The following is a 57,671-nucleotide window of genomic DNA, read 5'->3' as shown; positions in this document are numbered from 1 at the left end:
GCAGCCTGCGAAACGCGGCCGGCACCGACCTGCGCACCCCGAGCGCGCGCGGCCGTTCGCCGTGAAAGAACGCGGTGTGAAGGTCGGTCTGCACGCCCGCCTCGGCCGCGGCTGCGAGCAGCGACCGGCAGGTCATGCCAACGCCCACGCTGGCGCAGGGCATGCTCATCAGCGCGCGTATCCGCGGTAGCCGCGCGAGGGTGGCCGGCAGGTCCACCGGCCCGTCGATCGCGGCCATCCTAAGCAGCGGCTGAAGAATACTCACTCACACACCCATTCCATCACTCGCAGCGGAATCATCGGACTGGTTTCCGGACGCCACGCTATCCTGACATGCGGCGGGCGGCGGGGCGATCACAGCTTTGCCGAAGCGATCGGTTCGATCAACAAAGCCGTCGTATGGTGGACAATAACCACAGCGGGCCTGGATTGGTCGCAAGAGGGAACCGCATTGCGACCTCGCGCACCGCGAGTCAAGTCGCTGTGGATATGCGTTGCGCTAGCGTCGGCGGGACCGGCTCGGCGTGCTGTCCGACGATTGTGGAAACCGGGTGAAGGACGGGCCGTCTGACCGCGAGGGGCCGCTTTGCGGCGCAGGCGGTTCAATTTCGTTATCCACGGTTTCCGGGTCGCCGCCCGACGCCCGGTCGCCACCTGCATCGGTCAAGACGGCAGACCGGTCCGCTTGTGAGCGCGATTCGAGCTGCTGCGTCCAGACAGTCCTGCGCCGCTTTGGCCGCCCCCCCGCGACGCGGTCCGGTTCAGATGAGACCGACGCGAGCCAGAGTCCGCTGCCGAGCATGAAGAACACGAACGAATAGATGGCGGTCCAGATATGCACCGTGGACAGCGTGAAGCTCAGCCCGACAAAGGTGAACATCCATGCCAATTTGAGGTTGGCCAGCGTCGTTCCCGGTGTGAACTGGCGACGCCCCACACGGATGATCGCGTCGGCATAGCCGAGCGCGAGCAGTAGGAAGCCTGGGATGCCGTTGCGTATCGCGATGACGAGCCAGAAGTTGTCGATTGTCCCGGTTTTCATGTAGGAGGGGCGTATCCAAGGGCGAAAGCCGAGCCCGAATATCGGATTGTCCCAGACGTTTCTCATGCCCCAATCGAAGATGATGCTGCGATAATAGGCGGTATGCGCCGAGAAGGTCGCATAGCTCATCATGACCTTGAGCGGTGTCCGGTTGGACAGGATGTCGATCGTGACATACATCGCGACGAACAAACCGACGAGCAGTAGCCATCTGCGCCGCATGTTCCGGAAAATCCGATCCCATGTGATCAGCCCGATTTGCAGCATGGCGGCCAGCAGGGCGCCGCTCGACAGGGACAGGAAAATGCCAAGGCCAATCGCCATGCAGGCGACGATCCGCCCGACGAGGCTCATCGAGTTCCGAAGACCGACATATGTCAGCGACAGTGCGACCGAGCAGAACAGGCCGAAATGGATCGGGTGGGCGAAAACCGCCTGGACACGATGCAGGCTCATCCGCATCGGGATGTCGACCTGCGTGACCGTGGTCAGTACCGGCAAGCGTTCGATCACGGCGGGAATGACGGCCGTCCCGCTGCGCGTCTCCAGTATGGCGAAGGGCAGAAGCAGAACGACAAGGGCCAGAACGACCCTTATCAAGCCGATGAAATCCGAGGCCGTTCGTATATAGGCGCGCGCGAGAACGTAGCCGCCGATGAACTCGATTCCCGTCGACCCGATGGATTCGATAGCCCGGTTGGGATTGTTGACCAGAAGCGATATGGCGGCCCACACGACGTGCAGGAAGAACAGCCAGTCAATCGGATACCGCCTACCGTATTGACCGCTAATCAAACCGACCGTGAGCGGAATGATGACGACGAGCAAAAGCAATCGGACACTGGTCATTGCGATGCTGCCGATGTCGAAACCCAAAGGCATAACGATCGTGAGCAGGTACAACATCACCAGGGGATGCAGTCGGGCGACGTCACTCCCAAGCGTCTTGAGCGCCGTGCCGGCAGCGCTGGAGTGCCGGACGTCAGTTACCGATTCAACCAAACCAGGTCTCCAACTCGTCAAGCGAGGTGCTTGACCTACAGCCTATAGTATACCGCATCGCTTTCGACGAGCATGAATCGGCGGAGAAGTGGGCTGCGAGCTACCGGGCAACCCGATAGCCATGCCGCGGAACCGCCGGCATCAACTCGCCCAGGCAGCGCGCCATTTCAGGATGAACGGACCCGGCGGACCGCGCACCGCAGCGGCCCAGCTCGCTTGCCGGTGACGGGCGGCGCGGCCTAACTGGGCCTTTCGGCAGCGAGCGCCCCAAGCGCGCGGGCGGCAACGCAGGTCGGTGCGGTGATATTCCGAGCGGGCACATGCCGCCACGGTGCGCGCGCGCTGTCCCTGCCCCTGGCCGAGGCGCCGCCGCCCGGGGCGGCGACAGCCACCGGACGAGCGCCGCTGCGTATTCGGCTCCGGTCGGTCGGCAGCGCGGCGCTGGTCCCCGCAAGACGGGAACACCATATGATATCGCTCTCTGCCATCTCTGTCGTCCAGCGCCAACGCGGCGACGGGTCCGCGCCGCCCCCACCCACCGGCAGCGTCACGCTCGCCTCCTTCTCCGCAGACCGCGCGATCTTCGACAGCGGCGCGGGGATCGGGCAGGCGCAAGCCACGATCCCGCTGTCCGGCACCGGGACCGCGGGCGAGGTCGTCCAGGCACGGGCCGTCTCGCTCGACGACGGCGGAGCGACGACGACGGCCTGGGCCGATGTGGCGACGGCGGATGCGGGTGGTGCCTGGTCGGGCACGATCACCGCGCCGCGCTCCGCGTCTTGGTTCCGGCCCGAAGTGCGGCTCAGGTCCCAGCCGGGTGTAGCCGCTCAAGGCGCTGCGCGCTTCGGCGTCGGTCATGTCATCGCGATCTGGGGACAATCCGGACCGGACCGCATCCTGTCCTCTTTCTACGACAACTCGACACCCCCCACCGTCGCCGATCCCGAGGCGGTGCAGATCTTCCACGGCGCCGCCGTGACGCCGCAACGCCATCACATCACCGATGCGCAGCCCATGACCGCCGCCGCGGCAGCCATGGCGGAGACTCTGATCGCCGCGCGGCCGGGCGAGAAATTCGCGGTGATCTTTCACACCGTGCCGGGCACCGATCCGCGCGCGCTCGTCAACGACGCCGATGGCAGCCGCGACTGGGCCGCGGACAAGGCGCTGCACGACTTCGCCACCGCCGACGGCCAGCAGGTCGGCCTCGCCGCGATGGCGTGGTTCGCCTCGCCCGGCAACCTTGGCGCGGATTACGGCGAGGCGCTGTTCCCGCTGTTCTCCGCCAAGCGCACCGATGGTACGCCGGTCGCCTTCCCGGCCACGATCAGCTACGGATCGGGCCAGAGCTATGCCGCCGATCACTGGTTCGGCGAGCTTTACGATTACAGCCACACCCGCTGGGTGCCCTACGGCCCGCCGCGCTACGACATCACCGCGGATATGCGCGATGCCACGCACATTTTGGGCGGCGGACAGGATTTCCGGCTGGCCGACAAGCAATCCGCGCGCGAAAGCTGGCGCGCGATGCTCGCGGTGCCGGATGCGACCATGTTCCTGCCGCTGGGGCTTGAGCCGCTCACCTATGTCAACGGCATCGACGACGGCGCGGGCGGCTGGGCCGACAACGCTCACCCGAATGGGAACTCGCCCGACGGCACGCAGGCGCTCGCACGCCTCACGGTCCACGCCATCCTGCAGTCGGCGGGGCTGACTTCGTGGATGGTGCCAGAGTTCGATCAGTGCCTGTGGGAGCCGACAGGCGCCTGGGTCGAGGTCTGGTCCTCCGCCGGTCCGATCACGACGACGCGGCTCGCGCGCAGCGAAACGGCGCTCGGCGCCACGCTTCCGCACTGGACCGAAGTCATGGGCTTCCAGATCAACGGCCTGCCGGCCGAGACAACGCAGATCGTGAACGGACGCGCCCGCATCCTGCCCAATAGCGGCGTCTTTTCCTACGCCGACGCGATCCAGTTCGGCGAGGGCGGTTCGACCGGCATGATCGCCCATCCCGACGATTTCTTCGCGGAAACCTGGAAGAACCTGCCCATCGTCGATCTCGGCCTCGCCGGTCTTGACGGCGCGCCCGTCCGGCCGCTGGCTGATGCTTCCGTGCTTGCCAACACGCTGCCGGCCCCCGCACAGCCCTTCAAGACCTCGGCTTCGGGGCCCTATTTCCTAAACCCCGCGAACGTGCCCGCCGGGACCTCGGCGATCACCTATGCGGCGAAGGTGAAGTTCGCCGCGCTGCCCGGGGCGACATCGATCCTGTTCGCGCAGGCAAGTACAGGCTTCGACGTTGAACTGACGAGCTTCGGTCACCTGCGCCTGACGATCGAGGACGGAACGGGCGCAAAGATGCTGAGTGCGCATGTCGTGTCTTTGGGACTCGCGACCGGCGTCTGGTATGAATTCGTCGTCTCGGCCGACCAGATCGCGCAAGTGGCGAGGGTCAAGATCAATGGCACGCTCGTTGCCACCGTGCCCTTCACCGGGACGTCGAATGGCGTGTTCCAGAGCAGCAGGGCGCTAAGCTTCCTTGCCCGCAACAATGGTCTGCTGCAATTCGAGGGCGACGTGGAGTACCTGCGCGCCTGGCACAGCGCGACGCAGACGGGGGCGGTGCCCGGCACGGTCCCGGACAAGGAGATCCTCGGACCCGCTTCGGTCTGCAATGCCGATGCCTGGAAGCTCGGCGCGGACGCGACCTGAGCGTCACCGTGACCTAGCGCCCGGCCGCCCCGGTTCGGCGGCCGGAATCGTTCGGCCGATGAACCCGGCACTAGCGCGCATCGGCTGCCGGCCGAACTTTTCCGCGCTTCGCGACACACAGAGAAGACCCGCCACGCATGACGCGGCGGGTCTGAATGTCGTCTCGTGGTCTGCTGGAGCGGTTGGCGACCCTACCAGAGCGCGACGATTCCCGTCGCGGTCGTACCGGTCGCATCGACGCCTGCCGCCCGTATCGGCAGGACCGTGCCGCCCGGCACGCCGGAGAACAGGACCGTCTGTCCCCCGGCGAGCCGCAGAGACACGTCGCCGGACTGGCCGATGTAAAGCGCACGGGGCAGCACCGGCAGATCGAGCGCATCGTCGGGCGCGACGGGCGCGGCGTCGCGTGCTGGCGCGGTGAGGCTGGTCGGGTAGTCGGAGAACTTGTCCATGTCTGTCTTCCTGATCGCTCGCGGCGCGCTCCCGGTCCGGACCGGGCGGAGCGGCGCTGTTTGATGGCCATTGCGGGGCCCCTGCTGAAATGCCGGCGCCCGGACACCGATCTATTGCGCGGCGGAATTAACATCGCCGCAAGCGACCGCGCGCTCGGCACTGTTTCCATGTCTCTGATCGCGAAAATCCGCTTAACGCCGCGTTAATCGGCGGAATTGTGCCGGGCTGATTAACAAAGGCCTTACATTTCCCGCTCAATTGCCTTCCTGAGACACAGACGCACTGCATTTGTGCCCAATATTTGCCACGTTGTCCCGCATTGTTCGTGGCGGGGACACACTCGCGGAACGTAAGGAAGGACAATATGGGACTAGTCCGCACATTCATGATCTGCGGTATCAGTACGGCCGTTTCACTCACGGCCGCAGAGGCTAAGGATTTCTATCTGAAACCGACGCAGTCGGGGCAGGTTGCAGGAACGCCACTCGCAGCGATCTCGCTTCAGGCAAACAACAACTCGGGAACCACGAGAACGAGGAGCTATTATAGGAATAGATGGCTCGCCAGGCAGCGTGCCAGAAATGGGGGCGGCGAAGAGGGCACGACCAGCTCGGGTCAGACCACCAGCCCGACGCCGAGCTCCACCCCGGCCCAAAGCACGGAGCAGCTGAAAGGCAGCACCGACAGCGGGACGAGCGGCGGCGCCAAGTTCGTGAGCGCGCCCAAGACGGGAGGCGATGGTGGCACCACGACCACGCCAACGACCACCCCGTCGCCAACGCCCACTCCCACGCCTGCACCGGCGCCAATGCCGTCGCCTACTCCAACGCCTACTCCGACGCCCGCGCCGGCACCGGGCCAGTCGACGAACCCGCCGGCAGCCGGGCAGACCTTCGCCAACTTCAACGCGCTCGCGCAGTCGGGCCAGCTTTCCGGCGGCGACCGGGTCTTCCTGTTGGACGGCTATCACGGCCCACTGTCCGTGACCGATCTCAAGGTTTCTTCGCCGATCACGATCGCCACGATGCCGGGCGAGACGGCGCATGTCGATTCCATAACCGTGAGAAACTCGAGCAACTTCGTCTTCAAGGATCTCAAGGTCTGGGCGACCTCGCCCAACGCCGGCACCGGCGCGCTGGTCCGTAGCTATGCCACCTCCAGCAATCTGGCGTTCATCGATCTCGACGTGCGCTCTGTCGCCAACGCCGGGAACTATGCGCAGTGGACAGGGACCGACTGGAAAAACAACCAGCGGATCGGCTTTCAGGTCGAAGGCAACGCCAACACGGTCGCCCGCAACCGCGTGACCGGGCTCTTTCACGGCATCCTGGCACTGGGTGCGAACGCCCTCGTCGAGGAAAACATCGTGGACGGCTTCGGCGGCGACGGAATGCGCGCCCTCGGCGACAACTCGGTCGTGCGGCGCAACAAGGTCCAGAACTGCTTCCAGTGGAACTCCAATCACGCCGATGCTTTCCAGTCGTTCTCTCGCGGGGCCAACGGCAAGACGGGCACGGGCGTCGTCAAGAACCTGACCATCGAAGGCAACAAGTTCTTCGAATGGACGCTGGCCAGCACCAACCCGCTGCGCTGCAAGCTTCAGGGCATCGGCATGTTCGACGGCATGTTCGACGGCATTACGATCCGCAACAACGTCATCTCGTCGCGCGCCTATCACGGCATCACGATCGCAGGTGCGTTGAACACGAAAGTTGTCAACAACACCGTTGTCAACTCCGGCGGAACTGCGCCCGGCTATCCGTGGATCCGCATCGCGGCACACAAGAACGGCACCACGTCGCAGAACACCACCGTTGCCAACAACATGGCTTCCGGAATCAAGGTCAATCCTGACACTACTCGGAAGATCGTGGAGACCAACAACTTCGTCGTGAAGAACGCTGCGGCAGAGTTTGTTTCCCCGGGGCAGCACAACTTCGCGCTCCAGTCCAGTTCGAAAGGCGTCGATGCCGGGGCTCCCGGCCTCGCTCCGACGGTCGACATCGCCGGAGCGAAGCGGCCGAAGGGCAAGGCCCCGGATGCGGGCGCCTACGAAAGCTTCTAGGCCCGACATGAGACCGCAGATGCCCCCGCCCTTCCGGCGGGGGCATTTGCTTTTGTCGCTCAGGCCGTGCCGCCGAATGCCTGGCGCAGCATCCACCAGGCGCGCAGGAGCCTGAGCCGGATCAGCATTCCGGCCCCGCGGAGCCGCTCACCGATGCCCGAGAGCTTCGGGCTGAACATCAGCTTCGGCAGATGCGCAAGACCGCTGAAGGCCATCGCGACCGCCCTGATCCCCCAGCGCGCCCGCCCGCCAGCGCCCGGGTGGCTCTGCCGGTCGAGCTCATACATCTCGCGCGTGATCCGGCGCCACTTCCCGACCAGGGCGGGCCAGTCCGACCGCGTCGGATGCGCCACCCGCATGCCTTCGTCGAGCGCCAGGCGGTAGCCCTTGTCTCTCGCGCGGAAGCACCATTCAGCATCCTCTGAGAGCCCGTGGATGAAGGGACCGACATCCTCGAACACCGCGCGAGAGGTGACCAGATTGGCGGTGACGGAAAAGCCCTTCCGCTCGACATAGTCGCGGTAGTTGAAGGCAAAGACCGTCTCGAACGCCTCGGCGCCTGACCGGGGCGGCGGAGTTTCGTCGAACACGTCGATGGCGCCGCCGATGATGTCGGCCGTGCCCGCGGCGCGGCGCGCGGCATCAAGCCAGTCGGGCGCCGGGACGCAGTCCGCGTCAAGAAAGAAGATCGACGGCGCGGTGCTCTCCCTCACGCCCCGATTGCGCGCGCGCGCCGCGCCGCGCCCCTCTTCGTGAACGAAGCGCACCTCGGGAAAGTCTGCCATCAGGCCGTTGAGCGTCTCGGTTGAGCCATTGTCGACTACGACCACCTCGACCCCGTCCCGATCGGACTGCGAAAGGGCCGTCAGGCAGCGACGCAGCCGCGCAGCGTCGTTGTAATGCGGGATGATGACGACGTGATCTGCGGCCATGACTCGGATGCTCCCTGTCACGCCACGAATCTCAGGACCCGGGCCGCTTGTCCAGCGGCTCGACGGTTGCTCCGGAAACAACCGGCCATCTCTCTTTTCACTGTTCTCCAATCGGACCCAATTTCCGGGCCGAAGGGCGCGCCCAATACTCGATTTCTGGGCGACACTGTTGCCCACCACGCAACCGAAACAACCGGCGGTTGCGGCTCAGGTAGCTTTCGAGAAAAAGGAGAAAATAGGGCGAAATCGTGGTTGAAATGGCGCGAAATCTGGTGGAATCTTGGCATGGGTAATAATATTGGCTGTTCTGGGTTCGAAGGGGTAACAATGCTTGGTATGAGATGGTGCGCCGGCGCTATTGCCGGTCTGTTCATGGCCGTCGGCGCGTCCGCGGCGAACGCTTATGTAATCGACTTCACAAGTGCCTCCACCGGCACGTCCGGCTCGCTCTTCCAAGGCGCGATCACCTGGACGATGACGGCGAGCGGCACCCTGAACAACTCGCAGGCATTCGACGGGAACTCCGTGCCATCAACGGGCCTCGCCTACGAAACAGACGGCTACGGCGTAGGTCTCCGCGATGATGAGATCACGACCCGGCCGATGTCGCAGGAATGGATCACGGTGACGTTCAGCGCCCCAGTGCTGATCGACGCGGTCTACTTCCTCGACCTCTTCGTGTCACCGGACGGATCGTCAAGAGAGGTCGGCCAGGCCTCGGTGAATGGCGGCAACCCGAACATCTGGCTCACGGCGACGGACATCGCCGGCACGGGCGCGGCCGGCAGCGTGGCGGCGAACTTCGCACCGATCTGGGCGACAACGATCACGTTCACGGTGCTCAGCACGAACGACAGCTTCGGCTACGCCGACGGCGCACTTGCCGGTATCGGCATCGCGGCGGTCCCGGTACCGGCCGCAGGGCTGATGCTGCTGGGCGGGCTTGGCGGCCTTGCCGCGCTTCGTCGCCGGCGCCGCGCGACAACCTGAGCACGCCTACTCCTTCGATAATGGAAAGGCCGGGCACCTGACCGGCCTTTTTTCTTGGTGATGCCGCCAACCCGCGCTGGACCGACATGGGCGGGCAACGCGATCGCGCGTGGGCGGACGGGCCAGCGAGGCATAGATCGACAACGTCCGCGAGGTTTTGGCTGGGCCGCTGGCGAAGTTGATCCACATCTTTGGAAGCACCGACGATGCGGCACGATTTCTGGTCGAGTTCCTCGCCCATCCCGAACACGATGATACGAGTACGGTCACAACATATTGGGGGGTTCGGGCTCAGGCGCGGAGGAGTGAGCCACGCGCCACGCCGATTGCCTGACAGCCAGTTTGCGCTCAGCGCGGACTAATCCGGCTTTTTCATTGCAGCGACTATCCGGCAGGCCGCTGCACGCCGGTTTTCAGGCGTAAGAACTGTAGGTGTAGCCGACTGATTCATCGGCGTAGCGGCACTTGTTCAGCACCAGGCCCAGCACGTTGGTCAGTTGCGCAAGCTCTTTCTCGCAGACGTCGATATTCGGCAGCGTCGTGCTTTCGGCGGCCGCGACAAGCAGCGCGCAGTCGACGTTGCCGAGGAAGCCGACATTGTCGTCGCTGGCCAGCATAGGCGACATGTCGAACAGCATGATGTCCGGCTGCCAGCGCCGCTCGATCTCATCAAGAACGGTACGCGTCGCTGTACTTTGCAAAAGCTCCGCCGGATGCCGGCTCGCGGCCTTGTTCATCGCGATGATCAGATTGTCGCCGATCCGCATCGCCGCCTGCTCGAAGGCCACATCGCCGTCGAGCACGTCATGAAAAGAATGCGTCGGCGTCTGGCCAAGCTGCCGATGAAGCCCCGGGCGGCGCAGATCGAGGTCGATCAGCATGACCTTCAGGTCTTTCTGGCGCGACAGGCTCAGTGCCAGATTGAGCGCGATCGTCGTCTTGCCGCAAGCCGCGCCGGGCGATGTAATGGCGAGCCGGCTCCAGCCCTTGTCCTTCATGATCCGGATCGTGCGCGACCGAAGCATGTCGTAGGGCGTCGCATCCTTGCCGCCCGAAAGCGCCGTGATTCGGCTGCTGCGTGCCTTGCCGGGCGACAGCGCGATCTCGGGCAGCGCAGCCCAGACGATAACCGGCTCGGCGCCGCGGGGCATCGCGACCCGATCGCCCGTGCCGTCCGGTGGGCCGAGCGCCGACTTGCGCATCTCGCGCGCCTTGGCCAATGCCGCTTCGAGTTTCTCCATCGTGTCGACTACCTCTGAACGCGCTTGTCTTGTTCCATCACAGCTGGATTCCGAGCTTGGCCGCAACCTTGCTGACGATGATGTCCAGCGGCTGATAATAAACGTGCACCGCGTAGATCATCGCCGGAATCCCCGCGACAGCCACAAGAAGCATCAGCGCGAACCCGGTCCGGCGCATCATCACCTCGGACGGCGTGCGCATGTAGGGGATCGTCGCGATCGGCGTTATCCCAAAGGCGCTGATAAGGTCCTTGGGCCGGCGGACCGATCGGTTGAGGAACTCAAGAAGTGCTATGAAGGCGACGCCGAGGAACGCCCCCGCGAAGACGCCACCTCCCGCGATCAATATCCGGTTGGGCTTCGATGGCCGCTCGGGCACCGTGGCGGCATCGACCAGCGACAGTCGCTCGCCCTTCGAGCGGACCTCGATCTGCTCGCCTGCCGCAGCCTGGGACAGCCGGGCCACGGCAGTGTTGTACTGCTGCTGGATGTTCGAATAGTCGCGGTTGAGTGCATCGAGCGCGACCTGATTGGCCGGTGTCCGAGAGATCGAATCCTGCAGTTCATCAAGCTGCTCCAGCACGCGTACGCGCTCTTCCTCCAGCAGCGCGATGCGCGTATCGAGATCGGCGAGCTGAACGTCGAGCATTGATGCCGCCGGGTCGGCCGCCGAGTCGGCCGGCAACTGTGCGCGGACAACCTCCTCCAACTGCTGAATCTGGAGCTGCAGCATCTTCACCTTCGGGTTCTCCGGCGTGAAGACGGCGAGCATCCCGTTAAGCTGCGTGCGCAACTGGTCGAGCTGGCGCGCCTCCGGCGTCTGGTTGGCGGCCGGCGCTGTCGGATTGACCTGCCCGGTCGACTCGAAGATTGCGATCATCCGCGCCTTCTGATCCTTGAGCGCGGCTATGTCGCGCTCGATCGTGGCGAGCCGGTCCTGCAGCAATTTCTGCTGGCCGAGACGGAAATTCAGCGTGTTGGGAAGCGCATCGGAATTCTTGTTCTGGAAATCGAGTATCTTGCTGCTGATCACGTCCAGTTCACTCGAGAGCCGCTTGACCTCCTGATTGAAGAACTCGAGCGTGCCTTCCGCGCTCGATTGTCGTTGCTCCGCGTCGAACTGAAGCAGCACCGTGACGTACTCGTTGACCACAGCTGCGGCGGTGGGACCCGTCTCGGCCTCGAACTGGACCGACATAAGCGTCGCCTGCCCGCGCCCGGCGTTCTTCACGATCCGGGTATTGTCGCGCATCGACTGGACGATGCCGTCCGGCGACATCTTGTCGATCTCCTCGAAGACCCTCAGCCGTTGCGCGATGTCCAGAAGGTTGGTGCGCGTCATCAAAGCGCTTTCAAGTTTCTGCAGCCGCTCCAGCGCCGCCATCTGCACATTCGGCGCGGCCAACTGGCCGGGGATCTGCGGCGATTCCACGATCATCAGCGAGTTCGCCGTATAGACCGCGGGCAAAAGGAAGGCGGCAGCGATGGCAGCCGCCGAGACCAGTGCGAAGATGACAATGAAATAGTGGATCCGCCGCAGGAAGACCGCGAAGTAGAAAGACAGGTCCAGGTTCATTTCAGTTTCTCATCTTCCGCCGCGATCTGAGCCGCGAAGAACACGCCGTCATCCAGCACCGATTGCACAACATTCTCATCGACATGGTGATTGTCCATGCTCCACGCATAAAGCAAGGCCATATCGCAAAGTTGATTGACGAGCCGGGGAACGCCATAGGTCACGCGGAAGATCATCCGCGCCGCCGGACCCGTCACTTCCTCGCCGGTTCCGCCTGCCGCCCGGAGGCGATATGCGATCAGTTCCACCACCGCCTTCTCGTCAAGCGGCAACAGGTGAAAGCTAGCCGCGATGCGCTGCGCAAGCTGGCGCAGCGACGGATCGAGCACCATCTCCCTCAACTCAGGCTGACCCACCAGGACCAGCTGGATGACTTCGTCCTTGCCAGAGTTGATGTTGGTCAGCATCCGCAGTTCTTCAAGGCTTTCGGGCGACAGGTTTTGCGCCTCGTCGAAGATCAGAACAACGCGGCGTCCAGCGGCGTATTCCTCGATCAGATAGTCCTGTAGCTTCTGGAACAGTCGGACATAGCCCTCGTTGGGATCGAAGACGACGCCAAGTGAATTCAGCACCCACTGGATCAGTTCTCCCCGTCCACCTTGAGCGTTCGAGATGAGCCCGACCGTGACCTTCGAGCCGAACTGACGCAGCAACTCGCGCAACAATGTCGTTTTGCCGCAGCCGACGCCCCCGGTGACCAGCGTGATCGGCGCGCGGCTGAGGATCCCGAATTCGAGCACGGAGTAGGCACGCCGATGCTGCGCCGACCAGAACAGGAAATCCGGGTCCGGAACGAGCGTGAAAGGGCGCTCGCGGAACCCGAAGAAGTCCATGTAGAAGCCGACGTTGCTGCTGTCGTCCGTGTTGGTCTCCACGACCTTGTTCATCCGCAATCCACTTAATCCACCCGATCGGTCGGCACCTTCCGGGCTACGATACATACTCCGTGCCTTCCCGACCTACGCCGGGGAGATGCACATATAACTTCGGCAACTTAATGGCATAGTCCTAACTGTTTTGGGATTGCAAGGCCACCGCGTCTTCCCTGCAACCCTACCCTACCCTGCCTTCGAATCGAAGTCTCGTGCCCGCGCCAATTCAGCGGGCACCGCGGCCCAATTGCGACAGGGCCCCACAATGTTTCGCCCGCAGAAACAGAATTTCACGCATAGGGCGAACGACCCGGCGAGTGTTCGCTCAGTCGAGCGGAATCCCGCGATGATCTCGGACAATTCGGTGTTCCTTAAGGAAACTTTCGTTTCGCCGCCTATCTGAAGATGATAAGAATACGTGTCGGCGCGCGGTAGCGCGGCGTGGCGGTAATGGTGTGGATTCTTCAGGTGCCATATTGGCGCTTGAATGTGTTGGGTGGTGCCGGTGGAGCCCATGGATGACGCTTCAACTTAATGATCTTTCCGAAGACTATGGTATGGCGAGTGCTCCAGTCGGCCTAGTGGAAGTGCGCAAACGGTCTGGCATTTACAGAAATGTATTCAAGCGGTTGTTCGATCTGGCGGTGGTTCTGATTTCGAGCGTCGTCGTTGCGCCTCTCATCGGTTTCCTCGCGCTTCTGGTCGCGCTCGATGGCTCCGCGCCGTTCTACTTGAACGACCGCGTCGGCCGCCGCGGAAAGACCTTTCGGATGTTGAAGCTGCGCACGATGGTGCCGAACGCAGACCGGCTGCTCGAGGACTACCTGTCGCACAATGCCGAAGCGCTGCTCGAATGGAACAGCACCCAGAAGCTCAAATCTGATCCGAGGATCACGCGGGTCGGCCGATTTCTGCGCAAATCGTCCCTCGATGAGCTCCCTCAGCTCTGGAACGTGTTCGTGGGCGACATGTCCCTTGTGGGTCCGCGCCCGATGATGCCAAGCCAGCGCGCCCTCTATTCTGGCATGGCCTATTACGCGCTTCGGCCGGGGATCACCGGTCCCTGGCAGGTCTCGGACCGCAATGAAAGTGAATTCTCGAAGCGCGCCGAACACGACACTCGCTATGACGAAACGCTGTCATTGACGACGGACCTGAAACTGCTGATGGCGACGATTCGCGTCGTTCTCAGGGGCACGGGCTATTGAATTGAACAGGCCCGGCATCCTGCGATAAGACCCTCATGACAATCCACGCCCCCCGCGCACTCGCCACATGGTGCGATCGGCTCCGAGGAAATGAATGGCCTTTCGAAAATCCCTGACCGCCTTCGCGCTTGCTCTCGGCATGGGGGTTCTGGCCGCCTGCGACACGGCCGAGGAGCGCGCGGAAAAGCACTATCAGTCCGGGCTTGAATATCTCGAAGCCGGCGATGTCGATCGAGCGCTGGTGGAGTTTCGCAACGTCTTCAAGCTGAACGGACGCCACCGCGAGGCACGGCTTGCCTATGCCGAGGCTGAGCTTGACCGCGGCCGCGTCCGCGAGGCCTTTGCCCAGTATCTGCGGCTCTTCGAGCAGTTCCCCGAAGACCACGACACCAAGGCCGCGCTGGCCCGGCTGGCGGCGCAAAGCGGCGACTGGCCGACCGCATTGCGCTATGCGCGCCTTGCGCTGATCGCGGCGCCGGATGACCAGGAGATGCAGGCAATCCGCCTCGTCGCCGAATACGGCGAGGCGACCGAGGACAGCAACGTCGGCCAACAGATCGCCGCGGCCAAAGGTGTGCGGGCACTCGTGGAGAAGATGCCCGACAACCTGCTTCTGAAGCGCGTGATCATTGACGACCACATCCGCGCCCAGCGCTTCGACGCGGCGCTCGAGGCGATCGACGCGGCCATCGCTCTCGCGCCGGATGACCGCAGCCTTCATGCCCAGCGCCTGTCGATCTATGCGGCGCTTGGCGACGACGCTGCAGTCGAGGCTGGTCTGCGTGACATGGTCGCCCGCTTCCCCGACTCGCCCGAAATGAGCCAGGCGCTCGCGCGCTGGTATCTCTCGCGCAAAGAATTCGACAAGGCTGAGACGCATTTGCGCAGCCGGATCGATGTCGCGGCGCCCGATCAAGACACCATCCTCGAGCTCGTGCGGTTCCTCGCAGAATTCAGGGGGCCCGAGGCGGCCGTCGCCGAACTCGACCGGGTCATCGCTGCTGGCGACGGCAACCCGGTCTATCGCGCCGCGCGGGCGGGCTTCACTTTCGATCTCGGCCAGCGTGACCAGGCGATCGCCGACATGCAGGACATCCTGAAGACCGCCACGCCGTCCGCGGATACGCGCCGGACCAAGATCGGGCTCGCCCGGATGCTGGCCGCGACGGGCAACGCGGTCGGCGCGCGGGCGCTTGTCGAGGAGGTGCTCGAAGAGGACGCCGGCGACGGGGAGGCGCTGAAGCTCAAGGCAAGCTGGCTTATCGGAGAAGACGAGGTCGGCGAAGCCATCGCGATCCTCCGGCGCGCGCACGGCGACAATCCCGACGACGCCGGCGTCCTGACGCTCATGGCGATGGCCTATGAGCGCGATGGCAATCGCGATCTGTTGCGGGAATCCCTGTCGCGCGCGGTCGTCGCCTCGAACCGCGCGCCTGAGGAATCGCTGCGCTATGCACAGCTTCTCGCGGCCGAAAACAAGCTTCTTCCGGCTGAAAGCGTGCTGATCGACGCGCTTCGGCTCTCGCCCGGAAACCAGATGCTGCTCGAACCTCTCGGCCAGCTTTACCTCCGCGTGCAGGACTGGCCGCGCGCCGAGGCGGTTGCCGACGAACTGGAACGCGTCGGCGAAAGCCAGACCACGGCAGCCGCCCAGTCGCTTCGCGCAGCGATCTTCGCGGGGCAGGAGAAGACCGATCAGGCGATCGGTTATCTGCAAGGGCTCGTCGACACGGGCCGAGGCGGGCTCGACGTCAAAATAGCGATCCTGCGCGCCCATCTCGCGAACGGTCAGAACGGCAAGGCGCTGGCCTACTCGGAGAGCCTTCTGGCGAACGACCCAAACAGTCTCGAGTTGCGCTTCGTCGACGCATCGGTGCGCGAGCTCGCCGGCCAGACCGAGCAGGCGGAGATCGCCTATCGCGACCTGATCGCCGAAGACCCCGCACTCTTGCCCGCCTGGATGGCGCTGACACGGCTCGTGCTCAGCGATCGCACGCGCGTCGCGGAGGCCGAAGCACTCATCGACGAGGCGCTCGTCGCGCTGCCCGACGCGGGCGAGTTGAAGTGGGCCAAGGCCAGTTTCCTCGAGCAGACCGGCGACATCGATGGGTCCATCGCGATCTACGAGGAGCTCTACAAGGCGAACAGCGCCAACCCGATCATCGCCAACAACCTGGCGAGCCTTCTGTCGACCCACCGCAGCGACCCCGACAGCCTCGCGCGCGCCGAGGTCATCGCGCGGCGCCTTCGCGGCTCGACGCTTGCGCCCTATCAGGACACCTATGGCTGGATCGCCTATCTGCGCGGCAACTACGGAGAGGCGCTGAAAGAGCTCGAGCCGGCCGCCGAAGGGCTGAACACCGACCCGGTCGTGCAGTACCATCTCGGCATGACCTACCTCGCGCTCGAACGCAAGGAGGATGCTCTCGTGCGCTTCCGCAAGGCGCTCGATCTCGCGGGCCCGGACGATTCGCGCCCGGACATCGTCGCGGCCCGGCAGGAGGTCGCCCGGCTGGAGGCGGAAGGCGTGAATATCGCCAACTGAGCCAAGCGAATTGTTGCCGCATGGGCACGAGGCGAGCCGTAATTGTGCGGGATGGTTGAAGAAACCCAGTTAAAGTTATGACTCCATGGCGATACGACTTAGTGTGAGCGCGAATCGAATTTGATAGGGTGACACCATGATCAGACCCCTTCTCGGACTTGTACTGGCCGTTCTGCTCGTTCCCGCCGCCTGGGCGCAGAGCGCCTATCGTATCCAGGCCGGCGACGTCTTGCAGATGGAAGTCCTGGAAGACCCCAGCCTCAATCGCAGCCTTCTCGTGCTGCCCGACGGCAGCGTCAGCCTTCCGCTCGTTGGCTCGATCAGAGCCTCGGGCAAGAGCATCGAGGGCATGCGCGGCGCCATCGCGTCGGCCTTGGCGCCAAACTTCGCGACGCCGCCCACCGTGTTCCTGTCGGTCGGTCAGCTGAATCCGACCACCTCGGCGATCAACACCGCGGTGGCGCAGCAGGCCGCCGCCAATATCGGCACGATCGGCACAATCGCGATCTACGCTGTCGGAGAGGTCAACAACCAGGGCCGTCTCGACGTCGATCAGGGCACCACGCTTCTGCAGTTCCTGGCCGAAACCGGCGGTCTTACGCGGTTCGCCGCAATCAAGCGCATCCAGCTTCGCCGCGTCGACGGCGGGGTGGAAAAGGTCTATCGCTACAACTACAAGGCCGTGCAGGGTGGCGCCGCGGCGCCATCCATCGTGCTGCGTGAAGGCGATGTGATCGTTGTGCCGGAGCGCAAACTCTTCGAATAAAGGCGGACAAACGGTGGGGACGAGCAGGAACAAGATCGCGGCGATCGCGGCGCTATCGACTATCTGGCCCGGAATGGCGCTGCCCCAGCAGACGGGGACGGGCGGAACGGCCGCCCGTGGGGCGGGCGGGCTGCAGTTCGACATCAATGTCAACTCCAAGCTGAGCTACGACGACAATTTCCAGCTTCAGCCGCGAAGCCCCGGCAGCACGACGATCTTCGACAACAGCGTCGACCTGAACTTGTCGAGCGTCACGAGTGTGCAGGACTTCAACGTCAATGCTTCGGGCGTCTTCCGCTACGCCGAGATCCCCGGCCGCTCGATCTCGGGCTTTGAGGATCCGACGATCCGGCTCGGATACAGGCTCGACGGCGTCAACAGCCGGCTCACGTTCAACGGGCGCTACCGCAATGTGGACCGCGAATTCCTCGACCCGTTCCAGGTCGAGCAAGAGGAACAGCAGTCCAACATCTTCGTCGATGACGGCGGCACAGTCGAATTCACGACAGCCGCGCTGAGCTACCAGACGGGCCTCAACGATCCGCTGGGATTCACCGTGTCGCTGGACCACGACCAGCGGGACTATTCGAACGTCACGAATGCGCGGCTCTTCGACCGCGAGACCAACAGCGCCAACCTCACTGCGACGCTCAAGGTCTCCCCCGTCACGCAGCTGCGCGCCCAGGCCGGAATCACCGAATTCAGCGCCGATGACGCAGTCGGAACCGAGCGGCGCACGACCGACTATTCGATCGGTGTCGTGCAGGATATCGACCCGACACTTGTCCTCGACGCCCGCCTCGGCCGGACAGAGATCGATACGGACACCAATACCGGCTCGAGCAACCGGTCGGGCGCGACGGGTGCCGCGACGCTGACCAAAACCCTGTCAAACGGCACCGTATTCGCCTCGATCGACTCGACGGTCAACCAGAACGGCTCGCGGAACTCGCTTCGCTTTGGACGAAGCCTGCAGCTTCCCAGCGGTTCCTTCAATGCATCCGTCGGTGGAATAGACACCCCCAGCGGCAACAACTACGTGATCGGGTCGCTCGGCTATACGCACCAGCTCAAGACGAGCAATATCAACGTCTCGATCAACCGCAACGTCTCAACCAACTCGCTGTCCGAGGACGTACTCGATACGCGCGTGTCGGTCGGCTACGGATACGAGATCAACAACAACTCGCGCCTGAACGTGGCGCTCAACTGGGGTCGGTCGGAAAGCGCCGGTATCGGCGGTGCGCCGACGGTGGAACGCACGAGCCTGCGGGCCACCTACTCGCATGCGCTGACGCAGGATTGGGATCTGACGGGCGGCGTTCTGGTCCGGCGCCGCTCCGCATCCACGGCCACGGGAGATGCGCAGTCGAATTCGGTCTTCGTGACCCTCGACCGAAGCTTCAATTTCCGTCCCTGATCCAATCACCGCCCATGGTGCAAACAGGTGCCAGTCCGGCGACGATCCGGCCCGACCGCCACGGGGACGTGATGGCGACTACGGGAATTCCGGTCGCATTGCGCGTGGTTTCGCTTTAGATATCCGGAAAATCGGCTTGGCCGGCAAGGTAGCGGAGCAATGACCCATTCCACGAGCCCCGAACGAAGCGCAGGCGCCGCGACTCTCGCGGTCAATGTGCCGGGGCTGTTGCTCTTCCTAGCGCTCCTCGCGGCGTCCCTGCCCGTCTTCTGGATCGGGTTCGCCTCGCTCGCCGCGGCCTGGTCGACCGCCGAATACAGCCACGGCCCGCTGATTCCGCTGATCTCTCTCTATCTCTTTCTGCGCGAACAGCGCCGGATGCCGGTGTCAGACGCCGCCCCGCGCCGCCGCTGGCCGGGCCTCGTCGTCATCGCGGCGGCGCTGTTCGTCGCGGTCGTCGGCAACATGATGCGCGTGCCCGACATCGTGACTTATGCCTTCATCTTCTGGGTCTCGGGCGTCGTGCTCACGATATTCGGATGGGACCGGGGCCGGCGGCACCAGTTGCCGGTCTTCCACCTCGTCTTCATGCTGCCCCTGCCGCAGATGCTGTACTGGAAGCTCACGATCTTCCTCCAGTGGGTTTCATCAGCGCTCGGCGTCTGGTTCGTCAGCCTCGCCGGGGTCGCGGTCTTTCTGGAAGGCAACGTCATCGACCTCGGGGTGTACAAGCTCCAGGTGGCCGAGGCGTGTTCGGGATTGCGCTACCTGTTCCCGATCCTCAGCTTCTCCTATCTCTTCGCGATCCTCTATCGCGGGCCCTTGTGGCACAAGCTCGTATTGCTGCTGTCGGCCGCGCCGCTCACCGTCCTGATGAACTCCGTCCGCATCGGCATCATCGGCATCCTCGTCGATCGCTACGGGATCGAGCAGGCCGAGGGCTTCCTGCATTTCTTCGAAGGCTGGGTGATCTTCCTACTCTGCGTCGCGATCCTGTTCGCGATGGCGATGATCCTGCAGCGGCTCACGCCCAAGCCCATGCCGCTGTCCGAGGCCATCGACCTCGATTTTCAGGGATTCGGCGGCATCTTCGCCCGCATCCTCGCGATCCGGCCAGCCGTCGCGCTCGCACTAGCGGTGGCGCTGACCGGCGCGGCCTCGCTGGGCTGGCACACGCTGCCCGCGCCGCCGTCCGAAGCGCCGGACCGCGACCCGCTTCTCCTCTATCCCCGCCAGATCGGCGCGTGGCAAAGCTACACGATCGACCTCGAACCCGAAGTCGAAAAGGTGCTGGGCGCCGACGACTACGTTAATGCCTTCTACCAGACACCCGACGCCGCCAGCGTGGTCAGCTTCTTCGTCGCCTGGTACGACAAGCAGACCGAGGGCCAGGGCATCCACTCGCCCGAAGTCTGCCTGCCCACGGGCGGCTGGGAGGTCTTCAGCCTGACCGAAGTGCCCGTGGACATGACCGGCACCGAATACGGGCGCTTCACCGCCAACCGGGCTGTGATCCAGAAGGGGTTGCAAAAGCAGTTGGTCTATTACTGGTTCGAAGGCCGCGGCAAGCGCGTGGCGAACGACTTCCGCGCCAAGCTGAGCGTTCTGCGCGACAGCCTCGTGATCGGCCGGACCGACGGCGCGCTTGTGCGCTACGTGTCGCCGATCGAACCCGGCGAGACCGAGGCCGATGCCGAAGCGCGGATCATGGGTTTCATGCGGCAAAGCCTCGGCGCCCTGCCGCGCTTCGTCCCGTTTTGAGATCTGTCTCGGCGATGCGGTCCCTGGCACCGGCCTGGACGATCGTCCTTCTTTGTGCCGTGCCCGAACTTGCGTTCTGGGGCGCAGATCTCGGCCTCTGGGGCCGGCCGGACTGGCGTGCGACCGGCATCGAGTATGGAGGATTCTGGTCTGGCCTTCTCGGGAACTGGCGCCCCAACTACGCCGCCCAGCCGTGGCTTATGTTCGCGACCTACGGATTCCTGCATGCAGGGCTTTGGCACTTCGCATTGAACATGGTGACGCTTCTGTCGCTCGCCTCCCCCGTGCTCGCGCGCTTTGGCGCAGAGCGGTTCCTCCTGATCTATGTCGCCTCCCTGATCGGCGGCGGCGTGGGCTTCGCGCTCTTGGGCCCGGTCAGCGCACCGATGGTTGGCGCGTCAGGCGCGCTTTTCGGCCTCGCCGGCGCCATCCTCGCGGTCGATACCGACCGCCGCGCGTCGCTCGGCCTGTCGATTTGGCCGGTTCTCAGGGTCGTCCTGCTGCTCGCCCTACTGAACCTGGTCCTGTGGTGGGCGATGCACGGTCAGCTCGCCTGGCAGACGCATCTCGGCGGTTTCCTTGCCGGCGGCGCTCTGGCGTTCATTCTGCCGGGCCGGCGGCGGCCCTGACGCTACCCGCCGCGCCGCATCTTTGCGTAGATGCGGTCGTAGGCGGCCAGGAGGCGCGGCGCAGAGTGGGCCCAGCTCAGCCGATCGAGGACGCGCGCGCGGCCGATCCGGCCCATCTCCGACCGCCGCTCGGGCGCGTCGATCAGCTCGGCGATCTTAACTGCAAAGTCCTCGGGATCGTTCCCGCGCGCGTAAAGCGATGCCTCCCCGGCCGAGGCCCGGCCCTCCTTCAGGTCGAATTGCACCACCGGCTTTTCCAGCGTCATGTATTCCATGACCTTGTTCATGGTCGATATGTCGTTCATCGCGTTCCTCGGATCGGGGCTGACGCCGATGTCGCAGGAATTCAGCGCCCGAAGCAGATCCTCGCCGTAGAGCGGCCCGGTGAAGGTAAAATGCGCCTCGAGCCCGCGTCGCTTCACGTCCGCCTCGACATTCGGCAGCTCAGGCCCGAAGCCCACGATGAGGAAATGAACATCGTCGCGCCCCATGCGGCGGATCAGGTGCTCCGCCGCCTCGACCAGAAGGTCCATCCCCTCCTGCTGGCCGATCACGCCGACATAGCCGAGGACGGTGCCCGCTCCCTGCCGCATCTCAGGATCGGCGGGCCGGATCTCGAACTTCTCGATCTTCGGGGCGGAGCGGACGACGAACACGTCCTCGGCCGGCATCCTTCCCCGCCGCATCGCAATCTCGCGGAAGCTTTCGTTCGTCGCGATTGAGACGGCGGCGGTCGCGAAGGTCATTCTCTCCCAGATCAGCATGATCTTGTAGAGCAGACCCTTCTCGCCGAACTTCGCCTCGAACAGCTCCGGGCAGACGTCGTGATGGTCGAAAAGGTAGCGCACGCCACGCCAGCGGTACCAGAGCGCCAGAAGAAAGATCAGGTCGGGCGGATTGCAGCCATGGATCACGTCGAAGCCGCGCTCGCGCCGCACTTTCCGCGCAAGCCGGAACCAGTGCCACAGCGACCAGAGATACTCCTTGGCGTAGGCCACCGCACCGGAATGCGCCTCGGGCGGTTCCGGGTAGCGGTAGATGTGGATGCCGTCGATGACCTCGTGATGCTTGTCCCAGCCGCGGCCAGTCGGGCAGATCACGCTGACCTCGTAGCCCTCCGCCGTCAGCGTCGTCGCCTCGAGCCAGACGCGCCGGTCCAAGGGCACGGGCAGGTTCTCGACCACGATCAGGACGCGGCGCGGGTCATTCGCTGTCACGGCTTCCTCCTGCCCCTTCCGGCCCTGCCGTCATAGCCCCTCACGGAGGCTGTGCAAGCATTGCGCACCTGATCCGGCCGAGGCGTTGTCATTCACGCAACTCGAACTCGGCGAGGATGGTATTCTGCACTGGCAGGAAATTGTCGTCGGAGACGAGCGTTACGAACACATGGCCTTCGCCGTCCCGCCAGAGGCTCATCCCTTCCATGTTGTCGAGTTCGCCAAACCCAGTCTTCAGCAGAACTTCAGGCGGCCCCGCGCCGTCAGCGTCCAGCATGACCCGACTGAGCCGGGTCGCAAACCCTGCGATCCAGGCGTGACGCCGCTCCAGCAGGTAGAGCCAGCCGTCCGGCCCGAAGGCCGCGTCGGACAGAGCCCAGTCCGGGTGCGCCGGCAGCGACGGCCCTTCGACCCAATCGCCGTTTTCCTGTACGAATGTCTGGCGCACGCCATCACTCTGCCCCTCGAGGACCGCCAGAAGCCGCCCATCCGCGCCCAGTGCGAGCCCTTCTATTCCCTCATTGCCCCAGAGGGCTCGAAACCTCTCCCAGTGATGCAGCGTCGTTGGCGTCATGTCGGGGGGCTTGAGCGCCGTGATCCGCGTGTAGCTCTCGAACCCGACATAGGCCGTGCCGTCGGGCGCGACGGCCAGCGCCTCGGCATCGGCGGTGAACTCCGCGACCTCCCGCCCGGAATTGTCCAACATCTGCGCCTGCCAATCGGTCGCGACCGCGCGGATGCGGCCGTCCCCGTCGCGCTCGATCCGCGCCGACAGCATCAGGCCTCTGTCGCTCACCGCGAGAAGCGACCCGCCCCCGGGTGCGACCCAGAGGCCCGATAGCCCGCTCAGCCCTTCGCCCTCCCAGCGAAAGACGCCGCGCGGAAGAAGCTCCGCCGCTTCGGCCGAACCCGCGCCCGCGCCGAGCGCAAGCGCGAGGGCGGCCAGCCTAGCGAGCGGCACGGCCAAAGGCGATCCTCGCCGCTTCGGGCGACAGCCGCGCGCGCACCGATTGCGGCGGACCGAGACCGTAGACGGCGCGCAGCAGCGTGAACGCCTGCGGATAGGCCCGCCTCCCGAGTAGCTGCGCGGCCTTCGCGGTCGCGTAAGCCATCGCGACGGGCAGGCCGAGCGGGTTGAACCGGCGCACGAACAGCATCCGGCTGCGGTACTTGAACCAGAACGAAAACGGCGAGGCCAGGCGATCCGGCGCGGGCGAGCCAATCGCCGTGCCGGCATAGTGTCTGACGATGAAATCGGGGGCGACCACCAGTGGAAAATCGCCCCGCCTCAGCGCCCAGTCGGCCTCTTCATAGTAGAGGAAATAATCCTCCCGCATCGGCCCGACGGCTTGGTAGAAAGCGCGCGAGGCGACCATGTTCGCACCCGTGATGAAGTCCAGATCCTCGCCCTTCGGCGGGGCGGAGATCGACGCATCGCGGCGGAGATTGACGTTGCTCGAAACGCCCGTCCAGAGATTGACGCGCCCGCCGTCGATCTGCACCTGCCCCGGCGGATCGACGTAGAGCACGCGCCCGCCCATCAGCCCGTAGCCCGGCGTCCGCGCGGCAGCGGCGAGGATGGCGCGCGCCGCGTCCGGCTCGGCGAATGCGTCGGGATTGATGATCCAGAAATGGGCGATCTCGGGCATCGCCGCCAGCAGTTCGAGCCCGATGTTGACGCCCCCCGCGAACCCGCGATTGACACCCGAGGAGACGAGGTCGATTTTTCCCGCCCGATCCGCAGCCGGCCGCGCACCGGCGGCAAGCTCCTCCAGCACTACGCCTTTGTCCGCCGCCCAGCCGCGCAGGGCGGCGGCTGTTCCGTCGGTCGAGGCATTGTCGATCACCACGACGCGCGGCGCGCCGCCCGCCTGCGCAAGCAGGCTTTCGACGCACTCGATGATCACGTCGGCCGAATTGAAGGCCACGACGATCACGCCGATGGAGCCGTTGGCATCGCTCATCTCGTTCCGCTCGATCCGGTCTCTGGTCGCCTGTCGGCCTACACTGCCAAGGTGTTAGCAATTTGACGCGCCCCGGGCCAGAGCGAACCGCCGGCTTTGATTGCGCCCCCTCGCGCGCCTGCCTAAACTCGCCTCCGGTCAGGTCAGGAGAGTTACATGGCGGTTGCCCGGCGTTCCATCGCGAAGCGGCTTATCCGCGCGGCGCGGTCGTTCTTCGATCCCGGCGTTCTGATGCAGCCGTTCCGGCTTCTCCACTACTATGGCTACACGCATGTGAAGCAGCGCCGCCTGCTCACGCTCGGACGTGACGTGCGGCTCGCTCCGAACGTCTCGTTTGCGAACGGCGAACGCATCCAGCTCGGCGATCAGGTTCAGGTCGGCGCGCGCTGCTCGCTCTGGGCGGGCAAGACGACAAGCTGGATCCGCGTCGGCGAGCGCACGACCTTCGGTCCTGAATGCTTCGTCACCGCCGCGGATTATGGCCTGTCCGCCGGGGCCCGCATCACCTCTCAGGAGATGGTGGAGCGCGACATCACCATCGGCCCCGATTGCTGGATCGGCGCACGGGCGATCCTGACCGCGGGCGTCACGATCGGAGAGGGCGCGGTGGTCGGCGCGGGCTCGGTCGTCACCCGCGACGTGCCGGCCGGCGCGGTCGCGGTCGGCGTTCCGGCCAAGGTCGTACGGATGCGCGCCTAGCCGCGCCGCCAGAGGCGCCGGATCAGATATCCCCTGAGGGCAGTCATTGAGGCCAGCGCCGCAAGGCAGGTCAGGACGACCGCCCAGCGGGTCCAGTCGAGGTTCTCGACGAAACCGGTCCTGGGCGGCGCGATCTGGGCCTCGAAGAGCGCGACCGCGCAGGCCAGGGCCGACAGCCCAGACGGCAGGACAAGCGGCTGCAGGTCGAGACCGGCGCGCCGCGCCGCGAGCCTCAGCGACAAGAGATAGCCCAGCATCTCCGCCACCATCGCGATGCTGACAACCGTCATCACGTTGCCGGTCTCGCGGACCGCGAACCACGACAGCGGCAGTGACGCCACCCGGAAGAGATTGGCGGCCGCCGCATTGCCCGACCGCTCGCGCGCCAGCGCCACGGTCGAGGCGCCGGTTTTTGACACGCGCAACGCCTGCAGCACCGCCATCGGCACAAGAAGGACGAGGATCGCGCTGTATTTCTCGCCGAGCAGCAAATGCATTAGCGGCCCGCCGAACAGTACCATTCCGAGGATGAGAAAAAGCCCGATCGCCAGCCCGGCCTCGGTCGCCGCCACGCCCAGCCAGCGGAAGGCGTCCGGCCGATCGCGTGCGGCAGAAAGCTGCGGCAGAAAGAGCGACTGGCACGCCCCCGCCAGAACCAGGGTCGGCGTCAGCGTCAGCGTGATCGACATCGAGAACACCGCGAGCTGCGCCATGCCGAGCTGGTTGCCGACAATGAGCCTTTCGCCGTTGAAGACGCCGAAGAGAAGCATCCCGTTCAAGAGAAGCGGCCAGCCGAACACGGTGGCGCGCCGCATGAGCGCGAGATCGAGCCCGATCCGATAGGACCGCTCGGCGGTCACATGCGACAGGAGGACCATCGATCCGTTCTGGATGAAGAGCGACACGAGCATGATCCTGTAGTCGCCGTAAAGAAGCGCGATCGGCCAGAGCGTTATGACAGCGATGAGCGGCGGCACGGACTGCGACACGATCCAGGGGCGGTAGACCAGATGCCGCTTCAGCCGGTGGATGTCGTAGTGCTGCAATCCGTTGATGACCGGCAGGAGCGCCATGAGCTCATAGGCCCAGGTGACCTCCTCGACCCCGAGAAAGCGCGCATAGGGCCGCGCGATCGCATAAAGGATCAGCCCGGACATTACACCCCGCAGAAGCTGGAAGCCCTGAAGCGCGCGCTGCACCTTGGGGTCGTCGCCTTCCTTGTCCACTACGATGAGCTGGTTCAGCCCGAAATAGGACAGCATCTCAACGATCGACATCGCGACCGCGAAGGTCGAGGCGATGCCGTAATCCTCGGGGCTGACGAGCCGCGCCACGATCAGGTTGCGCATCAGAAGAAGCGCCGAGCCAAAGGCATTGCCCGAAACGAGCATAAGGGCTTTCTTCAGCATGGCTCTGTGCGGCGTCCGATCGAAATGTCCAACGCGGGTATCCGCCCAAACTCTCCAAACCGCAAGCACAGCATGCCCCAGCACGGCGCTGAACCGGGCCTCAGCGTGATATCTGCAACGCGTTCCTGCGCTGAGATCGATGGGCGAGACGGATGAGGCGCTAGTCGTCCTCGTCGACCCGGCCGCGCAGCGACTTGACCTCACCCCGCGCCGTCTTGGCGGCGAGCCGTCGGCGCTTGGCCCCGGCAGTGGGCTTCGTCGGAATGCGCCGCTTGGGCGCGACAAGCGCCTTGCGGATCAGTTCGGCCAGCCGTTCGCGCGCGATCTCGCGGTTTCGCGCCTGGCTGCGCGTCTCCTCGGCGCGGATCAGGATCGCGCCGTCTGCCGTCCAGCGCCGGCCAGCCAGCCGCTTAAGCCGCCGCTTGACGGCGTCCGGCAGGTGCGGGCTCCGCTCGGCCTCGAACCGCAGCTCGACCGCGGTCGAGACCTTGTTCACATTCTGCCCGCCAGGCCCGGACGCGCGCGAAAAGCTCTCGGTCAGCTCCCAGTCGGCAATGGTGATGGCGTCATTGATCCGCAGCATGGGACCGGTCTTAGGCCCGTCGCTGCAACAAGTCCATTGGAACGGGGTTGTCGCAAGCTCGACGTAAGCAACCGGGGGTGGTATACTTCCGCCGTTCCGCTCCCGCAAATTTTCGCGGCGTGTTGCGGGAACGTTTTTTCATGATCGTGGCCTTTATTTCGGCCGGCCCTGTTAATCGCCTGCATTCGAACTTCCTAGAGGGGGAGTAGATTATGCCCAAAGCATTCATGTTCATTATTATGGCCATTTTCCTGGCCTGCACCGGACAGGCGGTCGCCGGGTGCGAACGGACCGCCATGACAACCGCCAGAACCGAAGTCTATTCCGAAGCTCCGGTCTTCGTGACCGGTAAGGGCTGGATGTTCGGATCGACCGTAACCACGCTGCCCAAAGGCACGGCCATCCGCGTGTGTGACGAGAAGAAAATCGGCGTTCTTTTCGACAAGAGAACCTGGTTCTGGATCGAGTATGCGCTTGGTGCCGAGGAGGGGAACGGCTGGATATTCAGCGGCAGGACCGATCTCAGCCACTTGACGGCCCCCGCGGCGCGCAAGGTGGCTGCAAGCGTCGGCTTTTACCTGATCCCGGCCGCCCATGCCCAAGGCGTCGACGACGGCATGCCTGGCGAAACTGGCACATCGAACCTGACGGCCACCATCGTCTATTCGCTCGCATTCCTTGCGATCATTCTGGGGATGGTGGCCAAGACCGTCTACGACATGCTGGGAGATGGTCGGTCCTTCGTATTGTCCGACGTCCTCCGAAATCTGGTCCGGTCGTTCGTCGTGGCGCCGATCACATATCTCGCCTTCCTTCAGTTCGGTCAGTTCTCGGTCGTCAGCGACGCGAATGTCATCGTCGGGATCTGCTTTGCGTTCCAAAACGGGTTCTTCTGGCAGACGGTTCTGGAGCGGCCATCCCCGGCGGCGGCGGCGGCCGTATAAGCAACGACGACGTTTCGCGCCGCGTCCTGATATGCGTCGAAGTGGCATGTGTCCCGACAGATGCCATACGCTTGCCATACGCATATCCGACGCCTTGCAGACGCCCGTTTCGGGCACGCGCAGAGACGGAAAGGGCCGCTCCGAGTGGGAGCGGCCCTCCGAGATCTACGGAGATGGGCCAGTTAGGGTGTCGAAGTTCGACGTGGCCCAGTCAGAGTTCTACAGTCTTCAGGTTTGCCCTCAGACCACGGCCCCTCCGACTGTCCCGACACCTTTCTCCAATATCACTCTAGACACTGGATCACCTCCTTTCTCTGGGTTGCCGTTATCCACAGGTTGCCACAGATTTTGTGGTTGTCAAAAGAATTCACGCAACTTTTGCTGTCAATCTCGTAACAATTACCCGGAACGGCGCGAGCGCCACGATCGCGAGCGACAGCTTCACGAGCCAGTCCGCGACCGCCAACGACACCCAAAGCGGCACGATCGGCCCGAGACCCAGAAGCGGCAGCGCCTCGCCCGCCCAGCTCACGTCATTGGCCGGTTCGAGGAACATCAGCGCGGCCGAGAAGGCGATCGTAAAGAAAATCGCGGTATCCAGCGATGACCCCACGAGGGTCGAGACGAGCGGCGCGCGCCACCAGCTGCCGACCCGCAATCGGTCGAAGACCTGGACGTCGACGAGCTGCGCAACGAGGAAGGCGAGGCCGGAGCCCATGGCGATCCGGAGCGTGACCAGCGGGCCGAACTCGCCCACGATCTGCGTGCCGATCAGCGAGCAGATGACGCCGACGACAAATCCCGCGGCCACGACCTTGCGCGCCGGGCCGGGCCCGTGGATGCGGTTCATCAGGTCGGTGACAAGGAACGCAAAGGGGTAGGTGAATGCACCCCAGGTCAGCCATTGGCCAAAGAGGAACTGCACGAGGATGTTCGAGGCCACGACGATGGCGGCCATGGCAAGGATGCCGGGGATCAGCTTGCGGGTCATGTCGGGTCCGTTTTTTACAAGGTTGCGGCGACTTGGCCCCGCGCGGGCGGGAACGGACGGCCTCTACGCCCTTCCTCGCGGCCGGTCAAGTCAATCGCGGATCCGATAGTCGACGATCTCGGTCCGCTGGGTCGGCAGGAAGTTGTCGTCCGAAATCATCGTCAGCCGGACCGCACCTTCCGCGTCGCGCCAGACAGCGAGCCCCTCGAGGTTGTCGTGCTGACCGGCCCTTGTCTCGAACAGCACCTCGTCGGCCACGACCCGGTCGCCGTCGAGCGTGATCCGCCGCACGCGCGTCATGAAGCCGATGAGACCCCAATAATCGCGTTCGAGCAGGTATAGCCGCCCGTCCGGCCCGAAATCGGCCCCGACCGGCGCCCAGTCCCCGTCGCGGCGGAGCGTGAAGGGCACGTCCCAGTTGTCGCCCTTCATCCGGTAGACGGGAATTTGATCGCCTTGATGGATGGGCCGCTCGGGCATCGCGTAAAGCGCGCCCTCGGCATCGATGGCCAGCGCTTCCGCGCCGCCATTCACGACGAAATCGAAGAACGGCTTCGGCCAGATCTCGTGGACCCAGACGCGGCCGTTTTGTTCATAAATACCAATGCGATTCCACGTCTCGTAGGAGACATACAGTAGCCCGCCCGTCCCGATAGCGACGCCTTCGGCATCGTCCATCGGGTTTTCGACCGGCGTGCCGTGATGCGACAGCGGCCGGATCGGAGGATCGACCTCAACCCCCGTGACCGCGCCCGCCTTGCCGCGCTCCAAGCGGCCCCAGAAGATGTTTGCGCTGTCCGACACGGCGACGAAAGTCATCCCGTTATCGGTGAAGTCAATGGCCGAAAAGCCACCAAATTCCGGTCCCGACCCCTTCCAGACATAGCGGCCGACGAAGTCTGCCCGCGGCGCGTCCGCCGCGGCGCCGCCGAGCGCCACGATCGCTCCGGCGATCAATCCGAGGCGAGAACGGCGGCGCATTGTCCGGGCAGGTCAGCCATTGTGTAGTCGCGCGCGCCCTTCTTGCGCGGTGCCTTTTTCTTGGGTTTCGTAGTTTTCGGCGGGTTGAGGTAGTCGGTCACCCACCAGTTCAGAGTAGCGTCGCAACCGTTCCCGCCCTTCGACAACTCCGCAACTGTCGGATTCTGTGTGACACAGTTGCGCGAGCCCTTGGGGCATTTCAGTCGTACATGGAAATGCGTGTTGTGACCGTAGATCGGACGGATCTTCTGCAGCCAGGTCTTGTCGGAGGCCCGCGCGGACTTGCACATCTCGATCTTCACCGCCGCAGCAACGAAGATCCGGTCAACTCGCGGGTCGGAAGCCGCGGCGGCCAGGAGCCGATGATGCGTCGCCGACCAGTTGCCGTTGACGCGGCGCTGGTCGTCGGTGCGGACCGATATCGAGCTGATCCTCTCTCGCTCCGACCGGCTGAGGTTCACGCGCCGGGGCGGCAGCATCCAGATATCGGCGTCGAGCCCGACCTGGTGGCTCGAATGACCCGAAGTCATCGGCCCACCACGCGGCTGGCTCATGTCGCCGATGTAGAGCCCCGCCCAGCCAAGCTTGCGCGCATGCGCCGACAGGTCCACGACGAACTGGACAAGCTCCGGATGCCCCCAATTGCGGTTGCGCGACAGCCGCATCGCCTGCCAGGTCGGCCCGCTTTCGGGAAGCTCCATGAAGCCTGCCCCGCAACCTTTCGAATAAAACCCGATCGCCTGCGGCGCTTGGGCGGACGCCACTCGTTTCGCCCCAAACAACTGGTTCGCCCTGGGTTCCGCGCCGGCAGGCATGGTTGCGATTGCCAGACCGGCGGCGATCAGCAAAGCACGTATCACACTCTCCTCCCTTCCGGATCAACGGGCAGGAGAAGCACGAATCCCAGCCCGAACAACACAATTAGCGGCAGAATACCAAGCTGCTGGCTGCCCGTCATGTCGGTAACGACCGCAATCGACAGCGGCGCCAGGAATGACGTCGCCTTGCCAGCAAGCGCATAGAGCCCGAACGCCTCGGTCATCCGACCGGGTTCGGCCTGACGCACCATCATCGACCGGCTCGCCGACTGCATCGCCCCACCCGCAGCGCCGATGCAGGCGCCGATCACATAGAATGTGATATCGGGAAGCGCGCTGTCCGGCCCGACCGGCATGCCGAAGACGCTTTCGCGCGAGACAAAGACGACGCCAAGCGCGAGCAGCGTCAGCGCAAGGACACAGAGCGTGATCACGGGTTTCGGACCGAACCGGTCGTCGGCGCGGCCGCCCAGCCATGCGAAAAGCGCGCCCGTCACGATCGCCAGGAGCCCGAACTTCCCCGTATCGGTGATCTGCCAGCCGAGAACGCCCGCCGCGTAGAGGCCGCCGAAGGTGTAGATGCCATTAAGCGCGTCGCGGTAGAACATCGACGACAGGAGATAGGCCGATAGGCTCCGGTTTCCCGGCAGGGCCCGCAGGCTTTTCTTGAGATCGGGAATGGCCTGCTTGACGGCGACTCCGATCGGCAGGGCGGAGGCGTCGCGCGGCTCGCGCACCCAGAAAAAGAACGGAACCATGAAGACCGCGTACCAGACCGCCGTGAGCGGCCCGACGATCCGCGTGCCCTCCCGCGTTTCGGGGTCAAGTCCGAACATCGGCGGCAAACCGACAAGCGTGCGGCCCGTCTTCAGGTCGATCTGGAAGAGCACGAGCATCAGGATCAACGCGAGCAACCCGCCGACATAGCCGAAAGCCCAGCCAGACCCTGAGATACGCCCGATCTGTTCGCGCGTGCCGAGATCGGGCAGCATCGCATTCGTGAAGATCGTGGCGAACTCCATCCCGATCAGGCCGATCGCGAAGGCCAGCAGCGTCAGAACAAGATTGAAATTCTGCGGCGCGGCCCACCAAAGCAGGTAGGCGCCCGCGACATACATTGCCGAGAAGAGCCAGATGAACCGCATCCGGCCGCCCGCCTTGTCGGCGATGGCGCCGAGAACCGGCGCGCTGATCGCGATGATAATGCCGGCAATCCCGACGCCATAACCCCATGCAGCCTGCGCGCGCGATCCGTCGCCAAGGATTTCCTTGATGTAGGGGGCGAATATGAAGGTCAGAAGCAGGGTGTTGTACGGCTGGCTGGCCCAGTCGAAAAAAAACCAGCCCCAGATGCGCTTTCGCGCTGATACCGCCATGCCCGTCGCCTCATCGATTTTTCGCGATGAAGCCCGAAATGCAGCGATAACGCAAGCGGAGCCTGTCGGTCGGACCTATGCCGCGCTTTGGGACCGGGGATACGTCGGCGGCGTTTCGCGTTCGGGCGGCCAGGGCCGCCTGGCATCTGCCGCGATCCAGGCCTGGACCCAAGCGGGAAGAGGCGGACTTTCTGCCAGCTGCCCCAACTCCCCCAGCACCACGCGCGGCGGAACGATCCCTTTGGCTGAGGTCACCGCGGAGCGCAGCAGCATGTGGCTCGTACAGTCGCCGTGGCGCCACATGCTCTGTTCCATGTAGATGAACTTGTCGTCCCAGCCAATGCAGCGACTGTGCATCTCGACCCGGTCGAACATCCGTACGCGCCGGCGATAGCGGACGGAGTTTCCAGCAACGGTAATGCCCCAACCCTTCTGCCTGAGTACCCGGCCAAGCCCGGTCCGGACCGCCAGAGGAATCCGCCCGAGATCGAAGAACGTCAGTGTCCGGCCATTGTTCAACTCGATCCACATATCGAGGTCCCAGGGCCAGCAGATGTGATGCGAGACATGCGTTTCCGTCAGGCCAAGCGCCGGTTTGCGGCTGCTGGTCCAGATTTCCTTGAACATTCTGACAAAGGGATACATTCGCGGCGACCTTCCTAGACGGATGGAGCCCACTTATGCCTCACTGCCCCAACGTCAAGCCGCGACGTTGCGTAAGATGGTTGCGCCGCCGCGGCGGTCCGCTTACGTCTGGTCCGACCGACAAGGCGGGAGTGTCGCATGGTATCTCTGTTCCAGGCCCTGATGCTGATTCTGAACGTGATCTGGTTCATCATGATCGTGCACATCATCATGTCCTGGCTCATCAACTTCCAGGTGCTGAACATCCGCCAGCCGATGATCCAGCAGATCTGGTACGGGCTGAACCGCCTGCTCGAACCCGTCTACGCCCCGATCAGGCGCTTCCTGCCCACTACCGCGGGTCTCGACCTCGCGCCTCTCGTGGCGTTCATCCTCCTGATTATCATCCGTCAGACGCTCGCCAACAACGCCGGCTTCTTCTACGGCTTCTGAGCCTTGCTCAGGCCCGGCCGCTGTGACAGGGTCGGACCATCGAGCAATCAATAACCGCGAGCCATGACCCGCGCCGAGGGACTGCTTTCCTCCGTCTTCGGATTTGGGGCCTTCCGACCCGGACAGGCCGAAATCGTCGACGCCGTGGCCAAGGGGAGGAACACGCTCGCCATCATGCCCACGGGCGGCGGCAAGTCGCTCTGCTACCAACTTCCGGCACTTCTTCGCGACGGCGTCACCGTCGTCATCTCGCCTTTGATCGCGCTCATGCGCGACCAGGTCAGGGCGCTCCGCGCGGCAGGCGTGGAGGCGGGGGCGCTGACGTCAGGCAACAGCGAGGACGAGACGGAAGAGGTCTTCCGGTCGCTGGACGAAGGCCGGTTGAAACTCCTCTACATGGCGCCGGAACGGCTCGCCTCGGGCGGCACGCTCACGCTTCTCCGCCGGATCGGCATCGGGCTCATCGCTGTAGATGAAGCGCATTGCGTTAGCCAATGGGGCCACGACTTCCGGCCTGATTACCTGCGAATTGGTGCGCTTAGGCGCGCGCTCGACGTGCCACTCGCCGCCTTCACCGCTACCGCGGACGAAGAGACCCGGGTTGAGATCGTCAGCCGGCTCTTTGAGGGCGCGTCGCCCGACGTATTCCTGCACGGATTCGACCGGCCGAACATCCATCTCGCATTCGACGTGAAGGACCAGCCCCGGCGGCAGATCCTGACCTTCGCCGCCGCCCGGCGCGGGCAATCCGGCATCGTCTACTGCGCCACCAGGGCCAAGACCGAAACGCTCGCGGCGGCGCTGCGCGACGAGGGTCATGCCGCCTGCCACTATCACGGCGGGATGGAAGCCGACGACCGGCGCGAGGTCGAGGCCCGGTTCCAGCAAGACGACGGGCTGATCGTCGTCGCCACCGTGGCCTTTGGCATGGGGATCGACAAGCCGGACATCCGCTGGGTGGCGCATGCTGACCTGCCGAAGTCGATCGAGGCCTACTACCAGGAGATCGGCCGCGCGGGCCGCGACGGCGCGCCTGCCGAGACGCTTACGCTTTTCGGCGCGGACGACATCCGGCTGCGCCGCGCCCAGGTCGACGAAGGGCTCGCGCCGGGCGAACGCAAGGCCGCCGATCATGCGCGGCTCAATGCGCTGCTCGGCCTCGCCGAAGCGACGTCGTGCCGCCGCCAGCGACTTCTGGCTTACTTCGGCGAGGCGGCCGAGCCCTGCGGCGCTTGCGACCTCTGCGACGCGCCGCCCGATGTCTTCGACGGAACGGAGGCGGTGCGAAAAGCGCTATCGGCGATTCTGCGCACTGGTGAGAGCTTCGGCGCTGGTCACCTGATCGACATCCTCATTGGCCACGCGACCGACAAGATTCGCGCGCGCAATCATGACGGACTACCCACGTTCGGCGTCGGCGGCGATCTGCCCAAGGCCCAGTGGCAGGCCATCTTCCGCCAGATGATGGGCCATAACCTGATCCGCCCCGATCCCGATCGCCACGGCGCGTTTCGCATGACCGAGGCCGCGCGACCCATCCTGCGCGGCGAAGCAACGGTCACGCTCCGGCGCGACACGATCCGCAAGGCGGCAGGAAGGCCCGCGGTCAAGATGCTGGTGTCGGAAGAGAACGCGACCCTCCTCTCCGCGCTTAAGGCGAAGCGCCGGGCTTTGGCCGAGTCGGCAAAGGTACCCGCCTACGTGATCTTCCCCGACCGGACGCTGATTGAGATGGCCGAGACGCGGCCGCAAACGCTCGACCAGATGGCGCGGGTGAACGGCGTCGGCGCAAAGAAGCTCGAAAGCTTCGGCGCCGCCTTCCTCGAGGTGATCACCGGCGCGGGCGAGATCATGCACCCCGCGCGGAGGAAACTTGCGGGTCGAGAGGAGGGCGATGTCTTCGACCGGCTGATGGCGGCGCAGTCGGCGCTGGCGCGGGGAGAGGACGGGACTGGTAAATACCTCTCGTGCACGCATTCGACGCTCAGACGGATCGCCGAAACGAAGCCTCGGCGTCTCACCGATCTGGAGCGGGTTGGCGGCATGGGTCCGCAGAAGGCCGCACGATTCGGACCAGCGTTCCTTGAAATCCTTGGAGCGGACGAGCCCCCGCTGAGCTAAGCCGCGCCCGTCCCGCGCATCGTTGCGGGGTTCAGCAGCGAAGGGTGATGGGCTACGAGCTCGACCGTGTTGCCCTCCGGGTCCTCAGTGAAGATGCCACGCCATCCGATCCAATCGAATCTTTCCACCCGGTAGGGCTGGCCAAGGCTATCGTACCAGCGCATCACCGCCTCCTGCTCCTCGTACGGCAACGACAGCGCGATATGATGAAGCGATGATCCTGCGCCCGTCGCCGGTGGGTGCGAGCCTGTCGGATGCAGGCCGGGCCGCGTCCCAGCGGAGTGAAGGAAGAGGGCGAGGACCGTCGTGTGGCCACCGAATCCATTCGCGATACGGAAGAACGTGATGTCGGCATCCGCGCCACCCGCCATGAGCTCCAACCCGATCACATCGCGGTAGAACGCCACCATAGATGCCATGTCGCCGCAGCGAATGGCGATCTCGCCAAGCGCGCGTGGTCGAAAATTCGGCGTTCCGCTCATGCCGCCGACCCTAGCATGGCGGGCGGGTGAAGACGACCTGCCCGCCTATGTCGGGCGCGGGTGGGTGTGCTCCGTCATCAGCAATGCGGCGGCCCCGATCCGCTTTGTCCTTGGGGACAGGGACGCAAGGCCGCTATCCAATTGTGCGAAGTGCCACGACGGCCTGCGTCGCCAGCCACGCTCGAACGTATTGCGCCGCATCAGAGGCTTGGCGGCTCGCGGGACGGCTGATCAGGTGCCGGCGCGGCGGAGGATGGCGGGTCCGCCAGCTGACCGGGGACTGGTCGAGCGACTGAGCGAGCAGGACCTGGCGGATCTTCAGCGATCCGTCGTTCCACCGAATGCTCTCGCTGAGGGCGCGACTCCGGGTCGGTGGACGAAGCGTCCCGATCCCGAGCGGGCCGGCCCGGCTCGATCGCGAGTGTGGGCGGAATCCCGGTCGTGGCGGCGCGGCGCGCATCGTCGAACGCAGCGCTCTGCGAACCTGGGACGGAGGTTCCAATTTGCGTCGATCCCTGCGGATCAATGCTCCCATACGCGCCGTGGGCATGGCGCACATCGCGCGCCACGGGACCAGCAGCTGTGAGTTGCGCAGGACCGCTCTGCGCCTGAGGCGTCAAGAGGGAACCCTCCAGAAGCCGAGAATTACCCGGAGTCGCCTGCGTTGAGCTGCCGGCATGCATTTCGCCAGCCGGCCCGGGGGCTGATGCTGTGTCAGTGCCGTCATCCAGCCGCTGACGCGCCTTCGTGGGCACGCCGTCGGCACCCAACACGCTCCGGGCCTCGGGCGGACAGAAGGTTCCGAGCATCTCGGCGATCGCGGATTTCCTCAGTGGCTTCGTGAGGTATCGGTCAAGACCGGCAGCCAGGATGGACTCGCTGTCGCCCTCCATCGCATGGGCGGTCAGGGCCACGATCGGGACGCGCGGAAGGCCGCTCTCGGCCTCGGCGGCGCGGATGGCCCGGGTCGCCTCACGCCCGTCCATTTCCGGCATCGAAATATCCATGAATATGAGGTCGGGCCGGAACCCGGACCAGTCCTCCACCGCCTCCCGACCATTGCTCGCGAAGCGCAATTCGATGTCGAAGTCGGCGACCATCTTGCGGAATACCAGTTGGTTGGTGCGGTTGTCCTCGGCGGCCAGCACGCGCATCTGCCGCAAACTGCCCGTCGTTGAACAAGATTCCGCAACGCCCGGCGGACCAGTCGTGACCTTGTCCTCGAGATAGGACAAAGCCTGAAGCGCGCGGAAAAGCTGGGCACGAAGGATCGGCTTTGGCAGCACAAACATCACGTCGGCCGGCGCCGTCGCCGACACCGTTGCGTCGCCGGACATCAGAAGGATCGGCACTTCGGCCCCGCGCGCTCTGAACGCGGAGGCGAACGAGGAAGCCTCCATCTCCGGCAGGTCGGCGTCGGCGAAGATCACGTCGAACGCCGCTCCTTCGAACTCGGAGAGCGCCTCCTCCAACCCTCCGCAGAGCGTGACATCAAGGCCGTAGGTTCGAAGCTGGCGTTCCAGGATCACCCGGTCGATCTGTGCCTCGTCGACGATCAGCGCGCGCCTCAGCAGGATGGGCCGGTCAGGCGCCTCGCTCGGCAGGTCCGGCTCGGCCGCATCGAGCGTAAGGCGGAAGCCGAAGCAAGACCCCTTGTTGAGCTCGCTGTCGACCCAGATCGTTCCACCCATGAGTTCGACAAGCTGCCGCGTGATCGCAAGGCCGAGCCCGGTGCCTTCGTATTTGCGGTTCGATTGATCCTCGACCTGATTGAACTCTCCGAAGATGTGTTCGACCAAGTCGGGCGCAACTCCGATGCCGGTGTCCTCGACAGTGACGTGCAAGTCGTAGTGCCCGTCGCCCCGTTCGATCCCAACAACGCGCGCGACGACATGCCCGCGGGAGGTGAACTTGACCGCGTTCCCGATCAGGTTCGTCAGGATCTGCCGGATCCGACCGGGATCTGCGATGTAGCGCGTCGGCAGGAACAGGTCGAAGTCGACAACGAGTTTCACGCCCTTGTCCTGTGCGAGCGGTTGAAGCAGCAGCATGACTTCGTGCAAGCAGCGTTCGAGATCGAAGGGCTCGGGATAAAGCTGCATCTTCTCGGCTTCGATCTTCGAATAGTCGAGGACATCGTTGATGATTGTCAGGAGCGCTTCGCCCGACGACTTGATCGTATCGGCGAATAGGCGCTGTTCATCGGTCAGGTCGGAGCCGCAGAGAAGCTCGGCCATGCCGACGACGCCGTTCATGGGCGTGCGGATCTCGTGGCTCATATTCGCCAGGAAGGCGGATTTGGCGCGGTTCGCAGCCTCGGCCGTCGCGCGCGCCTCCTCGAGCTCGGCCTCGCGGCGCATCGTCTCGGTAATGTCGATCGCCATCGAGACCATATCCCCTGCCTCGCCCCGGCGGTCGACGAGCTTGACGTGGCGCCCGTCGGCAAGGCACAGGACCGTCGGCGCAATGTCTTCGCGCATGATCCTTTGGGTCATGGTGTGGTGCCAGTCGGCCTGCCCGTCGCCGTCCAGATCGATCAGACCGCTGTCGCAGAATGCTCTGAGCACCGTGTCGTAGTCGGCGCCGGGCGCGATCCCGGCCGCGCCATCGAAAAGGCCGACCCAAGCACGGTTTGCCGTCACCAAGCGTAGCTCTGAATCGAAGACGGCGAAACCGTCCTCGATCGTCTCGATCGCTTCCCACAGCCGGCGTTGGGCTGTCTCTGCAAGGATCGTAGCCTGTTCAAGCTCCTGCAGTGTGCGGTTGTTCTGCCCCTTGAGCGACTCCGCCTCGCACTGCGCGTGTTGAAGGCCCAGACGCTGCTCGACGATCTGGTCCGACAGGGCGCGCGCATGTCGCGACAGCTGCGAATTCGCGGCGAAGAGTTCCCGCTTCTTCTGTTCCAGAAGGCGTTCTGCCGCGAGGCGGGCGCGCCGTTCCCTCGCCAGTTTCTCCGCGATGCTCACAACCCGCCTCCGACCCATCCGCGTGCGCCGCCCGGGCACGCGCCCGTCACCCTCACCTATCCCCGTGAACAAAGCGCTAACCCCTTCAGCGCCTTGCGAGTCGCTCCGGGCCGTGCCAGCATCCGGGCATTGCCGGAAAAGGAGCCCGAGATGCGCGCGATCCTGCCAGCGATTCTCGCCGCCGCCACGTCGCTTGTCACTCTCCCAACCGCCGCGCAGGATCGCCCGCCCATCCCGGAACGGCGCGCTGTGCTGATCGAAGATGTCGATTTCTACGGCGCAGATCTTAACGCGGTCTTCGACACGACATTCGAAGCCTGTCAGACCGCCTGCCTCGCGGAACCAGCCTGCTCGGCCTTCACCTTCAACGCGCGGTCGGGTGCCTGTTTCCCGAAATCCGGCGTTGAACGGCAGGAGCCTTATCAGGGGGCAATCTCAGGGCGCATCCTCGCGACGCCGCCAGAGGCTCTCGCGCGGGCGGAGGAACGCGCGGCCGAGTTGGGCTTCCTGCGACCCGAGGATTTCGCGGCCGCAATTTCACAGGCGCAAGGGCACGCCGCGGCGCATCTGACTGGCAATCGGGACATCGGCGCGCTTCTGGCCGAGGCCGCGGCGGCGCGCTCGGTGGGCAACATCGCCGCCGCCGAGCGCGCGACCGGCTCTGCGCTCAGCCTCTCGGACGAGGCGGGACTTTGGGCCGACTATGCCGGCCTGACCGCCGACTTGCCGGCCGAGAACGAAGGCGAAGCGCGCAATCTGGCCGAGCGCGTACAGTCGAGCGCGATCAACGCCTATCTGCGCGCCGAGAATGCAGGGTTGAGAGTGACCGCGCTCGACCTCTTGGCGGAGGCGTTCAAACGCTCGGGGCGCGGGCGCGATATGATCCCCGCGCTCAGGCTCGCGCAGTCAATACAGCCGCGGGACGACACGGCGGCGGCACTCGAGGACGCGATCGCCAAGCACGGCTTCCGCATCACTGAGACGCAGGTCGAAAGCGACAGCGCCACACCTCGGATCTGCGTGGTCTTCTCCGACGAGCTTTCCCGCGTGGGTCCCGACTACGCATCATTCACAAAGCTGCCCGAGGCGGGCCTGTCGGTAGAGGTCGACGAGCGGCAAATCTGCGTTGGCGGGGTCGAGCACGGTCGGCGATATGCGCTTACCTTCCGTGAGGGCCTGCCCGCTGCTTCGGGAGAAGTGCTCACGAGGGACGTGACAGTCACGCAGTATGTCCGCGACCGCAAGCCTGCGGTGCGCTTCCCCGGTCGGGCCTACGTCCTGCCCCGGATCGGGCAGAAGGGCATCCCTGTCGAAACCGTCAATGCTGAGACTCTGGAGCTCACTCTGCTCAGGCTGTCGGACCGCAATCTCATCCGTGCGATCCAGAGCGGCCAGTTCGGGCGGCCGCTGGATTTCTGGTCAGCGGAACACCTCCGGAATGAAGTGACCGAAACGGTCTGGACCGGCGCGGGCGAAGTCGCGACAGAGGTCAACCGCGATATGACCACGCTTCTACCGCTCGATGCAGTGATGGCCGACCTTGGCCCCGGCATCTACGTGCTTCAGGCCGCCATTCCGGGTCGCGACCCCTATGACAATCCGGCGGCGATGCAGTGGTTCGTGATCTCCGATCTCGGGTTGACGGCGATGGAAGCGAGCGACGGGCTGCACGTCTTCGTGCGCGCGCTATCCGACGCCTCGGCAGCCGAAGGGACGACGGTGACGCTTCTGTCGCGCGCAAACGCGGTCATCGGGACCGCTGAGGCCGATGCCCAAGGCTACGCGCGCTTCGCCGCTGAACAGACCGCCGGCACCGGCGGCGCAGCGCCCGCGCTCGTCACGGTAGAGCGCGGCGAGGATTTCGCGTTCCTGTCGCTGGGCGAGCCGGAATTCGACCTATCGGATCGCGGCGTCTCGGGACGCGATGCGGCCGGGCCGATCGACGTCTTCTTGACGACAGATCGCGGCGCCTACAGGGCGGGCGAAACTGTAAACGCGACCATACTCGCGCGCGACTTCAAAATGCAGGCGTTTGCCGGCTTGCCGATGACCGCGCGGCTGGTGCGACCGGATGGAATTGAGTTCTCGCGCGCGCTTGCGGAGCACGCCGGGGCAGGCGGCTTCGTCGCCACAATGCCGCTCGCTGACGGCGCCCCGCGTGGCGCCTGGCGGATCGAGACGTTCGTGGAAGAAGGAAATGTCCTCGCGTCGCAAAGCTTCCTCGTCGAAGATTTCCTGCCCGAGCGCATCGACTTCGACCTATCACTTCCCGACGGGCCGGTACGTCTCTCGGATACGCCGCTTCTATCGGTCGCTGCGCGCTATCTCTTCGGCGCGCCGGGCGCGGGGCTGGATGTTGAAGGCGACATTCGGCTGACGGCCCTGAACGTGCTGGATACCTTCCCCGGCTTTGCCTTCGGAAAGCACGATAACCCGTTTACGCCATATCGAGAGGCGCTGGCCGGTGTGAGTCAGACCGACGATGACGGCCTTGCTGAGATCCCTGTCGCGTTCCCCGCACTCGGCGAAGCCGCAAACCGGCCCCTTGAGGCCCGGATCGCGGTCCGGGTTAAGGAAGGCTCCGGCAGGCCCGTCGAGCGCGACATCACCCGGCGCATCCTGCCCGACGTACCGGTGATTGGCATCAAATCGCTTTTCGAGGGCGGCACCGTCCCACAGGGCGCGGAGGCCCAGTTCGACGTGATCGCGGTCGGTCCGGACGAGATGCGCGCAGCGCAGAACGTGCACTGGACCCTCAACCGCATCGAGACGAGCTACCAGTGGTATTCGCTCTATGGCGAATGGAACTGGGAGGTCACAACGACGCGGACCCGCGTCTCCGAAGGCGATCTGACACTGACGGCAGAGGGGGCCGAACGGATCGCGGTGCCAGTCGCTTGGGGGAACTACGAACTGGTCGTGGAAGCAAGTGACGGCGCATACACGGCGACCTCGACCCCGTTCTACGCAGGCTGGTACGTCCCCGCCGACGCAGCGCAGACCCCGGATACGCTGACCGTGGCGCTCGACAAGGACGCCTACGGGCCCGGTGACACTGCCCGGCTGAAGATCGAGCCAAGGGCCGCGGGGGTCGCGCTGGTGACGGTCTTGTCGAATCGGCTCATCGACATGAAAGCCGTACCCGTCACGGCAGGGGAAAACGTGATCGAGTTGCCGGTGACCGACGACTGGGCTGCCGGAGCCTATGTCACCGCATCGGTCGTGCGGCCTCTGGAAGAAGAAGCGGGACGGACACCGACCCGGGCGCTCGGGCTGTCCTACGCGCCGGTCGATCCCGGCGCACGGAGGCTGGCAGCGGCGTTCGAGGTCCCCGCAGAGGCCGATCCGCGCGGCCCGCTGCCCGTCGCGTTGAAGGTGGAAGGGGCTGAAGGTGACGAAGTCTTCGTCACCATCGCCGCCGTGGACGTCGGCATCCTCAACCTGACCGGGTTCGAGGCACCGGACCCGACAGGGCACTATTTCGGCCAGCGCAAGCTGGGCGTCGCGATCCGCGATCTCTACGGGAGGCTGATCGACGGCGGGACAGGCACGCTTGGCACCGTGCGTTCTGGCGGCGATGCATCTTCGGTCCCGAAGATGCAGGCGCCGCCGCCGACCGAGGAACTGGTCGCGTATTTCTCCGTGCCGCTGAAGGTGGGCGCGGACGGTTATGCGCGGACTGAGTTTCAGCTGCCGAGTTTCAACGGCACGGTGCGCCTCATGGCCGTCGTCTGGTCGAACTCCGCCGTAGGACAGGCCGAGGCAGAGGTGCTGGTTCGCGACCCGGTCGTCGTCAGCGCCTCCGTCCCGCGCTTTCTGGCACCCGGGGATGAAAGCCGGCTTCTGCTCGAGATCGTCCACGCGACCGGCCCGTCGGGCCGCATGGGACTTGATGTGGCGGCCGAGGGGCTCATGATCGACGCTGCGCCTTCCGGGTTCGACTTGGCCGAGAACGGCAAAGCGGTCTTCACCATACCCGTCGAGGCGGAGGCAGCGGAGGGTCTCGGAACGATCCGCATCGCAATGACGACGCCTGATGGCAAGCAGCTCGTGAAAGAGCTAGCGCTCCCCGTCCTGGCCAACGATCCGGAGATCGCACGCCAAAGCCGGTTCGATCTCGCTGCCGGATCGAGCTTCACGCTAGATGAAAACGCCTTCGCCGGTCTTTTGCCTGGCTCGGGCCATGCAACACTTGCGGTGGGTCCCCTGGCCCGCTTCGACGCACCGGGCCTGCTCGCGATGCTCGACGCCTATCCCTATGGCTGCACCGAGCAGCTGACGTCGAAGGCGCTGCCGCTTCTTTATTTCGAAGAGGTCGCGACAGCGATGGGCGCGGGCGGCGCGCGGGAAATGCGCGGTCGGGTCGAGGAAAGCATCGCCGAGATCCTGCTCAACCAGTCCTCGAACGGCGCGTTCGGACTCTGGCAGGCCGACGCGGGCGATCTGTGGCTCGACGCGTTCGTCACTGACTTCCTCAGCCGCGCACGGGTGCAAGGCCACGACGTACCCGACACCGCATTCCGAAACGCCGTGGACAACTTGAGGAACCAGATCAACTACGCACCCGACTTCGACGAGGGCGGCGGGGCCTATGCCTACGCGCTGATGGTGCTCGCCCGCGAAGGCGCGGCAGCGGTGGGCGATCTGCGCTACTACGCCGACGTGAAGACCGAGGCTTTCGATACGCCGATCTCGGCAGCACAGCTCGGTGCGGCGCTGGCCGCGTACGGCGATCAGCGCCGAGCGGATGCCATGTTCGCCCGGGCCGCGACTCTGCTCGCAGCGGACAAGTCAACCGAAGCGCAGATATGGCGTGCCGACTATGGCACCGACCTGCGCGACACCGCCGCGGTCCTGGCGCTCGCCTCCGAGGCGGGGTCGACTGCGGTAGACCGCGCGACGCTGGGCGACTCAGTCGCCACCGCGATGGTCGGTCAGCGGCTCTCGACGCAAGAGGCAACCTGGGCGCTGCTGGCGACCCATGCCCTGATCGACCAGCCGGGCGCCGACGGCTTCACAGTCAACAGCGAGCCCGTCACTGGCCCGCTGGTCCGAGTGCTCGACGCCGAGGCTGCTGCGCCCCAGGTCATTACCAACGGCTCGGATCGCGACGCGGTCGTGACGCTGACCACCTTCGGCGTCCCGACCGAGCCGGAACCGGCAGGCGGCAAGGGCTATACGATCGCACGGAGCTACTACACGATTGAGGGCGAATCAGCGGGCATCGCTTCGGTGAAACAGGGCACGCGTCTCGTCACCGTCATCGAAGTTACTCCACACGGCCGGGGCGAAGCGCGCCTCATCATCAACGATCCTCTGCCTGCGGGGCTGGAGATCGACAACCCGAGCCTGATCCGGGCCGGCGATATTGCCGCGCTGTCCTGGCTCGACACGGCCGAGACACGGATGACCGAGTTTCGGCAAGACCGCTTCCTCGCCGCAGTGGACTGGATCTCGGTAGATCCGTTCCGGCTTGCCTATATCGTTCGTGCAATCTCCCCCGGCACGTTCCACCAGCCCGCCGCGAGCGTCGAGGACATGTACCGCCCCGACTACCGCGCACGGACCGAGGCGGGCCGGATCACAGTGACGGAATGACCGGCCGCGTCATCGCCTTGGCCCGGTGGACCCGGCTCGACGTGCCGGGGAACGATTACTGCCGCCTGATCGCGGACACCGACGGTTGGCGGCTGACGGGAGAGGCGGTTTTCGCCGAGGACGAAAACGAAACCCAGCTCGGCTACGACATCCACTGCGATGGCCATTGGCGCACCCTGACCGCCACGATCCGCGGCCGGCGCGCCAAGGAAGAGGTCAGCTGGAAAATCGAGCAGACCGCTGGCGCATGGCGCGTGAACGGCGAAGTGCAGCCCCGGGTTTCCGGCCTTGCCGACATCGACCTGTCCTTCACACCGGCAACCAACCTGATCCCGATCCGCAGGATGAATCTTTCCGTCGGCGTGGCGAACCAGGTCATCGCTTCCTGGTTCACCTATCCCGAAGTCGGGCTACTGCCGTTGCACCAAACCTATACGCGGACGGGGGCGGGGGCATATCTATACACGTCGCCGGACCACGGCTTTTCGGCCATACTTCGAGTCCACCCGTCAGGTTTCGTCATCGACTATCCGCAGATCTGGACAGGCGAGGTGACCGATGTCTAGGCGTGTCCTTCCGTTCGTCCTCGCCGTCGCGCTTCTCGCCTATGCGGGCGCGCGTGACGCCTTTGACCTCTGGATCGCGCGGACTGATCTGCCGCCGCTCACGGTCGAAACCGGAACCGAAGTCGTGGCGCACGACGGAACGCTTCTCAAGGCCTTCACCGTGGCCGACGGCCGTTGGCGGCTCGATCCCGGCCCGGTCGACCCGTTGTTCCTCGACATGCTCATCGCCTACGAGGATCGGCGGTTCCATGACCACGTCGGCGTCGATCCCCGCGCGCTTCTGCGCGCCGGGCTGCAGGCACTTCTGAATGGCCGCATCGTGTCGGGCGGATCGACCCTTACGATGCAGGTCGCTCGGCTTCTGGAAGACAGCGGCACCGGCAGGTTTGACGGGAAGCTGCGCCAAATTCGCGTCGCGCTGGCATTGGAACGCCGGCTCACGAAGCATGAGATCCTTGGTCTTTACCTCCGCCTCGCACCCTATGGTGGAAATCTTGAAGGCATCCGGGCAGCGGCACTGTCGTGGCTCGGCAAAGAGCCGCGACGCCTCACGCCGGCCGAGGCGGCGCTTCTCATCGCGCTGCCGCAATCGCCCGAAACCCGGCGTCCCGACCGCTTTCGCGCCGCTGCATCCGAGGCGCGTGCACGGGTTCTCGCGCGTATGGTCGTCAGCGGCGTTCTCACCGAGGACCGGAGCCGCGCTGCGTTGACGGAACCGGTTCCGCAGGCCCGCCGTCCTTTCCCCGCGCTGAGCCCGCACCTTGCCAGCCGGCTTCACCGGGAGGCGCCCGACATGCGCCGCATCGCGACGACGATCGACGCACATCTCCAGCTGCGTCTCGAAGCGCTCGCATCCCGTGCTGCGAAAAACACGGCTTCGCGAAGTTCCTTGGCGATCCTTGTCGCCGACCACCGGACAGGCGAGATCCTCGCCTCCGTCGGTTCGCCCGACTGGACCGATGACCGGCGCGCGGGCTTCATTGACATGACGCGCGCGCTGCGCTCGCCCGGATCGACGCTGAAGCCATTTGTCTACGCGCTCGCGTTCGACGACGGCCTCGTCCATCCGGAAACTCTAATCGAGGACCGCCCGATCGCATTCGACACCTATGCGCCGCAGAACTTCGATCTGAGTTTCCGCGGGACCGTCTCGGTGCGCGAGGCGCTGCAGCTGTCGCTCAATATCCCGGTCGTCAGCCTGACCGAAGCGATTGGTCCCGCGCGGCTCCTCGCGGCGCTGCGGCGCGCGGGTGCCGACCCAGAGCTTCCAGGCGGGCGGCCCGGCCTTGCCGTGGCGCTTGGCGGCCTCGGCGTCACGCTTGAAGACCTCGTGCAGGGCTACGCCGCGCTCGCCCGCCTCGGCACGCCCGTCCGACTCACCGCGCGCGGCGGTGAAAGCACTGAACCATCCGCCGGACGGCTTGTCCGGCCTGAAGCCGCCTGGCTCACCGCCGATATTCTCGCGGGATTGGCGCCGCCGCCGAACGCGCCGGCGAACCGACTCGCCTACAAGACCGGCACAAGCTACGGCCACCGCGACGCCTGGGCTGTCGGCTTCGACGGGCGCCACGTCGCCGGCGTCTGGATTGGCCGCGCCGACGGCGCCTCGGTCCCCGGTGCCTTTGGCGGCGACACCGCCGCGCCGATCCTGTTCGAAACCTTCGCTCGACTGAAACCCGCGCTCGATCCGCTGCCGCCGCCGCCCCCCGCGACCCTTATCCTCCCCAACGCGCGCCTTCCCCAACCGCTGCGGCGCTTCCGCCCCCGCGACGCGCTTTTCGCCGCATCCTCGGACGGTCCCGCAATCGCCTTTCCACCCGAAGGTGCCGAAGTCGAGGCCCGCGGTGCGCTGACCCTCAAGGTCCGGGACGGAACGCCACCTTTCACCTGGCTGGCGAACGGTGTTCCCGTGGCTCTTGCCAGCCGTGCCCGCGAAACGGCGCTGCCCGTCGACGGGGCGGGCTATCTCTCGCTTTCCGTGATCGATGCGAAGGGTCGCAGCGCCACTACCTCGGTAACGTTGCGACCCTGATCATCTTCATTGTGCAAGTACCTCCGCCGGAGGCCCGGTGAGGGGGCTCGACGCCCCCGAGGCGGTCCCACGCGCGAATCAAACCCGCTCAATGGCAAGCGCGATGCCCTGGCCACCACCAATGCACATCGTGATCAGCGCCTTCTTGCCACCGATCCGCTCAAGCTCGTACATCGCCTTAATGGTGATAATCGCCCCGGTCGCGCCGATCGGATGCCCGAGCGCCACCGCGCCGCCATTTGGGTTCACCTTCGCCGTATCGAAACCCAGACCCTTCGACACTGCCAACGCCTGCGCCGCAAATGCCTCGTTCGACTCGATCACGTCGAAGTCCTCGATGCTAAGCCCGGTGCGCTTCAGCAGGTTCTTCACGGCAGGGACCGGTCCGATTCCCATGACCTCGGGCCTGACGCCAGCATGGGCATAGCCAAGGACGCGCACGCGCGCCTTCAGCCCCGCCTTGTCGGCCGCGTCCGCCCGCGCCAGAACGATCGCCCCGGCGCCGTCATTGATCCCGCTCGCATTGCCTGCAGTTACGGTACCGTCCTTTTGAAACACCGCCCTGAGCCCGGCCAGCACCTCGAGGCTCGTGGATTTCGGATGCTCGTCGGTGTCGAATACGATCGTCCCCTTGCGCGTAGTGATCTCGACCGGCGCGATCTGCTCCTTGAAGCGGCCCTCGGCGATCGCCTTGGTGGCGCGACTCTGGCTTTCGAGCGCGAAAGCGTCCTGTTCCTCACGGCTGATCTGGTGCTCCTTCGCCACGTTCTCGGCGGTCACGCCCATATGCCCGGTACCGAACGGGCAGGATAGCGCCCCGGTCATCATGTCCAATGCCTTGGTATCGCCCATCTTCTGACCCCAGCGCGCGCCCTGGAGCGCGTAGGGAGACCGGCTCATGCTCTCGGCGCCGCCGGCGAGCGCGAAGTCCGCGTCCCCCATGGAGAGCGACTGCACGCAGGATACGATCGCCTGCACGCCCGATCCGCAAAGCCGGTTGACATTCATGGCGGGCGTCTCCTCGGGCACGCCTGCCTGCATAGCGGCCACGCGGCTCAAATACATGTCGCGCGGCTCGGTGTTGATCACATGGCCGAAAGCGACATGGCCGACCTGGTCGCCCTCGACGCCCGCACGCTCGAGCGCAGCCTTCGCCGCCACGGTGGCGGTGTCGATGGGCGCCATGCCCGCGAGGCTTCCGCCGAATGTTCCAATTGCGGTGCGCGCACCCGACAAAATCACGATTTCGTCGCTCATCTCAGCCCTCCTCGATTGCGTCGTCCACTTTAGCCGCCGCGCTGCAGCGTGACCAGCGTGATCTCTGGCGGTTGCAGGATTCGGAGCGGCACGCCGGAATAGCCGATCCCGCCCGAGACGATCAGATGGCGCCCCGCCTCGCGGATATGGCCCCAAGCATAACGGCTGCCATGAGCCGATGGAGTCATCGGCCGCCAGCCGAAGAGGTTGGCCTGCCCGCCATGGGTGTGGCCTGAAACCTGGACAAACGCGCGCGGATCGCCCACGGCGAAATAGTCCGGCTCATGCGCGAGAAGGATCGCGGGCGCACCGTCAGGCACCCCGGCGAAAGCTATGTCGGGATCCTCAAAACCCTGCTTTTTCAGATGCTTGCGCGCGTGCTGGCTGTCGATGCCGACGATCCAGAATCGCCCGTTGCCGTGCTCGATGCCAAGAGAACGATTCGAGAGAAGGGCGACGGGGCTTCCCTCCAGCGCCTCGGCGACGGTATTGCGCGCAAACTCCGTCTCGCGTGACAGCGCGCAGTCCCACCAGTCGTGATTGCCGAGCACCGCTGCCATGCCGAGCGGCGCCCTCAACCGTCCGAGTTCGGCCACGATCGCGGATGCAGGAACGTGGCGGGCGGGCAGGTTGGAATCGGCAATGAAATCACCCGGCAGAAGGATCAGGTCGGGCCGGAGCGCGTTCACCTGGTTCACGATCCGCCGCAACGCGGCAAGAGACGTCCAAGGGCGGCAGACATGCAGGTCCGACACGACTGCAATTCTAAGATCCGGAAGAGTCCAGCGCGCATCGGCGATACGATGGCGCACGATACGCGGGACGCTGAACATCGTGACGGGTGCGAAGCCGCGATCGATTGGCCCCACCTGCACCGTTTCTTCCATCAACGCCTCCAAACGATCCCGGAGATAAAGCACCGATCCCTCCGCAATGGCAATCGCACCGCCCGAGCCGGCTCTGCCGAAGCAGGACCGGCGAGACATGACGTGCGCGCGAGACGCGCGCTCTGCCTGGTCACGCCGATCAGCGCAGGGGCGGAATTTCGAGCCGCCCCTCTCCGGCCAGGAGCCAGGCCCGTCCATCCTCGATCACGACAGCGCTCAGCGCCCGGCCGTAGCCCGCGCCGGTATCGATATTCACGCGGTTGCCGTAGTGGGTGACGGCCTCTATCGGGGTGTGCCCATGGACGATAAGTGCGCCATGGTCGCGCGTATCGTTCAGGAATTCGTCCCTGATCCACAGCAGGTCGTCTTCCGCCTGCTCTGCAAGTGGCACGCCGGGCCTAATACCTGCATGGACGAAGACGACGCCGTCCGCCACCCAATAGATCGGAAGATCGCGCAGGAAAGCGGCGTGACGCTCGGGCACCGCAGCGTGCGTCGTCTCGTGGATGTCGAACAGCGTACGCTCGCCGGCCGCCTCCACGCCGTACGAGGCCAGCGTTGCCGCGCCGCCAAGATTTGGCGACACCCAGTGCAGATGCGCCCTTAGGCCCGGATCGTGGTTGTCCGGGTCCGCCAGAAACAGCTCGAACATGCGGTCGTGATTGCCCTTCAGCACGACCCAGTTTTCGCCGGCTTCCTGGCCCCGGATCAGATGCTCGATCACGCCGCGGCTGTCGGGCCCGCGGTCCACGAGATCGCCAATGTGGACGACCGGCGCACCCGTGTCACCCACGCGCTCACGATCCGCGGCGATCCGCTGATGCGCGGCAGCGAGCTTGTCGAGATGGCCGTGGACGTCGCCTACCGCGTATATCCGCATGAGTGCCCCTTCGCAAAACCGCGCGGACCGTATCGTGGTGCACAGGCACGCGCAACCGAAGCATCGGGCTCAGGCGATACGCAGTTCGGGATCGGGCAGGAAGGCATAGGAATGGGTGTTTACGTCGCCGCTCCAACGCCAGAGCGCCAGGACACCCTCGGGGCCGGTGCGGAACGCGTGCGGCATGCGGCTCGGATGATGGATGTAGTCGCCCGGCCGACGGATGCGAATGTCGTCACCCGCCGTCCAGAGCGCCTCGCCGGCAAGGATCACATAGGTCTCGTCGGCATCGTGGTTGTGCAGCGCATAGTAGCTGTCGGGGCGCTGGTAGAAGAGGCCAAGCCGATGATCCGGCGAAGGGATCGGCCCCTCTGGCCCCATGAGCGTCGTGACTGCGCAGATCGCGGCGGCCTCGCCGCTCATCCGGTCGGCCACGGGGTTGGTGCCCCATGGAATGTAGACCTGCGCGCAGAGCGCAGCGACGGCAGCCGGATGATCGGAGGTCGCGAGCAGCCCGCGGATCAGCATATCAAGGGCGCACGGGGGCTGCACAGTGAACGCCTCCGGCGCGGGCGTGGTCAGCAGTGTTTGGGCCGTCCGATCCGCCGCGTCGCGCCCTTCGGCGCGGTAGACGTCGGCAAGCGAGTCCAGAAGCGCGTCGAAAACGGGCGGGTGCATCGCAGTCGTCCCTTTCCGAGAGGAAACCGGACACTGCTATGCACCCTGAACCCCTGCCGAGGCTCTGACAGGAGCGACGCGGAAGGCGTCGTTTTCAGGCGACGTCGAACACCAACGGACGTACCTGCTGGAACAAGCCCGTCGCCTCGAGCTGTTTCAGGACCTCTGGGTTCGGCGCCTCGTCGAGGTAGAGAAGCGCTATCGCGTCGCCGCCCTGCGCGGAGCGGCCTAGCGTGAAGTTGGCGATGTTAACGCCCGCATCGCCGAGCGTGTGGCCGAGCGTGCCGATAATGCCCGGCTCGTCCCGGTTCGTGGTGTAAAGCATATGCGCCCCGATCTCGGCATCGATTGTGATGCCCTTGATCTGGATGAAACGAGGCTTGCCGTCGGAAAAGACCGTGCCCGCGATCGAGCGCTCGCGCTTGCCGGTCACGACCGTGAGCTTCATGTAGCCCTCGAAGACGCCGCCCTTTTCCTGCCGCGTCGTCGCGATCTTGATCCCGCGTTCACGCGCGATGATCGGGGCCGAGACCAAGTTCACGTCCGGGTTCGTGGCCTTCATGATGCCGGATATGGCGGCGCAGTTCAGCGCATCGAGGTTCATGTGGCTGACATTGCCGTCGTAAAGCACGTTGATCGCCTTAATCGGTTCGTCGGTGAGTTGTCCCGCGAACGCCCCGAGATGCCCGGCGAGCTTTAGCCACGGCCCCATGACGGCGGCTTCTTCGGCGGTGACGGATGGCATGTTGAGCGCGTTCTGAACCGCGCCGGTCAGCAGGTAGTCCGACATCTGTTCGGCAACCTGGATTGCGACGTTCTCCTGCGCCTCCGACGTCGAGGCGCCGAGATGCGGCGTGACGACGACGTTCGGGAGGTGGAAGAGCGGCGAGTCCGTCGCCGGCTCTACCTCGAAGACGTCGAAGGCTGCGCCGGCGACCCGGCCAGATTTGAGCGCTTCGGCAAGCGCCTTTTCATCGACGAGACCGCCGCGTGCGCAGTTGATGATGCGCACGCCCGTCTTGGTCTTGCTGATGGCTTCGGCCGAAAGGATGTTCCGCGTCTTGTCGGTCAGCGGCACGTGCAGTGTGATAAAATCCGCCCGCGCCAGAAGCTCGTCCAGATCGACCTTCGTGACACCCATGGACTTCGCCCGCTCTTCTGAGAGATACGGGTCATAGGCAATAACCTTCATGTGCAGGCCCAGCGCCCGGTCGCAGACGATAGAGCCGATATTGCCCGCGCCGATCACGCCGAGCGTCTTGTTGAAAAGCTCTACGCCCATGAAGCGGTTCTTCTCCCACTTGCCGTCATGGGTCGAGGCCGAAGCTTCCGGAAGCTGCCGGGCGACCGCGAACATCATCGCGATCGCGTGTTCCGCAGTCGTAACGGAGTTGCCGAAGGGCGTGTTCATCACGATGACGCCCTTCTTCGACGCCGCCGAAACGTCGACATTGTCAACGCCGATCCCGGCGCGGCCGATGACCTTGAGCCTGTCGGCGGCGGCCAGCAGCTTCTCTGTCACTTTCGTCGCGGATCGGATCGCGAGGCCGTCATAGTCGCCGATCCGCGCGAGGAGCGCGTCCTTGTCCTTGCCGAGATCGGGCAAGTAGTCGACCTCGACCCCTCGGTCGCGGAAGACTTGGACGGCGGTTTCGGAGAGCTTGTCGGATACAAGTACTTTGGGAGCCATTTTTGGGATCCTTGGGAGAGGTTTCGCGGAACGCAGTCCGGATCTTGATGCGGGACCGCCTTGTCGGTTGGGAATGAGGCCCCGGATCGGGTCCGGAGCAGCCGCGGTCAGGCGGCGGCCTGAAGTGCCGCGATCTCGGATCGGTAGGCCCACTCGATCCAGGGCATCAGGGCCTGAACGTCGGACGTCTCGACCGTCGATCCGCACCAGATGCGAAGCCCCGGCGGCGCGTCGCGATAGGCACCCGCGTCGAGCGCGACGCCCTCCGCCTCAAGTCGCTTCGCGACCGCCTTGGCAAAGGCCGCGCCGTCGCCGATGCGCGGATCCGTGAACTTCAAGCAGACGCTCGTCGTCGACGCCGTCGCCGGATCGACCGCCAGATCGGCGATCCAGTCCTTGTCCGCGATGAAGTCGCGCACCGCCTCGGCGTTCGCGTCGGCCCGCGCGATCAGCGCCCTGAGGCCGCCGAGCCCTTTCGCCCATTTCAACGCGGCGAGATAGTCTTCGACGCAGAGCATCGACGGCGTGTTGATCGTCTCTCCGGCGAAGATGCCTTCGATGAGCTTGCCGCCTTTCGTCAGCCGGAAGATCTTCGGCAGGGGCCAGGCGGGCGTGTAGCTTTCCAGCCGCTCCACGGCGCGGGGCGAGAGGATCAGCATCCCGTGCGCCGCCTCGCCGCCCAGCACCTTCTGCCAGGAGAAGGTGACGACATCGAGCCTGTCCCACGGAAGGTGCATCGCAAAGGCCGCCGACGTGGCATCACAGATCGTGAGGCCCGCCCGATCCGCCGAGATCGCATCACCGTTCGGCACGCGCACGCCGCTCGTCGTGCCGTTCCAGGTGAAGACCACATCCTTGTCGAAATCGACCTCGGCGAAGTCCACGATCTCGCCATAAGGCGCCTTGCGCACGGTGGCATCGAGCTTCAGCTGCTTGACGGCGTCCGTGACCCAGCCCTCGCCGAACGACTCCCAGGCGAGCATCTCGACCGGCCGCGCCCCCAGAAGCGACCACATCGCCATCTCGACCGCGCCGGTATCCGAGGCGGGCACGATCCCGATGCGGTAGTCCGCCGGGACCCGCAGCACCTCGCGCGTCAGCTCGATCGCCTCCTTCAGCTTCGCCCTGCCCGCCGCGGCGCGGTGCGACCGGCCGAGTGGCGCGTCGGCAAGCATATCCAGCGAATATCCGGGAAACTTGGCACAGGGGCCGGATGAAAAGCGCGGATTGACCGGCCGCGCGGCCGGGATCGTCAGATCAGACATGGTATCCTTCCAGATAAGCGCCCCTCGTTGGGGAGGGGTGTCCCACCGCCGAGATAGCGGCGGCCGAGGTCTGGCACAAGCTGGAAAAGTGATCTAAAGCGCCGCTTGAACCACAAAAAGCGACGCCGGGCGTCCACTATCGGAAACTCCCCCAATGCACGCCGTGACCCTTCTCGCCGACCCGGCCCGCGCCAATCTCGACCGCGCCGCGGTGGAAGCCCTGCGCGATGCCTGGGGCGGCGGCATCGCTGAATGGCTGAACCCCGGCATCGCCGCCGAATTCGACGTCGAAGACATTCCCGAAAACCGCTGGCAGGTCTGGCAAGATCTTCAGCGCATCGGCGTCGATCTGGTGATCCAGCCGGCCGAGCGGCGGCGCAAGAAGATGCTCATCGCCGACATGGACTCCACCATGATCGGGCAGGAATGCATCGACGAGCTCGCCGACATGGCCGGAGTCGGCGCCCGCGTCGCCGACATCACCGCGCGCGCGATGAACGGAGAGCTCGATTTCGAAGGCGCACTCCTCGAGCGGGTCGGGCTGCTGCGCGACCTTCCCGAGACGGTGATCGCGCAGGTCCTCGCCGAACGCATCACCTACACCGCCGGCGGCCGCGAGCTCATCGCCACGATGAAGGCGAACGGCGGCCATGCGGTCCTCGTCTCGGGCGGCTTCACCGCCTTCAGCGAGGTCGTCGCCGCCCATCTCGGCTTCGACGAAAGCCGCGCCAATATACTCTTGGTCGAAAACGGCCGGCTGACCGGCGACGTTGCGCGCCCGATTCTCGGACGCGAGGCGAAGATGACCGCCCTAAAGCAAATCTCCGCACAACTCGGGATCGGCCACGAGGACGTAATCGCTGTCGGCGACGGCGCGAACGACCTCGGCATGCTTGGTCTCGCGGGAACGGGCGTCGCCTTGCACGCGAAGCCCTCCGTTGCGGCGCAATGCGACATCCGCATCAATCGTGGCGATCTGACTGCGCTGCTCTACATACAGGGCTACGCGGCGGGCGATTTCGCGTGAGAGAGAAGACCAGTTTTTTCTGTTTCTAAGGCTTCAGGCCGGGGCGACCCCAATGTCCGATACCCGGCTGAGGGCGCTAGACAAAAGGCGACTGGCGAAACATTTAATTAACAATTGCGTTAATTAATAGAATCAGAAATAATCCTCTCATGCCTCAGCTGCCCGCCCTCTTCGCCGCTCTGTCCGACGAGACCCGCTTTTCCATCGTCGAGCGTCTCCTGGGCAAGGGCGAACAGTCAGCGGGAGACCTCGCTGACGTAGCCGACATTACGGCACCGGCGATCTCGCGGCACCTCAAGGTCCTGCGCGAAGCCGGGATCGTGACGCAGCGCATTGACGGCCAGCGCCGAATCTACGCCGTCGCGCCGGAATCGCTCCAGGCGATTTCATCGTGGGTCATCGCGCATCGCGACTTCTGGGAAGGAAGCCTGAACCGGCTGGAAGCAGCTATCGAGAACCGCAGGACGGAGAGTTTCTGATGTCCGACATCCGACTCGAACGCGACCTCAATGTTTCGGTAGACGAGCTTTGGGACTTTGTAACCACGACCGACGGTCTGCTGCACTGGTGGGGACCCGACGGGTTCACGATCCGTGAACACACGCTTGACTTCACGCGGCTCGGCCCGTGGTTCTCGATCATGCAGAGCCCCGAGGGCAACCGTTTCAAGGTCTCGGGAGAGGTCACTCATGTGCGGCCGAAAATGTCCGTGGGATTCACTTGGGCGTGGCACGACGAGGAAGATGAACGCGGCCCCGAAAGCCATGTGACGCTCAGTGTCAGCCCGCTTGAGGACGAGCGCGCGCGCCTGATCCTCGACCACATGGAACTCGCGGATGCCGAGGCCGCGCAGCGGCACTACGCGGGCTGGATCTCGTGTCTGAAGAAGCTGGAGCGGCAATTCGCCCCAGCCTGAAACCCAAGGGAGGAAAACATGCCGAAATTCGTCTTCGCCTATCACGGCGGCGCCAAGCCCGAGACGCCCGAAGCGGGCGAAAAGGTCATGGCGGCGTGGATGACGTGGCTGCAGGGCATGGGAACGTCCGTGGTCGATGGCGGCAATCCCGTTGGCATGTCAAAGACCGTCTCACCGTCTGGCGTGGCTGACAACGGCGGGTCGAACCCGCTTTCGGGCTATACGCTGGTTACGGCCGACAATATCCAAAAGGCCTGCGAGATGGCGAAAGGCTGCCCGATCCTCGACGCCGGAGGCACGGTCGAAGTCGCCGAGGCGATGGAGATGTAGGCGCGGTTCGCGCAAGTCACGCGGCGAAGCCGGACGCTAGTTTCATCTCCCCGGCGACGAAGCCGCGACGGCTCAGGATCGGGCCGGTCAGGTAACGCTCGACGACCGGGTCACCGGGGTCGAGCACACTGGACCGCATCAGTAGCGCGGTAATCGCTGCCTCCGATGCGCGGGTCGCACCGTCGGCGATCTTTACCGCGACGCCCCGCCTGAGGCTGGGCAGGATGGCGACGAACACCGCCTCGGCCCCGGTCTTGACCGCGACCTTGCCGCCTGTGGCGCGCATCAACGCCGTGCAGGCGCGTCCCTCACCCGCAACAAGCTCCGGGAAAGCGGTCATGGCGCGCGTCAGCCGCGCGGCGGCGCGTTCGCGCCGGGGACCTTCGGGATCGGCAACTGCGAAGAATGCCATCGCGCGGGCAAGGCCATGTACGGTTGTCGCGAAATTGGGGGCCGAGCAGCCGTCGATTCCGTGGCCGGGCGAACCAAGCGCCGTCACGTCCTCGAATGCCGCGCGAACCGCCTGCTGCACCGGATGGTCCAGTTCGACGTATTCCGGTCCTGCGTTCAGATGCCGCGTCAGGGTCAGAAAGCCTGCATGTTTGCCGGAACAGTTGTTATGAAGCTGGCAGGGCGCGTTATCAGAACAGATCAGCTCTCTGCGCGCCGGCAAATCATCCGGCATCTGCGGGCCGCAGCGCAGGTCCGCATCACCCAAATTCAAATCGGCCAACCAGCGCGCAACCGGTTCGGTATGAATCGCCGCGCCGTTGTGGCTGGCGCAGGCCAGAGCCAGCCGTCGTTCGTCGAGCCCCGCTGCATCGGCCGCCCCACTTTCGATCAGAGGCAATGCCTGAATCATCTTGCACGATGAGCGCGGGAAGATCACCGCGTCGGGATCGCCCCAGGCCTCGACGATCTCTCCCCGGTCGTCGCAGATCACCGCATGGCCCGAATGTACGCTTTCCAGAATGCCGCCCCGCCAGAGCTCAATCATCGGTATCGCCGCCATAAGCCTCACCATTGCGCGATTTTATGCCGCCAGGTCTTTTCCCCCGGAGCGAAATCGGGATAAGAGGTCCATATCGGGTCAGGGTGCCTTCCGCCATCCGAAAAGCGCCGAAACGGCACGTCGGGCTGGCACAACGGGGCAAGACAGCTGGAGGCAGCAGTACGATGATTTCACGAGCTTCGCGCAAGGCCGGCGCCATGTTCCTGTCGCTTGGCGTGGCATTCATTTGGTCGACGGCAGGGGCGGTCGCGCAGGTGTCCACAAACCGCGTGGCGGCCGAGACCGACTGGAGCGTCTTCGTCGAGGACGAACCGAAGGAATGCTGGGGCGTCTCCGCCCCCAAGGAAACGGTGAACACCCGCGATGGACAGGCCGTCTCGGTTCGGCGCGGCGACATTCTGCTGTTCGTCACATACCGCCCGGGCGCGAAGGGTGAGGTATCCTTCACCGGCGGCTATCCGTTCGCCGGCGGCTCGACCGTCAATCTCGACATCGGGGGGACGAAGTTCGACCTGATTACCGACGGAGAGTGGGCGTGGTCCGGATCGGCGGAGGAGGATACCCGCATCATCGACGCGCTAAAGGCGGGCGTCTCAGCCGTGCTGACGGCGCGGTCGAGCCGGGGCACCCAGACGCAGGACACATTCTCGCTTCTGGGCGTGAGCGCGGCGCTGGACGAGGCCGCGAAGCG

Annotated in this window: 47 protein-coding genes (2 of these 47 running past the window's edge); 21 read left to right on the top strand and 26 right to left on the bottom strand. The window is 65.0% G+C overall.

All coding sequences use genetic code 11. The features are described from left to right. Nucleotides 1-265 carry the 5' end (the start) of a glycosyltransferase family 4 protein gene (locus DEA8626_RS15565; protein ID WP_146188887.1) on the bottom strand. Its footprint begins 938 nt before the window's first position, so the window shows 265 of its 1,203 coding nt (coding positions 1-265); it begins with the start codon at nucleotides 263-265; its stop codon lies off the left edge, out of view. A gap of 234 nt (nucleotides 266-499) precedes the next feature. Then, a complete protein-coding gene (locus DEA8626_RS15560) occupies nucleotides 500-2,044 on the bottom strand; it encodes an O-antigen ligase family protein (RefSeq protein ID WP_108854166.1) in 1,545 nt (514 codons plus the stop codon). Between the two features lie 468 nt (nucleotides 2,045-2,512). Here DEA8626_RS15560 and DEA8626_RS15555 point away from each other — a divergent pair, with 468 nt between their 5' ends. Beyond that, nucleotides 2,513-4,756 (top strand): LamG-like jellyroll fold domain-containing protein, encoded by a 2,244-nt coding sequence (locus DEA8626_RS15555; RefSeq protein ID WP_108854165.1) that lies wholly within the window; start codon nucleotides 2,513-2,515, stop codon nucleotides 4,754-4,756. A gap of 191 nt (nucleotides 4,757-4,947) precedes the next feature. On the opposite strand, the gene DEA8626_RS15550 is transcribed toward DEA8626_RS15555, so the two are convergent. Next, nucleotides 4,948-5,208, bottom strand: coding sequence for a spike base protein, RCAP_Rcc01079 family (locus DEA8626_RS15550; protein WP_108854164.1), 261 nt, complete (start codon nucleotides 5,206-5,208; stop codon nucleotides 4,948-4,950). 386 nt (nucleotides 5,209-5,594) lie between these two features. On the opposite strand from DEA8626_RS15550, the gene DEA8626_RS15545 reads away from it, so the two are divergent. Further along, nucleotides 5,595-7,274, top strand: coding sequence for a right-handed parallel beta-helix repeat-containing protein (locus DEA8626_RS15545; protein WP_181366476.1), 1,680 nt, complete (start codon nucleotides 5,595-5,597; stop codon nucleotides 7,272-7,274). Nucleotides 7,275-7,333: 59 nt separating this feature from the next. Here the strand turns inward: DEA8626_RS15545 and DEA8626_RS15540 are convergent, their stop codons facing one another. After that, the gene (locus tag DEA8626_RS15540) at nucleotides 7,334-8,206 is read right to left on the bottom strand and encodes a glycosyltransferase family 2 protein (protein WP_108854162.1); all 873 of its coding nucleotides are present in this window, start codon (nucleotides 8,204-8,206) and stop codon (nucleotides 7,334-7,336) included. Nucleotides 8,207-8,533: 327 nt separating this feature from the next. On the opposite strand from DEA8626_RS15540, the gene DEA8626_RS21100 reads away from it, so the two are divergent. After that, entirely contained in the window at nucleotides 8,534-9,196 is a 663-nt protein-coding gene (locus DEA8626_RS21100) for a VPLPA-CTERM sorting domain-containing protein (RefSeq protein WP_181366475.1), read from the top strand. 413 nt (nucleotides 9,197-9,609) lie between these two features. On the opposite strand, the gene DEA8626_RS15530 is transcribed toward DEA8626_RS21100, so the two are convergent. The 3 genes from DEA8626_RS15530 to DEA8626_RS15520 are packed head-to-tail and all read right to left on the bottom strand — an operon-like array spanning nucleotide 9,610 to nucleotide 12,900. Further along, nucleotides 9,610-10,437 (bottom strand): CpsD/CapB family tyrosine-protein kinase, encoded by an 828-nt coding sequence (locus tag DEA8626_RS15530; protein ID WP_108854160.1) that lies wholly within the window; start codon nucleotides 10,435-10,437, stop codon nucleotides 9,610-9,612. 37 nt (nucleotides 10,438-10,474) lie between these two features. Further along, complete coding sequence (locus DEA8626_RS15525) at nucleotides 10,475-12,013, bottom strand: GumC family protein (RefSeq protein ID WP_108854159.1); 1,539 nt, start codon at nucleotides 12,011-12,013, stop codon at nucleotides 10,475-10,477. Continuing rightward, a complete protein-coding gene (locus tag DEA8626_RS15520; protein WP_108854158.1) occupies nucleotides 12,010-12,900 on the bottom strand; it encodes an ExeA family protein in 891 nt (296 codons plus the stop codon). The genes DEA8626_RS15525 and DEA8626_RS15520 overlap by 4 nt, the downstream gene beginning before the upstream one ends. Before the next feature lie 503 nt (nucleotides 12,901-13,403). On the opposite strand from DEA8626_RS15520, the gene DEA8626_RS15515 reads away from it, so the two are divergent. The 6 genes from DEA8626_RS15515 (at nucleotide 13,404) to DEA8626_RS15490 (ending at nucleotide 21,214) form a co-directional block, all read left to right on the top strand. Beyond that, nucleotides 13,404-14,093 carry a sugar transferase gene (locus DEA8626_RS15515; RefSeq protein WP_108854157.1) on the top strand — a complete coding sequence of 230 codons (690 nt, stop codon included), beginning with the start codon at nucleotides 13,404-13,406 and terminating at the stop codon, nucleotides 14,091-14,093. Between the two features lie 94 nt (nucleotides 14,094-14,187). Further along, nucleotides 14,188-16,638, top strand: a complete 2,451-nt coding sequence (locus tag DEA8626_RS15510) for a tetratricopeptide repeat protein (protein WP_108854156.1) — start codon at nucleotides 14,188-14,190, stop codon at nucleotides 16,636-16,638. Nucleotides 16,639-16,774: 136 nt separating this feature from the next. Then, nucleotides 16,775-17,404, top strand: a complete 630-nt coding sequence (locus tag DEA8626_RS15505; protein ID WP_108854155.1) for a polysaccharide biosynthesis/export family protein — start codon at nucleotides 16,775-16,777, stop codon at nucleotides 17,402-17,404. A 13-nt stretch (nucleotides 17,405-17,417) separates the two neighbouring features. Continuing rightward, the gene (locus tag DEA8626_RS15500) at nucleotides 17,418-18,824 is read left to right on the top strand and encodes a TonB-dependent receptor (RefSeq protein WP_108854154.1); all 1,407 of its coding nucleotides are present in this window, start codon (nucleotides 17,418-17,420) and stop codon (nucleotides 18,822-18,824) included. Between the two features lie 159 nt (nucleotides 18,825-18,983). Beyond that, complete coding sequence (gene xrtD, locus DEA8626_RS15495) at nucleotides 18,984-20,585, top strand: VPLPA-CTERM-specific exosortase XrtD (protein ID WP_108854153.1); 1,602 nt, start codon at nucleotides 18,984-18,986, stop codon at nucleotides 20,583-20,585. Between the two features lie 14 nt (nucleotides 20,586-20,599). After that, nucleotides 20,600-21,214: a rhomboid family intramembrane serine protease gene (locus DEA8626_RS15490; RefSeq protein WP_108854152.1), complete on the top strand. Its 615-nt coding sequence runs from the start codon at nucleotides 20,600-20,602 to the stop codon at nucleotides 21,212-21,214. A gap of 2 nt (nucleotides 21,215-21,216) precedes the next feature. Here the strand turns inward: DEA8626_RS15490 and DEA8626_RS15485 are convergent, their stop codons facing one another. The 3 genes from DEA8626_RS15485 to DEA8626_RS15475 form a co-directional block, all read right to left on the bottom strand. Further along, a complete protein-coding gene (locus tag DEA8626_RS15485) occupies nucleotides 21,217-22,431 on the bottom strand; it encodes a glycosyltransferase family 4 protein (RefSeq protein WP_108854151.1) in 1,215 nt (404 codons plus the stop codon). A gap of 88 nt (nucleotides 22,432-22,519) precedes the next feature. Then, nucleotides 22,520-23,392: an esterase-like activity of phytase family protein gene (locus DEA8626_RS15480; protein ID WP_181366474.1), complete on the bottom strand. Its 873-nt coding sequence runs from the start codon at nucleotides 23,390-23,392 to the stop codon at nucleotides 22,520-22,522. Beyond that, entirely contained in the window at nucleotides 23,379-24,395 is a 1,017-nt protein-coding gene (locus DEA8626_RS15475; protein WP_108854149.1) for a glycosyltransferase family 2 protein, read from the bottom strand. Before DEA8626_RS15475 ends, DEA8626_RS15480 begins: the two co-directional genes overlap by 14 nt. A gap of 156 nt (nucleotides 24,396-24,551) precedes the next feature. Here DEA8626_RS15475 and DEA8626_RS21625 point away from each other — a divergent pair, with 156 nt between their 5' ends. Beyond that, nucleotides 24,552-25,094, top strand: coding sequence for an acyltransferase (locus DEA8626_RS21625; RefSeq protein ID WP_181366473.1), 543 nt, complete (start codon nucleotides 24,552-24,554; stop codon nucleotides 25,092-25,094). On the opposite strand, the gene DEA8626_RS15465 is transcribed toward DEA8626_RS21625, so the two are convergent. Next, nucleotides 25,091-26,503, bottom strand: a complete 1,413-nt coding sequence (locus DEA8626_RS15465; RefSeq protein ID WP_108854148.1) for an oligosaccharide flippase family protein — start codon at nucleotides 26,501-26,503, stop codon at nucleotides 25,091-25,093. The two genes, DEA8626_RS21625 and DEA8626_RS15465, sit on opposite strands and share 4 nt — an antisense overlap. A gap of 160 nt (nucleotides 26,504-26,663) precedes the next feature. Continuing rightward, nucleotides 26,664-27,086 carry an alternative ribosome rescue aminoacyl-tRNA hydrolase ArfB gene (gene arfB / locus DEA8626_RS15460; protein WP_108854147.1) on the bottom strand — a complete coding sequence of 141 codons (423 nt, stop codon included), beginning with the start codon at nucleotides 27,084-27,086 and terminating at the stop codon, nucleotides 26,664-26,666. A gap of 296 nt (nucleotides 27,087-27,382) precedes the next feature. On the opposite strand from arfB, the gene DEA8626_RS15455 reads away from it, so the two are divergent. Next, nucleotides 27,383-28,030, top strand: a complete 648-nt coding sequence (locus tag DEA8626_RS15455; protein WP_146188884.1) for a hypothetical protein — start codon at nucleotides 27,383-27,385, stop codon at nucleotides 28,028-28,030. A 367-nt stretch (nucleotides 28,031-28,397) separates the two neighbouring features. Here DEA8626_RS15455 and DEA8626_RS15450 read toward each other — a convergent pair whose 3' ends face one another. From DEA8626_RS15450 to DEA8626_RS15430, 5 genes are all read right to left on the bottom strand, one after another. Continuing rightward, nucleotides 28,398-29,021: a queuosine precursor transporter gene (locus DEA8626_RS15450; RefSeq protein WP_108854145.1), complete on the bottom strand. Its 624-nt coding sequence runs from the start codon at nucleotides 29,019-29,021 to the stop codon at nucleotides 28,398-28,400. A gap of 90 nt (nucleotides 29,022-29,111) precedes the next feature. Continuing rightward, nucleotides 29,112-30,002, bottom strand: a complete 891-nt coding sequence (locus DEA8626_RS15445; protein WP_108854144.1) for an esterase-like activity of phytase family protein — start codon at nucleotides 30,000-30,002, stop codon at nucleotides 29,112-29,114. Further along, nucleotides 29,975-30,817 carry a penicillin-insensitive murein endopeptidase gene (gene mepA, locus DEA8626_RS15440; RefSeq protein ID WP_108854644.1) on the bottom strand — a complete coding sequence of 281 codons (843 nt, stop codon included), beginning with the start codon at nucleotides 30,815-30,817 and terminating at the stop codon, nucleotides 29,975-29,977. Before mepA ends, DEA8626_RS15445 begins: the two co-directional genes overlap by 28 nt. A 41-nt stretch (nucleotides 30,818-30,858) precedes the next feature. Then, the gene (locus tag DEA8626_RS15435; RefSeq protein WP_108854143.1) at nucleotides 30,859-32,196 is read right to left on the bottom strand and encodes an MFS transporter; all 1,338 of its coding nucleotides are present in this window, start codon (nucleotides 32,194-32,196) and stop codon (nucleotides 30,859-30,861) included. A 75-nt stretch (nucleotides 32,197-32,271) separates the two neighbouring features. Beyond that, a complete protein-coding gene (locus DEA8626_RS15430) occupies nucleotides 32,272-32,841 on the bottom strand; it encodes an acyl-CoA thioesterase (protein ID WP_108854142.1) in 570 nt (189 codons plus the stop codon). A gap of 138 nt (nucleotides 32,842-32,979) precedes the next feature. Here DEA8626_RS15430 and DEA8626_RS15425 point away from each other — a divergent pair, with 138 nt between their 5' ends. Beyond that, complete coding sequence (locus tag DEA8626_RS15425) at nucleotides 32,980-33,273, top strand: YggT family protein (protein ID WP_108854141.1); 294 nt, start codon at nucleotides 32,980-32,982, stop codon at nucleotides 33,271-33,273. 63 nt (nucleotides 33,274-33,336) lie between these two features. Continuing rightward, a complete protein-coding gene (recQ, locus tag DEA8626_RS15420; protein WP_108854140.1) occupies nucleotides 33,337-35,394 on the top strand; it encodes a DNA helicase RecQ in 2,058 nt (685 codons plus the stop codon). On the opposite strand, the gene DEA8626_RS15415 is transcribed toward recQ, so the two are convergent. Further along, nucleotides 35,391-35,876: a VOC family protein gene (locus DEA8626_RS15415; RefSeq protein WP_108854139.1), complete on the bottom strand. Its 486-nt coding sequence runs from the start codon at nucleotides 35,874-35,876 to the stop codon at nucleotides 35,391-35,393. The two genes, recQ and DEA8626_RS15415, sit on opposite strands and share 4 nt — an antisense overlap. Before the next feature lie 200 nt (nucleotides 35,877-36,076). After that, entirely contained in the window at nucleotides 36,077-38,842 is a 2,766-nt protein-coding gene (locus DEA8626_RS15410; RefSeq protein WP_181366470.1) for a response regulator, read from the bottom strand. Nucleotides 38,843-38,992: 150 nt separating this feature from the next. Here DEA8626_RS15410 and DEA8626_RS15405 point away from each other — a divergent pair, with 150 nt between their 5' ends. Genes DEA8626_RS15405 through pbpC form a run of 3 tightly spaced genes read left to right on the top strand, consistent with a single transcriptional unit; the run spans nucleotide 38,993 to nucleotide 47,038 of the window. Next, on the top strand, nucleotides 38,993-44,440 hold the full coding sequence (locus DEA8626_RS15405; RefSeq protein WP_108854137.1) for an alpha-2-macroglobulin family protein: 5,448 nt from the start codon (nucleotides 38,993-38,995) through the stop codon (nucleotides 44,438-44,440). Next, nucleotides 44,437-45,006, top strand: a complete 570-nt coding sequence (locus tag DEA8626_RS15400) for a putative glycolipid-binding domain-containing protein (RefSeq protein WP_108854136.1) — start codon at nucleotides 44,437-44,439, stop codon at nucleotides 45,004-45,006. The genes DEA8626_RS15405 and DEA8626_RS15400 overlap by 4 nt, the downstream gene beginning before the upstream one ends. Then, nucleotides 44,999-47,038, top strand: a complete 2,040-nt coding sequence (gene pbpC, locus DEA8626_RS15395) for a penicillin-binding protein 1C (RefSeq protein WP_108854135.1) — start codon at nucleotides 44,999-45,001, stop codon at nucleotides 47,036-47,038. The genes DEA8626_RS15400 and pbpC overlap by 8 nt, the downstream gene beginning before the upstream one ends. A gap of 78 nt (nucleotides 47,039-47,116) precedes the next feature. On the opposite strand, the gene DEA8626_RS15390 is transcribed toward pbpC, so the two are convergent. From DEA8626_RS15390 to DEA8626_RS15365, 6 genes are all read right to left on the bottom strand, one after another. Then, complete coding sequence (locus DEA8626_RS15390; protein WP_108854134.1) at nucleotides 47,117-48,295, bottom strand: acetyl-CoA C-acyltransferase family protein; 1,179 nt, start codon at nucleotides 48,293-48,295, stop codon at nucleotides 47,117-47,119. 29 nt (nucleotides 48,296-48,324) lie between these two features. Next, nucleotides 48,325-49,182: a metallophosphoesterase gene (locus DEA8626_RS15385; RefSeq protein ID WP_181366469.1), complete on the bottom strand. Its 858-nt coding sequence runs from the start codon at nucleotides 49,180-49,182 to the stop codon at nucleotides 48,325-48,327. Between the two features lie 139 nt (nucleotides 49,183-49,321). Beyond that, nucleotides 49,322-50,062: a metallophosphoesterase gene (locus DEA8626_RS15380; RefSeq protein WP_108854132.1), complete on the bottom strand. Its 741-nt coding sequence runs from the start codon at nucleotides 50,060-50,062 to the stop codon at nucleotides 49,322-49,324. A 69-nt stretch (nucleotides 50,063-50,131) separates the two neighbouring features. Next, nucleotides 50,132-50,740 carry a dimethylsulfonioproprionate lyase family protein gene (locus tag DEA8626_RS15375; protein WP_108854131.1) on the bottom strand — a complete coding sequence of 203 codons (609 nt, stop codon included), beginning with the start codon at nucleotides 50,738-50,740 and terminating at the stop codon, nucleotides 50,132-50,134. A 94-nt stretch (nucleotides 50,741-50,834) separates the two neighbouring features. After that, nucleotides 50,835-52,430 (bottom strand): phosphoglycerate dehydrogenase, encoded by a 1,596-nt coding sequence (gene serA / locus DEA8626_RS15370; RefSeq protein WP_108854130.1) that lies wholly within the window; start codon nucleotides 52,428-52,430, stop codon nucleotides 50,835-50,837. Between the two features lie 107 nt (nucleotides 52,431-52,537). Continuing rightward, nucleotides 52,538-53,695 (bottom strand): phosphoserine transaminase, encoded by a 1,158-nt coding sequence (locus tag DEA8626_RS15365; protein ID WP_108854129.1) that lies wholly within the window; start codon nucleotides 53,693-53,695, stop codon nucleotides 52,538-52,540. 154 nt (nucleotides 53,696-53,849) lie between these two features. On the opposite strand from DEA8626_RS15365, the gene serB reads away from it, so the two are divergent. The 4 genes from serB (at nucleotide 53,850) to DEA8626_RS15345 (ending at nucleotide 55,968) form a co-directional block, all read left to right on the top strand. Further along, a complete protein-coding gene (serB, locus tag DEA8626_RS15360; RefSeq protein WP_108854128.1) occupies nucleotides 53,850-54,722 on the top strand; it encodes a phosphoserine phosphatase SerB in 873 nt (290 codons plus the stop codon). Between the two features lie 149 nt (nucleotides 54,723-54,871). After that, nucleotides 54,872-55,201 carry an ArsR/SmtB family transcription factor gene (locus DEA8626_RS15355; RefSeq protein ID WP_108854127.1) on the top strand — a complete coding sequence of 110 codons (330 nt, stop codon included), beginning with the start codon at nucleotides 54,872-54,874 and terminating at the stop codon, nucleotides 55,199-55,201. Beyond that, nucleotides 55,201-55,638, top strand: a complete 438-nt coding sequence (locus DEA8626_RS15350) for an SRPBCC family protein (RefSeq protein ID WP_108854126.1) — start codon at nucleotides 55,201-55,203, stop codon at nucleotides 55,636-55,638. The genes DEA8626_RS15355 and DEA8626_RS15350 overlap by 1 nt, the downstream gene beginning before the upstream one ends. An 18-nt stretch (nucleotides 55,639-55,656) precedes the next feature. Beyond that, entirely contained in the window at nucleotides 55,657-55,968 is a 312-nt protein-coding gene (locus tag DEA8626_RS15345) for a YciI family protein (RefSeq protein WP_108854125.1), read from the top strand. A 16-nt stretch (nucleotides 55,969-55,984) separates the two neighbouring features. Here DEA8626_RS15345 and DEA8626_RS15340 read toward each other — a convergent pair whose 3' ends face one another. Continuing rightward, complete coding sequence (locus DEA8626_RS15340) at nucleotides 55,985-56,965, bottom strand: asparaginase (protein WP_108854643.1); 981 nt, start codon at nucleotides 56,963-56,965, stop codon at nucleotides 55,985-55,987. A 179-nt stretch (nucleotides 56,966-57,144) separates the two neighbouring features. On the opposite strand from DEA8626_RS15340, the gene DEA8626_RS15335 reads away from it, so the two are divergent. Beyond that, nucleotides 57,145-57,671, top strand: the 5' portion of a protein-coding gene (locus DEA8626_RS15335) for an invasion associated locus B family protein (RefSeq protein WP_438502440.1). The gene runs 13 nt beyond the window's last position; 527 of the gene's 540 nt are visible here — the first part of the coding sequence; the start codon lies at nucleotides 57,145-57,147; the stop codon falls past the right edge of the window.

Source organism: Defluviimonas aquaemixtae, from assembly GCF_900302475.1.
Taxonomy (GTDB): Bacteria; Pseudomonadota; Alphaproteobacteria; order Rhodobacterales; family Rhodobacteraceae; genus Albidovulum; species Albidovulum aquaemixtae.
Note: the sequence above shows the minus strand (reverse complement) of the source record. Positions and strands in the feature narration are given on the sequence as shown.

Coding starts and splice junctions, on each gene's coding strand:
- DEA8626_RS15555 (WP_108854165.1), top strand. CDS start 2,513: ATGATATCGCTCTCTGCCATCTCTGTCGTCCAGCGCCAACGCGGCGAC.
- DEA8626_RS15550 (WP_108854164.1), bottom strand. CDS start 5,208: ATGGACAAGTTCTCCGACTACCCGACCAGCCTCACCGCGCCAGCACGC.
- DEA8626_RS15545 (WP_181366476.1), top strand. CDS start 5,595: ATGATCTGCGGTATCAGTACGGCCGTTTCACTCACGGCCGCAGAGGCT.
- DEA8626_RS15540 (WP_108854162.1), bottom strand. CDS start 8,206: ATGGCCGCAGATCACGTCGTCATCATCCCGCATTACAACGACGCTGCG.
- DEA8626_RS21100 (WP_181366475.1), top strand. CDS start 8,534: ATGCTTGGTATGAGATGGTGCGCCGGCGCTATTGCCGGTCTGTTCATG.
- DEA8626_RS15530 (WP_108854160.1), bottom strand. CDS start 10,437: ATGGAGAAACTCGAAGCGGCATTGGCCAAGGCGCGCGAGATGCGCAAG.
- DEA8626_RS15525 (WP_108854159.1), bottom strand. CDS start 12,013: ATGAACCTGGACCTGTCTTTCTACTTCGCGGTCTTCCTGCGGCGGATC.
- DEA8626_RS15520 (WP_108854158.1), bottom strand. CDS start 12,900: ATGAACAAGGTCGTGGAGACCAACACGGACGACAGCAGCAACGTCGGC.
- DEA8626_RS15515 (WP_108854157.1), top strand. CDS start 13,404: ATGACGCTTCAACTTAATGATCTTTCCGAAGACTATGGTATGGCGAGT.
- DEA8626_RS15510 (WP_108854156.1), top strand. CDS start 14,188: ATGGCCTTTCGAAAATCCCTGACCGCCTTCGCGCTTGCTCTCGGCATG.
- DEA8626_RS15505 (WP_108854155.1), top strand. CDS start 16,775: ATGATCAGACCCCTTCTCGGACTTGTACTGGCCGTTCTGCTCGTTCCC.
- xrtD (WP_108854153.1), top strand. CDS start 18,984: ATGACCCATTCCACGAGCCCCGAACGAAGCGCAGGCGCCGCGACTCTC.
- DEA8626_RS15490 (WP_108854152.1), top strand. CDS start 20,600: ATGCGGTCCCTGGCACCGGCCTGGACGATCGTCCTTCTTTGTGCCGTG.
- DEA8626_RS15475 (WP_108854149.1), bottom strand. CDS start 24,395: ATGAGCGATGCCAACGGCTCCATCGGCGTGATCGTCGTGGCCTTCAAT.
- DEA8626_RS21625 (WP_181366473.1), top strand. CDS start 24,552: ATGGCGGTTGCCCGGCGTTCCATCGCGAAGCGGCTTATCCGCGCGGCG.
- DEA8626_RS15465 (WP_108854148.1), bottom strand. CDS start 26,503: ATGCTGAAGAAAGCCCTTATGCTCGTTTCGGGCAATGCCTTTGGCTCG.
- arfB (WP_108854147.1), bottom strand. CDS start 27,086: ATGCTGCGGATCAATGACGCCATCACCATTGCCGACTGGGAGCTGACC.
- DEA8626_RS15455 (WP_146188884.1), top strand. CDS start 27,383: ATGACAACCGCCAGAACCGAAGTCTATTCCGAAGCTCCGGTCTTCGTG.
- DEA8626_RS15450 (WP_108854145.1), bottom strand. CDS start 29,021: ATGACCCGCAAGCTGATCCCCGGCATCCTTGCCATGGCCGCCATCGTC.
- DEA8626_RS15445 (WP_108854144.1), bottom strand. CDS start 30,002: ATGCGCCGCCGTTCTCGCCTCGGATTGATCGCCGGAGCGATCGTGGCG.
- mepA (WP_108854644.1), bottom strand. CDS start 30,817: ATGCCTGCCGGCGCGGAACCCAGGGCGAACCAGTTGTTTGGGGCGAAA.
- DEA8626_RS15435 (WP_108854143.1), bottom strand. CDS start 32,196: ATGGCGGTATCAGCGCGAAAGCGCATCTGGGGCTGGTTTTTTTTCGAC.
- DEA8626_RS15430 (WP_108854142.1), bottom strand. CDS start 32,841: ATGTATCCCTTTGTCAGAATGTTCAAGGAAATCTGGACCAGCAGCCGC.
- DEA8626_RS15425 (WP_108854141.1), top strand. CDS start 32,980: ATGGTATCTCTGTTCCAGGCCCTGATGCTGATTCTGAACGTGATCTGG.
- recQ (WP_108854140.1), top strand. CDS start 33,337: ATGACCCGCGCCGAGGGACTGCTTTCCTCCGTCTTCGGATTTGGGGCC.
- DEA8626_RS15415 (WP_108854139.1), bottom strand. CDS start 35,876: ATGAGCGGAACGCCGAATTTTCGACCACGCGCGCTTGGCGAGATCGCC.
- DEA8626_RS15405 (WP_108854137.1), top strand. CDS start 38,993: ATGCGCGCGATCCTGCCAGCGATTCTCGCCGCCGCCACGTCGCTTGTC.
- DEA8626_RS15400 (WP_108854136.1), top strand. CDS start 44,437: ATGACCGGCCGCGTCATCGCCTTGGCCCGGTGGACCCGGCTCGACGTG.
- pbpC (WP_108854135.1), top strand. CDS start 44,999: ATGTCTAGGCGTGTCCTTCCGTTCGTCCTCGCCGTCGCGCTTCTCGCC.
- DEA8626_RS15390 (WP_108854134.1), bottom strand. CDS start 48,295: ATGAGCGACGAAATCGTGATTTTGTCGGGTGCGCGCACCGCAATTGGA.
- DEA8626_RS15385 (WP_181366469.1), bottom strand. CDS start 49,182: ATGGAAGAAACGGTGCAGGTGGGGCCAATCGATCGCGGCTTCGCACCC.
- DEA8626_RS15380 (WP_108854132.1), bottom strand. CDS start 50,062: ATGCGGATATACGCGGTAGGCGACGTCCACGGCCATCTCGACAAGCTC.
- DEA8626_RS15375 (WP_108854131.1), bottom strand. CDS start 50,740: ATGCACCCGCCCGTTTTCGACGCGCTTCTGGACTCGCTTGCCGACGTC.
- serA (WP_108854130.1), bottom strand. CDS start 52,430: ATGGCTCCCAAAGTACTTGTATCCGACAAGCTCTCCGAAACCGCCGTC.
- DEA8626_RS15365 (WP_108854129.1), bottom strand. CDS start 53,695: ATGTCTGATCTGACGATCCCGGCCGCGCGGCCGGTCAATCCGCGCTTT.
- serB (WP_108854128.1), top strand. CDS start 53,850: ATGCACGCCGTGACCCTTCTCGCCGACCCGGCCCGCGCCAATCTCGAC.
- DEA8626_RS15355 (WP_108854127.1), top strand. CDS start 54,872: ATGCCTCAGCTGCCCGCCCTCTTCGCCGCTCTGTCCGACGAGACCCGC.
- DEA8626_RS15350 (WP_108854126.1), top strand. CDS start 55,201: ATGTCCGACATCCGACTCGAACGCGACCTCAATGTTTCGGTAGACGAG.
- DEA8626_RS15345 (WP_108854125.1), top strand. CDS start 55,657: ATGCCGAAATTCGTCTTCGCCTATCACGGCGGCGCCAAGCCCGAGACG.
- DEA8626_RS15340 (WP_108854643.1), bottom strand. CDS start 56,965: ATGATTGAGCTCTGGCGGGGCGGCATTCTGGAAAGCGTACATTCGGGC.